Annotated in this window: 40 protein-coding genes, 2 tRNA genes and 1 other RNA gene (1 of these 43 running past the window's edge); 8 read left to right on the forward strand and 35 right to left on the reverse strand. The window is 72.5% G+C overall.

The features are described 5' to 3' along the window. Positions 1 to 70 precede the first annotated feature (70 nt). The 9 genes from ACRQ4C_RS11770 to ACRQ4C_RS11810 all read right to left on the reverse strand — a co-directional run bounded on the left by ACRQ4C_RS11770 (position 71) and on the right by ACRQ4C_RS11810 (position 8,609). On the reverse strand, positions 71 to 694 hold the full coding sequence (locus tag ACRQ4C_RS11770; protein WP_439688769.1) for a TetR/AcrR family transcriptional regulator: 624 nt from the start codon (positions 692 to 694) through the stop codon (positions 71 to 73). Positions 695 to 955: 261 nt separating this feature from the next. After that, complete coding sequence (locus ACRQ4C_RS11775; RefSeq protein ID WP_439688770.1) at positions 956 to 2,098, reverse strand: DNA polymerase III subunit delta'; 1,143 nt, start codon at positions 2,096 to 2,098, stop codon at positions 956 to 958. 25 nt (positions 2,099 to 2,123) lie between these two features. After that, complete coding sequence (gene tmk / locus ACRQ4C_RS11780) at positions 2,124 to 2,759, reverse strand: dTMP kinase (RefSeq protein ID WP_439688771.1); 636 nt, start codon at positions 2,757 to 2,759, stop codon at positions 2,124 to 2,126. Beyond that, positions 2,756 to 5,536 (reverse strand): type I DNA topoisomerase, encoded by a 2,781-nt coding sequence (topA, locus tag ACRQ4C_RS11785; protein WP_439688772.1) that lies wholly within the window; start codon positions 5,534 to 5,536, stop codon positions 2,756 to 2,758. The genes tmk and topA overlap by 4 nt, the downstream gene beginning before the upstream one ends. Next, entirely contained in the window at positions 5,512 to 6,030 is a 519-nt protein-coding gene (locus ACRQ4C_RS11790) for a hypothetical protein (RefSeq protein ID WP_439688773.1), read from the reverse strand. The genes topA and ACRQ4C_RS11790 overlap by 25 nt, the downstream gene beginning before the upstream one ends. Before the next feature lie 8 nt (positions 6,031 to 6,038). Further along, complete coding sequence (locus ACRQ4C_RS11795; protein WP_439688774.1) at positions 6,039 to 6,341, reverse strand: TadE/TadG family type IV pilus assembly protein; 303 nt, start codon at positions 6,339 to 6,341, stop codon at positions 6,039 to 6,041. Between the two features lie 10 nt (positions 6,342 to 6,351). Further along, on the reverse strand, positions 6,352 to 6,549 hold the full coding sequence (locus ACRQ4C_RS11800; RefSeq protein WP_290131274.1) for a DUF4244 domain-containing protein: 198 nt from the start codon (positions 6,547 to 6,549) through the stop codon (positions 6,352 to 6,354). Positions 6,550 to 6,654: 105 nt separating this feature from the next. Next, positions 6,655 to 7,443, reverse strand: coding sequence for a type II secretion system F family protein (locus ACRQ4C_RS11805; protein ID WP_290131273.1), 789 nt, complete (start codon positions 7,441 to 7,443; stop codon positions 6,655 to 6,657). Between the two features lie 161 nt (positions 7,444 to 7,604). After that, complete coding sequence (locus ACRQ4C_RS11810) at positions 7,605 to 8,609, reverse strand: CpaF family protein (protein ID WP_439688775.1); 1,005 nt, start codon at positions 8,607 to 8,609, stop codon at positions 7,605 to 7,607. 557 nt (positions 8,610 to 9,166) lie between these two features. On the opposite strand from ACRQ4C_RS11810, the gene acs reads away from it, so the two are divergent. Beyond that, positions 9,167 to 11,122, forward strand: a complete 1,956-nt coding sequence (gene acs / locus ACRQ4C_RS11815) for an acetate--CoA ligase (RefSeq protein ID WP_439688776.1) — start codon at positions 9,167 to 9,169, stop codon at positions 11,120 to 11,122. 77 nt (positions 11,123 to 11,199) lie between these two features. On the opposite strand, the gene ACRQ4C_RS11820 is transcribed toward acs, so the two are convergent. Then, positions 11,200 to 11,661, reverse strand: coding sequence for a RidA family protein (locus tag ACRQ4C_RS11820; protein WP_290131271.1), 462 nt, complete (start codon positions 11,659 to 11,661; stop codon positions 11,200 to 11,202). After that, positions 11,658 to 11,816, reverse strand: a complete 159-nt coding sequence (locus ACRQ4C_RS11825) for a hypothetical protein (RefSeq protein WP_022903105.1) — start codon at positions 11,814 to 11,816, stop codon at positions 11,658 to 11,660. Before ACRQ4C_RS11825 ends, ACRQ4C_RS11820 begins: the two co-directional genes overlap by 4 nt. A 50-nt stretch (positions 11,817 to 11,866) precedes the next feature. Here ACRQ4C_RS11825 and ACRQ4C_RS11830 point away from each other — a divergent pair, with 50 nt between their 5' ends. The 3 genes from ACRQ4C_RS11830 to ACRQ4C_RS11840 all read left to right on the forward strand — a co-directional run bounded on the left by ACRQ4C_RS11830 (position 11,867) and on the right by ACRQ4C_RS11840 (position 15,558). Next, entirely contained in the window at positions 11,867 to 14,428 is a 2,562-nt protein-coding gene (locus tag ACRQ4C_RS11830; RefSeq protein WP_439688777.1) for a transglycosylase domain-containing protein, read from the forward strand. After that, positions 14,425 to 15,384, forward strand: coding sequence for a metallophosphoesterase (locus ACRQ4C_RS11835; RefSeq protein WP_439688778.1), 960 nt, complete (start codon positions 14,425 to 14,427; stop codon positions 15,382 to 15,384). Before ACRQ4C_RS11830 ends, ACRQ4C_RS11835 begins: the two co-directional genes overlap by 4 nt. Positions 15,385 to 15,484: 100 nt before the next feature. After that, a tRNA-Pro gene (locus tag ACRQ4C_RS11840) sits at positions 15,485 to 15,558 on the forward strand. A 429-nt stretch (positions 15,559 to 15,987) separates the two neighbouring features. Here ACRQ4C_RS11840 and ACRQ4C_RS11845 read toward each other — a convergent pair. From ACRQ4C_RS11845 to ffs, 13 genes are all read right to left on the reverse strand, one after another. Continuing rightward, entirely contained in the window at positions 15,988 to 17,028 is a 1,041-nt protein-coding gene (locus tag ACRQ4C_RS11845) for an LLM class flavin-dependent oxidoreductase (RefSeq protein ID WP_439688779.1), read from the reverse strand. A 120-nt stretch (positions 17,029 to 17,148) separates the two neighbouring features. Further along, positions 17,149 to 17,775: a thymidine kinase gene (locus ACRQ4C_RS11850; RefSeq protein ID WP_439688780.1), complete on the reverse strand. Its 627-nt coding sequence runs from the start codon at positions 17,773 to 17,775 to the stop codon at positions 17,149 to 17,151. Further along, positions 17,775 to 18,476 (reverse strand): response regulator transcription factor, encoded by a 702-nt coding sequence (locus ACRQ4C_RS11855; RefSeq protein ID WP_242863021.1) that lies wholly within the window; start codon positions 18,474 to 18,476, stop codon positions 17,775 to 17,777. Before ACRQ4C_RS11855 ends, ACRQ4C_RS11850 begins: the two co-directional genes overlap by 1 nt. Continuing rightward, a complete protein-coding gene (locus ACRQ4C_RS11860) occupies positions 18,463 to 19,599 on the reverse strand; it encodes a hypothetical protein (protein WP_439688781.1) in 1,137 nt (378 codons plus the stop codon). The genes ACRQ4C_RS11855 and ACRQ4C_RS11860 overlap by 14 nt, the downstream gene beginning before the upstream one ends. After that, positions 19,596 to 20,843: a sensor histidine kinase gene (locus tag ACRQ4C_RS11865; protein ID WP_439688782.1), complete on the reverse strand. Its 1,248-nt coding sequence runs from the start codon at positions 20,841 to 20,843 to the stop codon at positions 19,596 to 19,598. The genes ACRQ4C_RS11860 and ACRQ4C_RS11865 overlap by 4 nt, the downstream gene beginning before the upstream one ends. A gap of 126 nt (positions 20,844 to 20,969) precedes the next feature. Beyond that, entirely contained in the window at positions 20,970 to 22,052 is a 1,083-nt protein-coding gene (locus ACRQ4C_RS11870; RefSeq protein ID WP_439688783.1) for an Rv2578c family radical SAM protein, read from the reverse strand. Between the two features lie 48 nt (positions 22,053 to 22,100). Beyond that, the gene (locus ACRQ4C_RS11875) at positions 22,101 to 23,588 is read right to left on the reverse strand and encodes a malate:quinone oxidoreductase (RefSeq protein WP_439688784.1); all 1,488 of its coding nucleotides are present in this window, start codon (positions 23,586 to 23,588) and stop codon (positions 22,101 to 22,103) included. A gap of 118 nt (positions 23,589 to 23,706) precedes the next feature. Next, the gene (locus ACRQ4C_RS11880) at positions 23,707 to 24,759 is read right to left on the reverse strand and encodes an aspartate-semialdehyde dehydrogenase (RefSeq protein ID WP_439688785.1); all 1,053 of its coding nucleotides are present in this window, start codon (positions 24,757 to 24,759) and stop codon (positions 23,707 to 23,709) included. 26 nt (positions 24,760 to 24,785) lie between these two features. After that, positions 24,786 to 26,051: an aspartate kinase gene (locus ACRQ4C_RS11885; protein ID WP_400413215.1), complete on the reverse strand. Its 1,266-nt coding sequence runs from the start codon at positions 26,049 to 26,051 to the stop codon at positions 24,786 to 24,788. Between the two features lie 118 nt (positions 26,052 to 26,169). Further along, positions 26,170 to 26,769, reverse strand: a complete 600-nt coding sequence (gene recR, locus ACRQ4C_RS11890) for a recombination mediator RecR (protein ID WP_058725994.1) — start codon at positions 26,767 to 26,769, stop codon at positions 26,170 to 26,172. Then, positions 26,769 to 29,633, reverse strand: a complete 2,865-nt coding sequence (locus tag ACRQ4C_RS11895) for a DNA polymerase III subunit gamma and tau (protein WP_439688786.1) — start codon at positions 29,631 to 29,633, stop codon at positions 26,769 to 26,771. Before ACRQ4C_RS11895 ends, recR begins: the two co-directional genes overlap by 1 nt. Before the next feature lie 132 nt (positions 29,634 to 29,765). Further along, positions 29,766 to 37,355 carry a choice-of-anchor G family protein gene (locus ACRQ4C_RS11900; protein ID WP_439688787.1) on the reverse strand — a complete coding sequence of 2,530 codons (7,590 nt, stop codon included), beginning with the start codon at positions 37,353 to 37,355 and terminating at the stop codon, positions 29,766 to 29,768. Positions 37,356 to 37,592: 237 nt separating this feature from the next. Then, positions 37,593 to 37,689: signal recognition particle sRNA small type (gene ffs, locus ACRQ4C_RS11905), an RNA gene on the reverse strand. A 36-nt stretch (positions 37,690 to 37,725) separates the two neighbouring features. On the opposite strand from ffs, the gene ACRQ4C_RS11910 reads away from it, so the two are divergent. Further along, positions 37,726 to 38,400, forward strand: a complete 675-nt coding sequence (locus ACRQ4C_RS11910) for an SDR family oxidoreductase (RefSeq protein ID WP_400413208.1) — start codon at positions 37,726 to 37,728, stop codon at positions 38,398 to 38,400. Positions 38,401 to 38,561: 161 nt separating this feature from the next. Here the strand turns inward: ACRQ4C_RS11910 and ACRQ4C_RS11915 are convergent, their stop codons facing one another. Then, the gene (locus ACRQ4C_RS11915; protein WP_290131257.1) at positions 38,562 to 39,758 is read right to left on the reverse strand and encodes an acetate/propionate family kinase; all 1,197 of its coding nucleotides are present in this window, start codon (positions 39,756 to 39,758) and stop codon (positions 38,562 to 38,564) included. 82 nt (positions 39,759 to 39,840) lie between these two features. Further along, positions 39,841 to 41,949, reverse strand: coding sequence for a phosphate acetyltransferase (pta, locus tag ACRQ4C_RS11920; protein WP_439688788.1), 2,109 nt, complete (start codon positions 41,947 to 41,949; stop codon positions 39,841 to 39,843). Between the two features lie 123 nt (positions 41,950 to 42,072). Between pta and ACRQ4C_RS11925 the strand changes: the two genes are divergently transcribed. Together ACRQ4C_RS11925 and ACRQ4C_RS11930 are read left to right on the forward strand one after the other, a co-directional pair. Next, positions 42,073 to 42,160: transfer RNA gene (locus ACRQ4C_RS11925), tRNA-Ser, on the forward strand. A 276-nt stretch (positions 42,161 to 42,436) separates the two neighbouring features. Beyond that, positions 42,437 to 43,081: a hypothetical protein gene (locus ACRQ4C_RS11930; RefSeq protein ID WP_439688789.1), complete on the forward strand. Its 645-nt coding sequence runs from the start codon at positions 42,437 to 42,439 to the stop codon at positions 43,079 to 43,081. Positions 43,082 to 43,189: 108 nt separating this feature from the next. Here ACRQ4C_RS11930 and ACRQ4C_RS11935 read toward each other — a convergent pair whose 3' ends face one another. Together ACRQ4C_RS11935 and ACRQ4C_RS11940 are read right to left on the reverse strand one after the other, a co-directional pair. Next, the gene (locus ACRQ4C_RS11935; protein WP_439688790.1) at positions 43,190 to 45,280 is read right to left on the reverse strand and encodes a helicase HerA-like domain-containing protein; all 2,091 of its coding nucleotides are present in this window, start codon (positions 45,278 to 45,280) and stop codon (positions 43,190 to 43,192) included. Positions 45,281 to 45,455: 175 nt separating this feature from the next. Continuing rightward, positions 45,456 to 46,712 (reverse strand): multidrug effflux MFS transporter, encoded by a 1,257-nt coding sequence (locus ACRQ4C_RS11940; RefSeq protein ID WP_290131253.1) that lies wholly within the window; start codon positions 46,710 to 46,712, stop codon positions 45,456 to 45,458. Positions 46,713 to 46,869: 157 nt separating this feature from the next. On the opposite strand from ACRQ4C_RS11940, the gene ACRQ4C_RS11945 reads away from it, so the two are divergent. Continuing rightward, positions 46,870 to 47,460, forward strand: a complete 591-nt coding sequence (locus tag ACRQ4C_RS11945) for a TetR/AcrR family transcriptional regulator (RefSeq protein WP_290131252.1) — start codon at positions 46,870 to 46,872, stop codon at positions 47,458 to 47,460. Positions 47,461 to 47,562: 102 nt separating this feature from the next. Here the strand turns inward: ACRQ4C_RS11945 and ACRQ4C_RS11950 are convergent, their stop codons facing one another. From ACRQ4C_RS11950 to ACRQ4C_RS11980, 7 genes are all read right to left on the reverse strand, one after another. Beyond that, positions 47,563 to 49,569, reverse strand: coding sequence for a S53 family peptidase (locus tag ACRQ4C_RS11950; RefSeq protein WP_439688791.1), 2,007 nt, complete (start codon positions 49,567 to 49,569; stop codon positions 47,563 to 47,565). 212 nt (positions 49,570 to 49,781) lie between these two features. Further along, entirely contained in the window at positions 49,782 to 50,354 is a 573-nt protein-coding gene (locus tag ACRQ4C_RS11955) for a substrate-binding domain-containing protein (protein ID WP_439688792.1), read from the reverse strand. Between the two features lie 10 nt (positions 50,355 to 50,364). Continuing rightward, on the reverse strand, positions 50,365 to 51,756 hold the full coding sequence (locus ACRQ4C_RS11960; RefSeq protein WP_439688793.1) for an MFS transporter: 1,392 nt from the start codon (positions 51,754 to 51,756) through the stop codon (positions 50,365 to 50,367). Positions 51,757 to 51,883: 127 nt separating this feature from the next. Further along, the gene (locus ACRQ4C_RS11965; protein WP_439688794.1) at positions 51,884 to 53,029 is read right to left on the reverse strand and encodes a cystathionine gamma-synthase; all 1,146 of its coding nucleotides are present in this window, start codon (positions 53,027 to 53,029) and stop codon (positions 51,884 to 51,886) included. Positions 53,030 to 53,097: 68 nt separating this feature from the next. After that, complete coding sequence (locus tag ACRQ4C_RS11970; protein WP_439688795.1) at positions 53,098 to 54,462, reverse strand: cystathionine beta-synthase; 1,365 nt, start codon at positions 54,460 to 54,462, stop codon at positions 53,098 to 53,100. A 25-nt stretch (positions 54,463 to 54,487) separates the two neighbouring features. Further along, positions 54,488 to 55,927 (reverse strand): mechanosensitive ion channel domain-containing protein, encoded by a 1,440-nt coding sequence (locus ACRQ4C_RS11975; protein ID WP_439688796.1) that lies wholly within the window; start codon positions 55,925 to 55,927, stop codon positions 54,488 to 54,490. Continuing rightward, positions 55,924 to 57,671, reverse strand: partial view of an adenylate/guanylate cyclase domain-containing protein gene (locus tag ACRQ4C_RS11980; RefSeq protein ID WP_439688797.1) — the 3' portion only. The gene runs 514 nt beyond the window's last position; only the last 1,748 of its 2,262 coding nucleotides appear in the window; its start codon lies beyond the right edge, outside the window; it ends in the stop codon at positions 55,924 to 55,926. Before ACRQ4C_RS11980 ends, ACRQ4C_RS11975 begins: the two co-directional genes overlap by 4 nt.

Raw genomic sequence — 57,671 nt, forward strand, 5'->3', positions numbered from 1 at the left:
TCTGGTGCTGTGTCACCACAGCGTTTCGGCACTCCGTCGCCGGAGCGGCACGAGCAATGACTATACAGGTTCAGACCAGCGAACGCGAAACCAGCGCGCCGAGGTCGGCGAAGGACCGTTCGAGCTCGTCGACGAGGTGCACGTCGCCGCCCTGCTCCGACCACTCCCACCATGCATGCCGCAGCGCGCCGAGCGCCACGATCGACGCCAGCCGGGCCTGCCGACGGCGCGCATCGGGGTCCGGCTCGGTGGCCTCGAGGCGACGGGCGACCGCGGTCTCGATCTCGTGCTGGAACTCCTTCATCGACGCCATCCGTCGCGAGAACAGCTCGGGGTTGGCGCGCAGCACCTCCTGCCGCTCGGCGATGAGGCCCCGCTCGTCGATGAGCGCCTGCGTCGAGTGCACGAGGAGGTTGCCCAGGTCGTGCAGGAGGTCGCCGGTGGGACCGCCCGCGACGAACTCGGCGAGGGCGTCGTCGTCCGGGAGCGTCGGGTCGTCCCCGAGGATCGCCTGCTCCTTGCTCGGGAAGTAGTTGAAGAAGGTGCGCGGCGAGACGTCGGCGCGGCGGGAGATCTCGTCGACCGTGACGGCCGTGAGGCCGTCCTCCACCGCGATGCGCAGCGCAGCCTGCTGGATGGCGAGTCGGGTGGCGAGGCGCTTCCGCTCGCGCAGGCCGGGGGCGGCGTCGGACATGCCGCGATTCTCCCACGTGGGTCCGGCCGGGAGGCTGTGGGTTGCGTCAGGCGGGCCCGTCACGTGCGCGGCGACGGACTGGAGGCGCGGGGCGGGTTCGACCCGTGCCTCCAGTCCGGCGATGGGCAGCGTCGGCATCCAGCGCGCGGCGCGGCCCGTCAGCGCGCGGCGCGGCCGGTCAGCGCGCGGCGCGACCTTCGCAGCGCGCGGCGTGGCCCGCTCAGCGCGCGGCGTGGCCCGCTCAGCGCGCGGCGTGGCCCGTCAGCGCGCGGCGCGCGCGATGGTCACGAGCAGCGCTTCGAGCGCGAGCAGGGCGGCGACGTTCGCAGCGATGCGCGTCCGTGCCGTCGAGACGGCATCGAGGACCTCGAGCGCAGCCGCCGGCGGCACGGACGGCAGCGCCCGCTCGAGTTCGTCGCGCATCGACAGGTTGACCGGCTCCGCCGGCGCGCCCAGTCCGAGCAGCAGCAGGTCCCGGTAGAGCGACGACACGTCCACGAGGATGCGATCGAGGCCGTCCCGGAGACTCCGGGTCGCCCGACGCTTCTGGTCCTCCTCGAGGGCGCGGAGCTGCGACCGGAGTGCCGGCGGGATCGTGCCGCCGGGTTCCACGCCGAGGGAGCGCAGGGCGGCGTCGCGTTCCTCACCGTCGCGCTCCTGCGTGATGGCCTTGGCGTCCTCGTCGGCGACCGCGAGGAGCTCGGCGGCGGCCATCACGGCATCGCCGACGCTCCGCACACCGAGGACCGTCGAGAGCGTCCGACGACGGCGGTCACGGGCGTCGGCGCTCGTCGCGAGGCGCTGTGCCATGCCGATGTGGCTCTGGGCCTGGCGCGCGGCGTCCATCGCCAGCACCCGGTCGACCCCGGTCCGGGCGACGAGCAGGTCGGCGACGGACTCGATGCCGGGCACGCGCAACCGGACCGAGCGCACCCGGGACCTGATGGTCGGGAGCAGGTCGGCCTCGCTCGGGGCGCAGAGGATCCACACGGTCCGCTCGGGCGGTTCCTCGAGGGCCTTGAGCAGGAGGTTCGAGGTGCGTTCCGTCATGCGGTCGGCGTCCTCGACGATGACGATGCGGTACCGGCCGACCGAGGGCGAGTAGTACGACGAGGTCACGAGCTGCCGGATCTCGTCGATCGTGATGATGACCCGCTGCGTGGTGAGGACCGAGACGTCCGGGTGGGTCCGCGCGGTGATCTGGCGGAGGGTGTGGTCGTCGTCGGGGCCGGCACCGACCAGCGCCGCCGCGAAGGCCGCTGCGACGTTCGAGCGGCCGGACCCGGGCGGACCGGTGATGAGCCACGAGTGCGTCATGCCGCCCGTGCCCTCGGGGGCTTCGGCCGCGCGGCGCAGGGCAGCGACGGCTTCTTCCTGACCGGTCAGGCCGTCCCACACGCTCATGCCGACATCCTGGCAGCGACCACCGTCATGCCGCGTCGATCCCGACGACGGGGGCGACGGCCGCACGGATCGTGCGCTGCACGGTGTCCGCGTCCGCCGAGGCGTCGACGACGAGGAAGCGTCCGGGCTCCGCGGCGGCCATGTCGAGGAACGCACGACGGACCGACTCGTGGAACGCGGCCGCCTCGGACTCGAGTCGGTCGAACGTGTCCCCGCGTGCGGCGGCGACCCGGGCCCGGCCGACGGTGACGTCGAGGTCGAGCAGGATCGTGAGGTCCGGCGTCAGCCCGTCGGTCGCCCAGTCCGACACCGAGCGGATGTGCTCGGCGCCGAGGCCGCGGGCCACGCCCTGGTACGCGACGGAGGAGTCGATGTAGCGGTCCTGCAGCACGACGTCCCCGCGCGCGACGGCGGGACGGACGACCGTCTCGACGTGGTGCGCGCGGTCGGCGGCGTAGAGCAGGGCCTCGGCACGGGGTGCGACGTGGCCGCGCTCGTGCAGCACGATCTCGCGGACGCGGAGCCCGAGGTCCGTGCCTCCGGGCTCGCGCGTCCGGACCACCGTGCGCCCGTGCTCGCCGAGCCACGACGCGAGGCGCTCGGCCTGCGTCGTCTTGCCCGCGCCGTCGCCACCCTCGAGGGTGATGAAGCGACCGGTCACTTCTTCTTGGCCGCGGTCTTGCGGGCCGGTGCCTTCTTCTTCACCGGACCCTTGGCGCGCTTGTCCGCGAGCAGCTGGACGGCCCGCTCGAAGTCGACCGCCTCGACGTCCTCGCCGCGCGGGATCGTGGCGTTCGTCTCGCCGTCGGTGACGTACGGGCCGAACCGGCCGTCCTTCACCTTGATCGGCTTACCCGACACCGGGTCCGCGTCGAACTCCTTGAGCGCCGCGGTCGCGGAGCGCTTGGCACCGTACTTCGGCTGCGCGAACAGCTCCAGCGCACCGGCGAGGTCGACGTCGAAGATCGCGTCCTCGCTCGGGAGCGTCCGGGTGTCGGTGCCCTTCTTGAGGTACGGGCCGTAGCGACCGTTCTGCGCCGTGATGTCCTCGCCGGACTCGGGGTCCTGCCCGACGGTCCGGGGCAGGTCGAGGAGCTTGAGCGCGGTCTCGAGGTCGACCGTCTGCGGGTCCATCGACTTGAAGAGGGACGCGGTGCGCTCCTTCGGCGCGGCGGCCTTCTTCGTCGTCGCCTTCTTGGCCGTCGTCTTCTTCGCGGTGGTGCTCGTCGTGGAGGCGCTGGTCGACGCGGCCGCGGCCGGCGCCGCCTCGGTGACCTCACCCGTGGCGGGGTCGACGGTGGGCTCGGGCTCGGGGGTGCGCTCGGTCACGTACGGACCGAAGCGGCCGTCCTTCGCGAGGACCTCCTTCCCGGTCTCCGGGTTGATGCCGACCACACGGTCACCGAGGACCGGTGCCTCGACGAGCTCGCGGGCCTTCTCCGTGGTCAGCTCGTCCGGGGCGAGGTCCTCGGGGACGTTCACCCGACGCGGCTTCTCCGGGTCGTCGCTCGGCACCTCGATGTACGGGCCGTAGCGGCCGATGCGGAGCGTCAGACCGGGGGCGAGCTCCACCGAGTTGATGTCGCGCGCGTCGATCTCGCCGAGGTTGTCGATCACGGTCCGGAGCCCGCGCTGGTCGCCTCCGCCGAAGTAGAACCCCTTGAGCCAGTCGACGCGGTCCTCGTCGCCGCTCGCGATGCGGTCGAGATCGTCCTCCATCGAGGCGGTGAAGTCGTACTGCACGAGGTCGCCGAAGTAGTCCTCGAGGAGCCGCACCACGCTGAACGCGATCCAGTTCGGCACGAGTGCACTGCCCCGCTGGGTGACGTAGCCGCGGTCGATGATCGTCGAGATGATCGCCGCGTAGGTCGACGGACGGCCGATCCCGAGCTCTTCGAGCGTCTTCACGAGGCTCGCCTCGGTGTAGCGAGGCGGCGCCGAGGTGTCGTGGCCCTTGGCCTCGACGTCCGAGACGCCGAGGGCGTCGCCCTGCACCATCTGCGGGAGCTTCGCGTCGTCGCCGTCGGTCTTCGCCTCGTGCCGTTCCTCGTCCCGCCCCTCTTCGTAGGCGTTGAGGAAGCCGCGGAACGTGATGACGGTGCCGGACGCGGTGAACTCCGCGTCGGTGCCGTTCGCGGTCGCGGTGATCCCTTCGACCGACTCGGTGGAGCTGATGCCGAGGACGACCGACGCCGTCGACCCCTTGGCGTCCGCCATCTGCGAGGCGACGGTGCGCTTCCAGATGAGGTCGTAGAGCTTCCAGTCGTTGCCGCGGAGCACCTTCTCCATCTGCGACGGCGTCCGGAACGTGTCACCGGCGGGGCGGATCGCCTCGTGCGCCTCCTGCGCGTTCTTGCTCTTGCCGGCGTAGCTGCGCGGCTTGTCCGGCACCGTCTCGGCGCCGTAGAGGGCGGCGGCCTGCTTCCGGGCGGCGTTGACGGCCTGCTGCGAGAGCGACGAGGAGTCGGTTCGCATGTAGGTGATGTGGCCGTTCTCGTAGAGCGACTGCGCGACGCTCATCGTCTGCCGCGCGGAGAAGCGGAGCTTGCGCGCGGCCTCCTGCTGCAGCGTCGAGGTGGTGAACGGCGCGGCGGGGCGGCGCGTGTACGGCTTCGAGTCCACCGAACGCACGACCGCGTCACCGGCGCGCTCGAGGACGGTCGTCAGCGCGGCGGCCGAGGCCTCGTCGAGCCGGACGACGTCGCCCGAGATCGCGCCACGGTCGTCGAAGTCGCGGCCGGAGGCGACCCGGGTGCCCTGGACACGGGCGAGCTTCGCGGTGAAGGCGGTGTCGCCGGGCTTCTCGAAGTGGGCGGTGAGGTCCCAGTAGTTCGCGGAGACGAAGGCCAGGCGCTCCCGCTCGCGGTCGACCACGAGACGGGTGGCGGCGGACTGCACGCGACCGGCGGAGAGGCCGGGGCCGACCTTGCGCCAGAGCACGGGCGAGACCTCGTACCCGTAGAGACGGTCGAGGATGCGACGGGTCTCCTGCGCGTCGACCAGGGCGGTGTCGAGCTCACGGGTGGCCTCCTGCGCGCGCTGGATCGCCTCCTTCGTGATCTCGTGGAACACCATGCGCTTGACCGGCACCTTGGGCTTCAGCACCTGCAGGAGGTGCCACGCGATGGCCTCGCCCTCGCGGTCCTCATCAGTCGCGAGGAAGAGCTCGTCGGCGTCCTTCAACGCGCGCTTCAGCTCGGAGACGGTCTTCTTCTTCGCGTCGGAGACGACGTAGTACGGCTCGAAGCCGTTGTCGACGTCGACCGAGAACTTCCCCATCGGGCCCTTCTTGAGCTCCGCGGGGAGGTTCTTGGGCTCGACGAGGTCGCGGATGTGGCCCACTGACGCCTGGACCTCGTATCCGTCACCGAGGTATTGCGCGATCGTCTTCGCCTTCGCGGGGCTCTCGACGATCACGAGCTTCTTCGTGCCTGGCACGTGTCTCCTTGATCGATGGTGCTCGTCGGCCCTGGACCTGCGACGTCGCCGGTGTGACTCGCCGTCCGGGTCGACCGGGACATCGATGACCGGGGGCCGACGTGCACACCATACACACAGAGGTGGCGCGCTCCGCTCGGTGCTCCGGCGACGGCGACTGCGCTCACGGCGAACGCACCGCTGCCGATCGCGGTGGTCACCCGTGCGTCCGCGCCGGCCGTCGAGCATCCTCCGAGCACCGCGCCGCCGGCCTCGGCGACGACTGAGGCCCGGGCACAGGGGTCGCCGGGGACCAGCCCGACGAGGGCGGCCGCTGCGGCGAGCGCCGCGGCGTCGGCAGCCGCCTGTGCTCGGACGACGGCCACGCGGTGGGTCGCCGCCACCACGCCCGCCGTCGCGACGGTCGTGCCGACGCCGAGGACGACGGCGAGCAGCACCGTCACGGAGCCGCGGTCCGACCGCGACGGGCCGCGGGCCGCCCGGTCCGGTTGCACGCGCACGGTCACCCGCCCCGCTCCGCCGCGCACCCGGAGGCGCGCAGCACGACGGCGGCGAACACCCCGGGCGCGGGCACGGCGAGCTCGACGCACACGAGCCCCGCGGGCCGCCGGTACGCGGCCGACGCTCCGGGGACGGAGGCAGCCGCCGCCGCGGCCGCCTCCTGGTCGCCACGTCCTGCCGCGCGCGCCGCCGTCGCGGCCGCGTGCTGGAGCGCGCCCTGCCGATCGACCGCGACGACGGCTGCGATGAGCAGCGTCAGCACGACCGCCACGGCGGGCAGGACGACCGCGAACTCCACCGTCACCGAGCCACGGTCAGAGCGACAGGGCACCGCGGACGAGCTCGGTCAGGATCGTCTGGACCTCGCCGGAGCGCATGACCGCGACGAGCACGCCGGCGAAGGCCACTGCGGCGAGGATCACGACGGCGTACTCGGCGGTCGCCGACCCGCGGTCCTCGGCCATGCGGGTGCGGAGTCGTCGCCACCGCGTCGGCTGTGGGTGCTGGTGCATGGTGTTCCTCTTCCTCTCGGGCGGCCGAGCGACCGCTCGGCCCTGTCGTCAGCCTCGCCGCCCGCGCGACCCCGTCGGCGGCCGGACGACCAGGCTGTGGAGGGATCACCGCACTCCCACGACCGTGGAGGAGAGGACTCCGGCGACCACCGGCACGACGCCGACGAGCACGAACGCGGGCAGGACGCACACCCCGAGCGGCAGCACCAGTCGCACGGCCAGCCCCTCGGCCGCCGCGAGTCCGGCGGCGGCAGCGTCGTCGCGGACGTCCTCGGCGGCGGCGCGGAGCAGCGCGGCGGCAGGCACCCCGGCGCGCCGGGCGAGCCCGAGCACCTCGGCGAGCCGTGCCCGCTCGACCGTGTCCGCGTCGGCGCGCCCCGGTTCCTGCACGGCTTCCTCGACGATGCGTCCGGCATCCGTCCACGACCCGCCACCCGACAACGCGACCGCCCACGCGTCGAGGAGCGCGCCCGGCACGTGTCCGTCCGGCGTCGCGGCGCGGACCAGCCCGTTCGTCCACCGCCGACCGAGCGCCACCAGACCGGCGGCGAGCGCCGTGCACGCCCACCCGAACGGCGACCCGACGAGGAGTTCCACGGCGCCGGCACCCCACGTGGACGAGAGCCCGACCCCGAGGACGGGCAGGGCGAGGACGACGCGGGCGCTCGCGCGCGGGCCGGCGAGGGCGACCCGCACGGCACGGTCGCTGGCGGCCGAACGGCGCAGGGCGCCGGCGAGCGCCCGCAGCGCCACGGCGGAGGGCGCGCCGGTGCGGTCCGCGACCCGGAGGACCGCGCGGACGTCGTGCCACGCGGGCGTCTCGACGGTGGGGAGTCCACCCACGAGGTGCCATGCCCGCGGTGGTGGCACGCCGGCCGAGACGAGCGTCGCCACGCGTTCGAGCGTCCGCGCGGCAGCGGCCGCAGCGGCCGCGTGGTCCGACACCGCGCCCCGCCGCCGCGCCGGCGGCCCCGCCGCCGCACCGGGCGGCCCTGCCCCCTCGGCCGCTGCCCGCCGCTCGGACGCGAGGACACGACCGCGTCGCCACCGCCTCGTCACCGCCACCCGTCCACCGGGCGCACGTCGAGCCTCCCGTCCGTCCCCAGCACCGGCGTCCCCACGCCGGCGAGTCGTCGTACGCCTCGACGACGCTCGACGTGCAGCACCAGGTCGAACGCGCTCACCGCTTGTCGGGCGAGCGTGGGCGGGTCGAGTCCGGCGAGTGCGCCGAGCGCCTCGAGCCGGGCCGGTACGTCCGGCAGACCGTTGGCGTGCACGGTGCCGGCTCCGCCCTCGTGCCCGGTGTTGAGCGCGGACACGAGTTCGCGCACCTCGGCGCCGCGGCACTCCCCCACGACCACGCGGTCCGGCCGCATCCGGAGCGACTCGCGCAGCAGCCGGGCGAGGTCGATCGCACCGCTCCCCTCGGCGTTCGCCTGCCGGGCCTCGAGCGCGACGACGTGGGGGTGGTCGATGCGGAGCTCGGCGACGTCCTCGACCGTGACGATGCGCTCGTCGTGCGGGACGGCGCCGAGCATCGCGGCGAGGAGGGTCGTCTTGCCGCTGCCGGTGGCCCCGCTGACGAGGACGCTCCGCCGTTCCGCGACCGCGCGTTCGACGACGCGCCGCGGGACCCGGTCGAACGTCCCGCTCCGTTCGAGCGCGGCGAGCGTCGGGCGGCCGGGCCGCGGGAGCCGGATCGACAGGGCGGTGCCGGTGACCGCGACGGGTGCGAGCACGACGTGTACGCGGATCCCGTCACCGTGTCGGACATCGGCCACGGGCGTGCTCTCGTCGACGTGCCGACCGCCCCGGGCGACGAGGGCGGCGCCGAGCTCGCGGGCACGTCGTTCGCCGAGCACGGGATCGGCCGGCTCGAGTCCGGAGCCGCGGTCGATCCACGTCCCGCGTCCTCCGACGGCGAGGACGTCGGTCACCGTCGCGTCGCGGACGAGGCCCGCGAGCTCCTCGAACTCCTCGGCCCGGACGGCGCGCTCGGAGCGGGGCGGGGCGACCCCGGGCAGGAACGGCGTCGTTGGGGCGGCTCGGTGTCGGTGCATGTCCGGCGACGCTAGGCGTGTCCCGACACGCGGTCCGGCGGGGTCGCTGTGCGGTGCACAACGGCATCGAGTCCACAGCAGCGGACAACTTTGTCCCCCGTTGCAGAAAGCCGTACCCCACTCGGCGACGCGTGCACCTCTGGACACCGCGCCGCGCCGCGCTGCTCGCGAAGGCACCGGCGAACGGGCAGCCCCGCGACTCGACGACCCACGAAACCGATGCGTCAGCATGGACCGGTCTGTCCACTCATCCGCGTACCCGCGCGGATCGATGCGTGACACATGTGTCCGGGCGGACCCACGACGGGAGGACGTGCCCGGGAAACAGAAGAGGCGGCACCTGTTGGGGGGAACGGGTGCCGCCTGGACATCGGCGGATTGGGGGGAATCACGGCCGACGCCACCGGAAACGAGTCCGGCGATGAACATTGTACCCCACGAACACCCCTCCACGGCAACCCCGACACGGAATCCGCAACCGCCGGGGCAGGGGTAGTCTCCGGGTGCTGCCGGCAGCGCCACGGGTGCTGCTCCGATGCCGACGCGAAAGGACACCGATGTCCCCGACCCCGACCGACGCCTCACCCCGCCACGAGGACGGCCCCACGTTCCCGCCGTCGCCGGAGTTCGTCGCCGACGCCGTCGCCCACGAGGACCTGCACGAGGCCGCCGCGGCCGACCGCGAGGGCTTCTGGGCCGAGCAGGCGCGCACCCTCCTCGACTGGCGGACGCCCTTCACGCAGACCCTCGACTGGTCCGGCGCGCCGTTCGCGAAGTGGTTCGCCGACGGGGAGCTCAACGTGGCGGAGAACTGCCTCGACCGGCACGTCCGCGCGGGCAACGGCGACCGGGTCGCGATCCACTTCGAGGGCGCCCCGGGCGACACCCGTCGGATCACGTACGCCGAGCTCACCGCCGACGTGCAGCGGGCCGCGAACATGCTCAGCGACCTCGGCGTCGGCGAGGGCGACCGCGTGGTGGTCTACCTCCCGCTCATCCCCGAGGCCGTCGTGACGATGCTCGCCGTCGCCCGCATCGGCGCGATCCACTCGGTCGTCTTCGGCGGTTTCAGTGCGGAGAGCCTGCGCGCACGCATCGAGGACGCCGAGGCGAAGCTCGTCGTCACGGCCGACGGCGGCTGGCGTCGGGGCGCGGTCTCGGCGCTGAAGCCCGCGGTCGACGAGGCGCTCGAGGGCGAGGGCACCGACAGCGTCGAGCACGTCCTGGTCGTCAAGCGCGGCGGCAACGAGATCGCGTGGAACGACCGCGACCTCTGGTGGCACGACGAGTTCGCCAAGGCCGCCCCCGAGCACGAGGCGCAGGCGTTCCCCGCCGAGACCCCGCTGTTCATCCTCTACACCTCGGGCACGACCGGGAAGCCGAAGGGCATCGTGCACACCTCCGGCGGGTACCTCACGCAGGCGACGTACACGCACCGGAACGTCTTCGACATGCACCCGGAGAAAGACGTCTACTGGTGCACGGCCGACATCGGCTGGATCACCGGACACTCCTACGTCGTCTACGGCCCGCTCGCGAACGGCGTCACCCAGGTGCTCTACGAGGGCACCCCGGACGAGCCGAAGCCGGGCCGCTGGTGGGACCTCGTCGACTCCTACGGCGTCACCGTGCTGTACACGGCACCGACGGCGGTCCGCGCGGCGATGAAGGCCGGCCGGCAGATCCCCGAAGCCCGGAGCCTCGAGACCCTCCGCCTCCTCGGCAGCGTCGGCGAGCCGATCAACCCCGAGGCGTGGCAGTGGTACCGGCAGGTCATCGGCCACGACCGCACCCCGATCGTCGACACCTGGTGGCAGACCGAGACCGGCGCGATCATGATCTCCGCGCTCCCCGGCGTCACGAAGCTCAAGCCCGGCGCCGCACAGACCCCGCTCCCCGGGATCACCGCCGAGATCGTGGACGAGGACGGCCACCGCGTCGAACCCGGCGAGGGCGGCTACCTCACCATCGCCGACCCGTGGCCGTCGATGGCGCGGGGCATCTGGAACGACCCCGACCGCTTCGTCGAGACCTACTGGTCACGCTTCCCCGGTCGGTACTTCGCCGGCGACGGCGCGCGCCTCGACGGGCAGGGCGACATCTGGGTGCAGGGCCGCGTCGACGACGTCATGAACGTCTCCGGCCACCGCCTGTCCACGGCCGAGATCGAGTCGGCCCTCGTCGGCCACGAGGGCGTCGCCGAGGCCGCCGTCGTCGGCGCGGCCGACGAGACGACGGGACAGGCCGTCGTCGCGTTCGTGATCCTCACGGCGGAGGCTGCCGAGGGCGTCGACCGCGACGCCACGGCGAAGGAGCTGCGCGACTGGGTCGGCAAGCGCATCGGCGCGATCGCGAAGCCCCGACAGGTCGTGATCGTGCCGGAGCTGCCGAAGACGCGCTCCGGCAAGATCATGCGGCGGCTCCTCCGGGACGCGGCCGAGGGCCGCCGCATCGGCGACACGACGACGCTGGCCGACCCGACGATCATGGCGACCATCGCGGAGCTCATGTAGCAGGAACGACGCGAGCCGCGCCTCCAGGTCGACTGCCTGGAGGCGCGGCTCGCGTGACGTGCGCGGCTGACGGTCCGTCAGTCGGCCAGCTCCACGACCAACTCGACCTCGACGGGTGCGTCCAGCGGCAGGACCGCGACGCCCACCGCGCTGCGCGCGTGGACGCCGGCGTCACCGAAGACGTCGCCCACCAGGGTGGACGCACCGTTCGCGACGGCCGGCTGCCCCGTGAACGACGGGTCGGACGCGACGAACACGGTCACCTTGACGACGCGTGCGACGCGGTCGAGCGAGCCCGCGACCGACTGCACGGCGGCGAGGGCGTTGAGGGCGGCGGTGCGGGCCTCGGCGGTCGCGGTCTCCGGGTCGACGCCCGCACCGACCTTGCCCGTGACCGGCAGTGCGCCGTCGACGAAGGGCAGCTGCCCGGCGGTGTACACGTACCGCCCCGTGACGACCGCGGGGACGTACGCGGCGACCGGTGCGGCGACCGCGGGGACGGTCAGGCCGAGTTCGGCGAGGCGCTCCGCGACGCTCATGCGTCGGCCTTCGGACGCTTCAGGTACGCGACGAGTCCACCCTCGGGACCGGTGACGACCTGGACGAGCTCCCAGCCCTCGTCGCCGAAGTTGTTGAGGATCGCCGTGGTGTTGTGGATGATCAACGGCGTCGTGAGGTATTCCCAGCGGCTCATGCGGTTCCTTGCCAGCCTTTCAGTCGGCGGTGTCGTTTAGGCTGCATCCTATGTCTGCCCAGAAGACGTCTGCCTCGCGGACCAAACCTGTCTCCGCAGTCGGTGCCTTCGTCGGATTCGTCGGCTTCAGCGTGCTCGCCGGGCTCCTCGTGACGATCGGCGTGACCCCGGCCATCGCGGTGGCCGGCGTGACCACGACCTCGACGATCGGCGTCTTCGAGTCGCTCCCGGAGTACATCGAGATCGGTGACCTCCCGCAGCGCAACGAGCTCTACGCGTACCAGGGCGGCAAGAGCGTCCACTTCGCGACGGTGTACGACCAGAACCGTCAGGAACTCAAGTACGACCAGATCAGCGACAACCTGAAGAACGCCGCCATCGACGGTGAGGACAAGCGCTTCTTCGAGCACGGCGGCGTCGACATGACCTCGCTCGTCCGTGCGGGTGTCGGCAGCCTCGCCGGCGGGCTGGGCGAGTCGGGTGGTGGCTCGACGCTCACCATGCAGCTCGTCCGCAACATCAAGATGCAGCAGGCGCTCGAGCTCCCCACGGAGAAGGAGCGCCTCAAGGCCTACAACGAGGCCACCGAGACGACCATCCCCCGCAAGCTCGAGGAGATGAAGCTCGCGATCGGCCTGGCGAAGAAGTACTCCAAGAAGGAGATCCTCACCGGGTACCTCAACATCGCGTACTTCGGTGACCAGACGTACGGCGTGCAGGCCGCCGCACAGCACTACTTCAACAAGTCGGCGACCGACCTCACGCCGGCCGAGGCCGCGTCGATCCTGGCGATCGTGCAGTCGCCGAACACCCGCAACCTCTCGACGTCGAAGAACTACGAGGCGAACAAGGCCCGTCGCGACGTCATCCTCAAGTCGATGTACGCGCAGAAGCACATCGACAAGGAAGCCTTCGACAAGGCGATCGCGTCGAACCCGAAGGACTACGTCCGGCTGACCCAGCCGACCCAGGGCTGCCGCGCCTCGGTCGGTGACGGCTCGCAGTTCTTCTGCGACTACGCGGTCAAGGTCGTCAAGGGCATGTCGCAGCTCGGCGGCACGCAGAAGGAACGCGACACCGCCTGGCGCAACGGTGGCTACAAGATCCAGACGACGCTGGACATCGGCCTGAACGCCCAGCAGAAGCAGATCCTCAACACGTATGACAACAAGGCCGAGACGCAGATCGCCCTCGGCGCGACGCTCGACTCGGTCGAGGTCGGCACGGGGCGCATCCTGACGATGGCGCAGAACAAGGACTTCGACGAGGCCCTGAAGTCGGCCCCCACGTCGACCTCGCTGAACTACGCCGTGGACTACAAGTACGGCGGGGCCAGAGGCTTCCAGACGGGTTCGACGTTCAAGGCGTTCACGCTGCTCGACTGGATCAAGGCCGGGCACGGTCTGAACGAGACCGTCAACGGTAGCGAGCGAGTCGTATCCCCGTGGACGAAGTGCGGCGCACCCGACTACACCCAGTTCGACGTACACAACGACTCCCCCGGAGAGAACGGCAACTACAGCGTCATCGGCGCAACTGCCGGCTCGATCAACGGCGCGTTCGCGTCCATGGCACAGAAGCTCGACCTCTGCGACATCGAGACCATGGCCAAGAACTTCGGTGTCCACCGTGCCGACGCCGACCCGCTGAACACCTTCCCGTCGTTCATCCTCGGGACCAACGAGATCGCTCCGCTGACCATGGCTGCGGCCTACGCCGGTATCGCGAACAACGGCACGTTCTGCGCGCCGGTCGCGATCGACCAGGTCACCGACGCCACCGGCAAGAAGCTCGGCGGCCAGCCGAAGGACTGCTCGCAGGCGGTCGATCCCGCCGTCGCTCAGACCGCGATCTACGCGATGAAGCAGACGATCACGAGCGGTACCGCCCGCGGTGCCCAGACGTACGACGGCACACAGATGTTCGCGAAGACGGGTACCACCGACGAGGCCGAGCAGATCTGGCTCATCGGAGCTTCCACGAAGGTCGCCACCGCCTACTGGCAGGGCAACACCGACGGCAAGAAGCTCAACCTCCGCCACTACAGCAACGGCGTGGACGGCAATTCGTACGCCGGCGCCCGTGCCGACGTCTGGCGGCAGGCGCAGACCCCGGTGAACGCGGCCTACCCCGGCGGAACCTTCACGGACCCGTCCTCGACGGCGATCCGCGGCAACAGCGTCCAGCTCCCGAACCTCGCCGGCAAGTCCGCCGATGAGGCACGATCGACGCTCTCCTCCGCCGGGTTCACGTACGTCGACGGCGGCACCCAGCCGGGCGCCGGTGAGGCCGGACAGGTGTCGAAGACGTCGCCGGCTGCGGGCTCCTACCTCTCCAAGGGCGCGAGCGTGACGGTGTACACGAGCGACGGCTCGCAGGCCTCGGTTCCGAACGTGGCCGGCAAGAGCGTCGGCAGCGCCCGCTCGCAGCTCGAGTCGGCCGGTCTGAGCAACGTCTCGATCTCCGACCAGTACGAGAAGGGCGGCGGCTCCAAGGAGTGCACGGTGGCGTCGACCGACCCCGCCGCTGACTCGGTCGTGGGCAAGGACTCCGGCGTGACCGTGAAGCTGTACGGCACGAAGGACGGCAAGGCGCCGAAGGACTGCAAGTGACGCGCGGCCGCGCCGCGCTCGGGATCCTCGCAGCGGGCGCGGCCGTCGGCGGCGCCGCTGCTGCGTGGGGCTCGCTCGTCGAACGACGCCGGTTCGGCATCCGGTGGGAGACGGTCCCCGTCCTCGCGCCGGGCTCCCGCGACATCGTCGTCCTGCACCTGTCGGACATCCACATGGCGCCGTGGCAGGCGGACAAGCAGCAGTGGCTGCGCGACCTCAGCCTCGTCGAGCCCGACTTCGTGGTGAACACGGGCGACAACCTCGGGCACGCCACGGCGAACTCCGCCGTCGAGTACGCGCTCGAACCGTTCCGCGGCGTCCCGGGGGCGTTCGCGTACGGGTCGAACGACTTCTACGGCCCCACGCCCCGGAACCCGCTCAAGTACTTCGGCGGGCCGAGCACGCACGGCGGCGGGGGTGCTCGTCCGGTCGAGCTCGACATCGACCGGCAGACGGCGTTCTTCGAGTCGCTCGGCTGGCTCGACGTGAACGACCAGGCGCACGCGATCGAGCTCCGCGGCTCTCGGCTCGAGCTGTTCGGGACGTCCGACGCCCACCGCGACTGGGACCGTCTCGACCTCCTGCCGACGAACGTCGACGAGATGCGCAGCGACGTGCCGTGGTCCGAGGACGAGGACGGCCCCGCACCGGTGTCGATCGGGATCACGCACGCGCCGTACCGTCGGGTGCTCGACGCCTTCGTGACCCAGGGTGCGGACGTCATCTTCGCCGGGCACACGCACGGCGGACAGGTCCAGGTGCCCGGGGTCGGTGCGCTCGTCACGAACTGCGACCTCCCCCGCCGTTACGTCAGCGGGCTGCACAAGTGGGAGCACCGGAACCACTGGTCGTGGCTCGAGGTCTCCGCCGGACTCGGAACGTCGATCTACGCGCCCGTGCGGTTCTCGTGCCGCCCGGAGGCCGTCGTCGTCACGCTCACCGCCCGCACCGACTGACCGCGGGCCCGACGCGCCCGGGCGTCACGGAGATGGTCGTGAGCACACTCGATCATCCGGTAGACTTCTGGGGTTGCTCCGGTTCGGAGCGATCACACCGCGGGGTGTGGCGCAGCTTGGTAGCGCGCCTCGTTCGGGACGAGGAGGTCGCAGGTTCAAATCCTGTCACCCCGACAGCAAGGCCCTGGTCACACGACCAGGGCCTTCTTCGTTGCGGCGCCTTGCTCACCCAACGCCGTCCCATCCCCACGGGGTCGTGTCTCGATGCCCCCTGCGGGCGACGGCCTGCCGCGGTCACGACACCCCGCTCACCCGCGGCCAGTGGTCGCACAACGTCGTCCTGCGGCGCGCAGGACGACGAGCCGCGACCGCTCGGCATCACGCAGGCGGGGAGTCGTGACCGCCCGCCGTCGTCGGCGATTCGCATCGCACCGGTCCAGACCGCCCGGCTGCCGCTGCCCCCGCGCCGAGGTTCCACGACTCGCTGCGTGACGCCCGCCGAAGTTCCCCGCACGACGACGACGCCCGCCGAGACTCCACGATGCTGGAACCTCGACGGGCGTCGGGACCTGCGCAGGCTCGGCCGCGCGCACGCACCGGGGCTCAGGCGACCGCAGCCCCCGCCCGCACGAGCCGCCCCTCCGCGTGCAACCGCGCCACGACGTCGAGCGCCTGGTGCCGGTACCGCGCCTGCGCCGCCCCCGGAGCCACGATGACACCGTCCGCGCCGGTGGACTCGACGAGGGCGTTGATCTTCGCCGCGACCTCGTCGGCGTTGCCGTACGCCTGGCGGGCCGTGCGGGCCTCGATGAACCGCCGCTCGAGGTCGGAGAACTCGTACGCCCGGGCCTCCTCCATCGACACCGGCTCGGGCTTCGCGCCCTGCCGCATCCGGATGAACGAGATCATCCCCGGCGCGGACTGCTCGGAGATCACCGCCGGGTCCTCGTCGGTGACGACCTGCACGCCGATGAGCGCGTTCGGCTCGGAACGGAAGCGCGAGGGCCGGAACGAGTCACGGTAGAGCGCGAGCGCCGCCTCGGTGTTGTCCGACGCGAAGTGGTGGGCGAAGGCGAACGAGACACCGAGCGCCCCGGCCACCTGGGCGCTGTAGCCCGACGAGCCGAGCAGCCAGAACTCGGGGACGTCGCCGTACCCGGGCACGGCCCGGATGCGCGACAGGGGATTGTCGGCGTCCATGCCGGTGAAGAAGCCGATGAGGTCGGCGAGCTGCTGCGGGAAGTCGTCGACGTCGAGGCGGTCGGTTCGACGGAGGGCCATCGCGGTCGCACCGTCGGTGCCGGGTGCACGTCCGATGCCGAGGTCGACTCGGTCGCCGTAGAGGGCGCGCAGCGTGCCGAACTGCTCCGCGATGACGAGCGGTGCGTGGTTGGGCAGCATCACTCCCCCGGAACCGATGCGGATCGTCGACGTCGCGGCGCCCACCGCGCTCAGCAGCACCGCCGGGGCGGAGGAGGTGATCCCCGGCATCCCGTGGTGCTCGGCGACCCAGATGCGCTCGTAGCCGAGCTTCTCGGCGTGCACCGCCATGTCGATCGACCCCTGCAGGGCGTCGGTGTTGGACTGGCCGTACTCACGGGTGGCCAGGTCGAGGACGGACAGGTGCACGGATGCGTCGCTCATGTGGTCGCCAACGCCGGCCGGCCGGCGTGCATTCCGCATCGACTGTCGGCCTGGAGGCGCGGGGCGGGCCCGCCACGAGCCTCCAGACGGGTCGGTGGTGACCAGGCGCGGAGGCGACCGTCAGTCGCCGTCGAGGTGCCCGCCGGACTCCGTGAGGTAGCAGTTGGCGCAGAGGGACTCGTAGGTGACGTCCTCGCCGTCGATGGCGACCTGGGAGCCGTCGAAGACGAAGCGTCCGTCGATGAGCCGCGCGTTGAACACCGCCTTGCGGCCGCACCGGCAGATCGTCTTGAGCTCTTCGAGCGAGTGCGCGATCTCGAGCAGCCGCGCGCTGCCCGGGAACGCCCGGGTGCGGAAGTCGGTGCGGATGCCGTAGGCGAGGACCGGGATGCCGTCGAGGACCGCGATGCGGAGGAGGTCGTCGACCTGCTTCGGCGTCAGGAACTGCGCTTCGTCGACCAGCACGCAACTGACGGGCCGGACCATGCCGTCGAGCCGTCCGGACTCCGGGTCGGCCGCTCCGGCGGCGGACACGGCGGCGCGCACGTCGTCAGCCGGCGCGAACACCACGTCGACCGCACGTGTGACACCGAGGCGGGAGACGATCTCGTGGTCGCCCTTGGTGTCGACCGCGGGCTTCGCGAGCAGGACCCGCTGACCGCGCTCCTCGTAGTTGTACGCCGCCTGCAGCAACCCGGTGCTCTTGCCGCTGTTCATCGCGCCGTAGCGGAAGTAGAGCTTCGCCACTACGCGAGGAACCCGTCCTCCGCCGCACGACGGATGAGGTCGGACTTCTTCGACGCCGGGCGCCCGACCTTGCTGTACTTCTCGCGCACGCGGCGCAGGTACGTCTTCGCGGTCTCGTACTGCACGTTCATCTGCGCGGCGACCTCGTTCGTGGAGTAGCCGGACACGTACAGGCGCAGCGCCTCTTCCTCGCCGTGGCTGAGCTTCGGTCGCTGGTGCGCGTTCGCCCCGGTGGGCAGCGGCCGCCAGTCACGCTGCGGCGGGGTCTCGCGGGCGACGCCCATGATCTCCCGGGCGACGTCCATGACCTCGCGCATGGGCAGCGACTTCGACAGGAAGGCTGCGGCGCCGGCGGCGAGGGCGCGGTCGCGGGACTCACGGCTGTCGACGCTGGAGAGGACGATGACCTTCGCCCCGGCGGCGCGGCAGGTGCGGACGCGGGCCTCGATCGACACGGGCTCCTTGAGCTGGAAGTCGAGGAACACGAGGTCGGTCGGGAAGCTGTCGCTGTGGACCATCTCGAGCCAGGTGTGCGCGGTGAGGGCCAGGTCGAAGTCGAACGCGTTGACTGCGATCCAGCTCGACAGGGAGTCGAGCAGCACCTCGTGGTCGTCGAGGATGGCCAACCGCACCCGGCGGGTCCCCGGGGTCGGGAGGACGGGACCACCCTCCGAGAGCCGGTTCGGGTCAGTGCTGGTCATACGAGAACCTTAGTGCGAGGGCGGAGGGTCGGACCGCGACGTCGAGGTCGGGGAACGTGACCCGGAGGACGGCGAGGTACGGGTCGAACGTGCGGTGGATCCCGACGTCGGAGTCCGCGACGACGACGTCGACGGCGACCTCGACCCGGTCCCCCGGTGCCGGACGGGCACGGACGGTGAGGCCAGCCGGATCGACCGCGGCGGCGCGGAGCGTGGCACGGAGGAACGTCCGGACGACCGTCCGCTGGTCGACGTCGAGCGTCGCGAGCAGCCCGTCGGGGTCGTCGACGACGGACCGCCCGCCGCCCTCGGTCCTGATCGCGTGCTCGAACCACGTCCGGTCGGCGTCGGCGACCATCCCGCGGCGCAGACCGTCGGCGATCGCGCGGGCCCGGGCCCGGTCGACGTCGGTGATGACGTCGCGGGTGCGGAGCTCGGCGAAGAACGGTGCGACCTCGTCAGCGAGGACGGTCGACCGGTCCTGCTGCACGCTTGCGGCGATGCCGTCCTGCTCGGCACGTTCGACCGAGTACGACCCGGCGCGGATCTGCACGCGCTCGGCGAGCCCGGAGAACGTCGACGCGAACACCGCGGACGCCCCGGTCAGCACGAGGGTGGGTGCCGCGGCCAGGAAGGCCGCGACCGCCACCGGGACCTGGTGCGGGAACACCGCAGCCCCCACACCCCAGGTGACGCCGTTCACTGCGGCGAGCAGGAGTCCACCGACCGCGAGGTCGGTCCACGGCCGGTACGGCGCCGCCATCACGATGCCGGTCGCGGTGAGGAGGCACATGAAGTCGTTGAGGGCGTTGCGGTCCGGCCCCCACTGCGCCGCGACGCTCGTCACCGAGGCCGCCGTGAGGAGCGCGACGTGCGCGACGTACGCACCGCGGGTGAACGGGGCGCGGAACGGACTCGAGGCAGCGATCACCACGGTCGCCGAGGCCGCGACCAGCAGCACCGTCAACGCGCTCAGTCCGGGGCTGCCGGCGACGTCGCGGTCGAACACGGACACCAGCAACGCCCACAGCGTCCCCACGGCGCCGATCACGACCGCGAACGGTCGCGATCCCATGGCGCCGAGCGGGTCGTACTGCTGGGCGGTCCGGCGCGCGGGCGTCACCGTGCACGCTCCGGTTCGTCGTCCTCGACCGAGCGTGCGGGCGCCACGCCGAGGTCCGACGGCGCCGCTACCGGGACCGTCATCATGATGCTCGTCCCCGCGCCCGGCGAGGACCACACCTGCACGGAGCCGCCGACCCGCTCGATGCGCTGCCGGACCGAGCCGCGGAGCCCCATCCGGTCCGCGCCCGTCGAGGACTCGTCGAACCCGCGGCCGTCGTCCACGACCATCACCGTGGTCGAGGCGCCGTCGTCGAACACGCTCACCTCGGCTGCGTCCACGCCGGCGTGCTTCCGGACGTTCGCGAGGCACTGGCCGACAGCGCGCACGAGGGCGTCGAGGGTGCGGTCGTCGAGGCGCTCGAGCGAGGTCCGCTCGCCGGTCATCGCGATCGCGAGGCCGCGGTCGCGCTCGTCCTCCAGCAGCTGCTCGAACGCGCGCACCGGGGCACTGGGACCGTCGGCCACCGATCCCTCGTCGGAGCCCGGTGTGGCGAGCCACTCCCGCCCGGTGAGGACCGCGATGTCCGCGTCCACCGTCCGGGCGAGCTGCCGGTCCATCGGGCCGTCCGGGGCGATCGCGATCGCGCCCAGGTGGTTGAGGACGGTGTCGTGCAGGATCGCCGCCGCCTCGGCCTCGACGCCGGCCCGGTACGCGGAGACGTGCTCCTCGCGCGCGGAGCGCAGCAGTTCGGGCTGGACGCGGGTGGACCGGGCGGTGGCGCGGCTGGTGAACAGCACGAGGGCGACCACGAACGCGAGCGTCACCCACGCCAGCACGAGCGGCTGCGGGGTTCCGTTCGTCTGCACGAGGGCGATCAGCGCGGCACCGCGACCGACGAGGAACCCGCCGACCGACCACAGCACGACCCGTCCGGGCACCGCCCCGGCCCCACCGACCAACACGAGCGGGATCACCGCGAGGGACAGCAGGTACGACGCCACCCACGGCACCTCGACCTCGCGTTGCACGACCGTGGCGAACCACCAGACGCACACGCCACCGACGACCAGGAACGCCACGGCCGACCGCCAGGTGCCGAACTGCACGTGCACGCCGATCATCCCGAGCATCGGCGCGAGCGCGAGCACGGCGCCGATCACCCGGGCGTCCGGGTCGCTCGCGCCGAGCAGCAGGAGCGCGATCGCCGCGGCGGCGATCGATCCCACCGCAGCCGCGTGGAAGGCGCGCACGGTCGACCAGGCATTCACGCGCGGCGCGAGGTGCGTGGGGATGCCGAGCACGGGCGGGTCGTCCTTCCGGGATGTGTCGCCGCCGTCCGTGTACCCCGAAACGAGGTGGCGACAGCGACCCGCCCGATGATACCGGCCCGCTCCGACATCGGGTGTCCCCCGAACGCGGAGCGGGTGTCAGAACAGCGTCGGCGATGTCCTGGTCACGGTACGCCGCTCGGTGAAGTCCGGTGCCGCCCGCTTGAGCGGCATCACCCGCTTCCGGTCGACGCTGTGTCCCATCGACCCGGTGGCCGGGTCGACCGTGCCGAGACCGACGCCGTGCGCGCGCAGGATCGGTCGGATCCGCTCCCCCAGCCAGCGTCGGTAGTCCTTCGGGGCGTACGTGTTGTCGAGGTACATCGACCGGTACCGCTCGACGAGGTCGGGACGGTTCTGCCGCAGCCAGGCTGCCCACCACGGCTTCACCCCGGGCCGCAGGTGCAGCGCGGAGTACATGATGCTCGTCGCACCTGCCGCGACGGCACGCCCGACGGCGTCGTCGAGGTGCGCCTTCGTGTCCGTGATGTACGGCAGGACGGGCATGAGGAACACGGCGCAGTCGAGCCCAGCGTCCCGGATCGCGCGCACCGTGGCCAGGCGTGCGGTCGTGGTGGGCGTGCCCGGCTCGACCGACTGCTGGAGGTCGTCGTCGTACACCGCGATCGACATCGCCAGGTCGACCGGCACGCGTTCGGCCGCCGCGGCGAGGAGCGGTAGGTCACGGCGCAGCAGCGTCCCCTTCGTGAGGATGCTGAACGGCGTTCCCGCGTCGGCCAGCGCCTCGATCACGCCGGGCATCAGGCGGTAGCGGCCCTCGGCCCGCTGGTACGGGTCGGTGTTCGTGCCGAGGGCGACCGGGTGCCCCGCCCACGTGGGCTTGGCGAGCTCGCGCCGCAGGACGTCGGCCACGTTGGTCTTCACGACGATCTGCTGGTCGAAGTCGGCGCCGCCGTCGAACTCGAGGTAGGTGTGCGTCGGACGCGCGAAGCAGTACACGCAGGCGTGACTGCACCCGCGGTACGGGTTGATCGTCCACCCGTAGGTGCCGTCGCCGTCAGCGCTCGGCACCCGGTTGAGCGCGCTCTTCGCCAGGACCTCGTGGAACGTCACCCCGGCGAACTCCGGGGTCGTCACGCTCCGGACGAACCCGCTGTTCGACTCCATGCCCGGCAGCGCGTCGCCTCGGGACGCATCGACTGCCTGCCCACTCCACCGCATGCCGTCATTCGAACACACGTTCGAACGACGCGCAAGCCGTTGGCCAGCTCAGTGGTGCAGACCGAGCACCTTCGCGGTGCGCTCGAGCGTGCGGTCCGCGAGCTGCGGGTCGTCGCCGAGGGCCGTGCCGTAGGTGGGGACCATCTGCTGGACGGCGGGCTGCCAACCGGCCCAGCGGTCGGGGAAGCACCGTTCGAGGAGCTTCAGCATGATCGGCACGGCCGTGGACGCCCCCGGGCTCGCGCCCAGGAGACCGGCGATCGAGCCGTCGGCGGCCGTGATGACCTCGGTGCCGAACTGCAGCACACCGCCCTTGTCCGCGTCCGGCTTGATCACCTGGACGCGCTGCCCCGCCGTGATGCGGTGCCAGTTCTCCGGCTGCGCGGACGGCATGAAGTCACGGAGCGCATCGAACTTCGTCTGCTTCGAGGCGAGCAGCTGACCGATGAGGTACCGGACGAGGTCGAAGTTGGAGAACGCGACGCTCAGCATCGGGCGGAGGTTGTGAGGCCGGATGCTCTTGAACAGGTCGAGCACCGAGCCCTGCTTGAGGAACTTCGGGCTGAACCCGGCGTACGGCCCGAACATGAGCGAGGAACTGCCGTCGACGATGCGGGTGTCGAGGTGCGGGACCGACATCGGCGGCGCCCCGACGCTCGCCTTGCCGTACACCTTCGCTGCGTGCTTCTGCACGACCTCGGGGTCGTCGGTGCGGAGGAACTCGCCCGACACCGGGAAGCCGCCGTAGCCCCGGATCTCCGGGATGCCGGACTTCTGCAGCAGGTGCAGCGCTCCGCCACCGGCACCGACGAACACGAACTTCGCCGCGATGCGCTGCGTCGACCGCCCGATCTCGTTCCGGACGTCGAGCACCCACCCCTCGCTGATCTTGGAGCGGGTGACGTTCGTGACCTGGTGGGAGGACTCGAACTCGACGCCGTCCACCTCGAGCTGGTCGAAGAGCTGGCGGGTGAGCGAGCCGAAGTCGACGTCCGACCCGGCGGCCGAGTACGTCGCCGCGATCGGCTGGTCCTTCTTCCGCCCGGGGATCAGCGCGGGCGCCCACTGCCGGATCTGCGCCGGATCGTCCGAGTACTCGATCCCGGCGAACAGCGGGTGGTCCTTCAGCGCCTCGTACCGCTTGCGCATGTACTCGACGTTCCCGGCGCCCCACACGAAGGAGATGTGCGGCGTCGGGTTGATGAAGTTCGACGGCTCGGGCAGCGCGCCCTGCTCGACGAGGAACGACCAGAACTGCCGCGAGACCTGGAACTGCTCGTTGACCCCGACGGCCTTGCTGATGTCGACGCGTCCGTCGGCGAGCTCGGGCGTGTAGTTCAGCTCGCAGAGGGCGGAGTGCCCGGTCCCGGCGTTGTTCCACGGGTTCGAGGACTCCTGCGCGACACTGCCCAGGCGCTCGTAGACGCGGATCTTCCAGTTCGGCTCCAGCCGGTGGATGATGGCGCCGAGCGTGGCGCTCATGATGCCACCCCCGACCAGGACGACGTCGATCGGATCCACCTGCTTCACTGCCACCCGTCGATCCTACCGTCGCGCGGTGGGAGCGGGGTGACGACGGGACGGACGGGAGGCACGGTGCGGACCCGCACCGTGCCTCCCGTCCGTCCCGTGGCGGCACCCGGAGCAGCCGTCGCTACGCGGCGACCGCGCGGCGCGCGACGATCGCCTCGGCGATCTGCACCGCGTTGAGCGCGGCGCCCTTGCGGAGGTTGTCGTTGCTGACGAAGAGGGCTAGGCCGTGCCCCTCCGGCGCGGACTGGTCGGCTCGGATGCGGCCGACGAACGACGGGTCCTGCCCGGCTGCTTGGAGCGGCGTCGGGACGTCGGAGAGCTCGACACCGGGCGCGCTCGCCAGGATCTCCGTCGCGCGCTCGGGCGACAGCGGCCGGTCGAACTCGGCGTTCACCGAGATGGAGTGACCGGTGAAGACGGGGACGCGGACGCAGGTGCCCGCGACGAGGAGATCGGGCAGCTCGAGGATCTTGCGGCTCTCGTTCCGGAGCTTCTTCTCCTCGTCGGTCTCGCCGAGACCGTCCTCGACGATGCTGCCGGCGAGCGGCACCACGTCGAAGGCGATCGGACGGACGTACTTGACGTGCTCGGGGAACGTCACCGCGGCGCCGTCGTGCGTGAGCTGCGCGGTGTCCTGCTCGAGCGCGGCGCGTGCCTGGCCCAGCAGTTCCTCGACCCCGGCGAGCCCGGAGCCCGACACCGCCTGGTAGGTCGTCGCGACGAGGCGACGGAGCCCGGCCTCGGCGTCCAGCACCTTCAGGACCGGCATGATCGCCATCGTCGTGCAGTTCGGGTTCGCGATGATGCCCCTCGGGGCGTCGTCGATCGCGTGGGGGTTGACCTCGCTGACGACGAGCGGCACGTCGGGGTCCATGCGCCAGGCGCTGGAGTTGTCCACGACGACCGCACCGGCGGCGGCGAACTTCGGCGCGAGGGCGCGCGAGGCGGTGGCACCGGCCGAGAAGAGCGCGATGTCGATGCCCGACGGGTCCGCGGTCTCGGAGTCCTCGACGACGACCTGCTCACCGCGGAACGGGAGCGTCGTGCCGGCGGAGCGGGCGCTCGCGAAGAAGCGGACGCGGTCGGCGGGGAACGCGCGCTCCTCGAGCAGGCGACGCATGACCGCGCCGACCTGACCGGTGGCGCCGACGACGGCGACGGTGGGGTTGCTCATGGTGTGCTCCTGGTGGATCTGCGGGCTCAGCGGCCGGTGCCGGCGTAGACGACGGCCTCGTTCTCGCCGTCGAGTCCGAACGCCTCGTGCACCACGCGCACGGCGTCGTTGAGGGTGTCGGCGCGGGTGACGACCGAGATGCGGATCTCCGACGTCGAGATCATCTCGATGTTGATCGAGGCCTCGTGGAGCGCACGGAACAGCTGCGCCGAGACGCCCGCGTTCGTGCGCATGCCGGCGCCGACGAGTGCGAGCTTGCCGATCTGGTCGTCGTACTGGATGCTCTCGTACCCGATGTCGGCCTTCGCGACCTCGAGCGCGGTGAGGACACCCTGCCCCTGGTCCTTCGGGAGGGTGAACGAGATGTCCGTGCGACCGGTCACGGCCTCCGACACGTTCTGCACGATCATGTCGATGTTCGCACCGGCGCGGGCCACGATCGTGAAGATCTCGGCGGCCTTGCCGGGGGTGTCGGGCACGCCGACGACGGTGATCTTGCCCTCGGAGAGGTCTCCGGCGATGCCGGTGATGATCGGTTCTTCCACGGTTTCCCCCTCTGCAGGGTTGTAGACGATGGTGCCCTCGGCGTTGGAGAACGACGAGCGGACGTGCAGGGTGACGCCGTGCCGACGGGCGTACTCGACGGCACGGATGTAGAGGACCTTCGCGCCGGACGCCGCGAGCTCGAGCATCTCCTCGCTCGTGATGCGGTCGACCTTGCGGGCGCGCGGGACGACGCGGGGGTCGGCGGTGAAGATGCCGTCGACGTCCGTGTAGATCTCGCAGACGTCCGCGTCGAGCGCTGCTGCGAGGGCGACGGCCGTCGTGTCGGAGCCGCCACGACCGAGCGTGGTGATCTCGCCCGTCGTGCGGTTGAAGCCCTGGAACCCGGCGACGATCGCGACGTGCCCGGCGTCGAGCGCCTCGCGCACGCGCTTCGGGGTGACGTCGACGATGCGGGCCTTGCCGTGCTGCGCGTCGGTCAGCATGCCGGCCTGGCTGCCCGTGTACGACGACGCCTCGACGCCGAGGCTCTTGATCGCCATCGCGAGGAGGGCCATCGAGATGCGCTCCCCCGCCGTGAGGAGCATGTCGAGCTCACGTCCGGCGGGGATGGGTGTCACCGAGTGCGCGAGGTCGACGAGCTCGTCGGTGGTGTCGCCCATCGCGGAAACGGCCACGACCACGTCGTTGCCGGCCTTCTTCGTCTGGACGATCCGCTTCGCCACGCGCTTGATGCTCTCGGCGTCCGCGACGGACGATCCACCGAACTTCTGCACGATCAAGGCCACGGGTTGGTACTCCTGGGGACGGGGCGGACGCGCGGAGCGCGCGGTTCCGACAATCGTAAAGGGTGTTTCGTGGATGTTGCGTCGGGGCGGCCCTCGACGCAATGATCCTGCGCGGGCGTCAGCCGCCGACGAGCCGTCGGCCCTCGAACGCCCGGCCGAGGGTGACCTCGTCGGCGTACTCGAGGTCACCGCCGACGGGGAGCCCGGAGGCCAGCCGGGTCGTCCGGATGCCCATCGGCACGAGCAGGCGGCTGAGGTACGTCGCCGTCGCCTCCCCCTCGAGGTTCGGGTCGGTGGCGATGATGACCTCGTCGACGGTGCCGTCGGCCAGGCGCGTCATCAGCTGCTGGATCCGGAGGTCGTCCGGCCCGACGCCGTCGATCGGGCTGATGGCGCCGCCGAGCACGTGGTACAGCCCGCGGAACTCCCGCGTCCGTTCGATGGCGGCGACGTCCTTGGCCTCCTCCACGACGCAGATGACGCTCGGGGACCGTCGCGGGTCACGGCAGATGCTGCACTGCACGTTCTCGGTGACGTTCCCGCAGACCTCGCAGAACCGGACCTTCTCCTTGACCTCGGCGAGGAGCTCGGAGAGCCGCGTCGGGTCGAACGACTCGGTCTGGAGGATGTGGAACGCGATGCGCTGCGCCGACTTCGGGCCGATGCCGGGCAGGCGGCCGAACTCGTCGATGAGGTCCTGGACGATGCCGTCGTACATCAGGCACCGTCCTCGTGGAGGGCGGTCTCCTCGATGAACTGCGCACCGAGGATCTCGCGGACGACGGCCTCGCCGTAACGACCGGCGACGGCGGTGCGGCGGACCTGCGGGGCGGGCGCAGCGGCCGTCCGGGCGGCCTGTTGCGGCGCCTGCTGCGGCGCCTGCTGCTGCGGCGCCTGCTGCTGCGTCGGGGCCGCGGCGCGCTGCGCGGGTCCACCGCTCGGGGCGCCGGACCCCGGGTCCGGGAAGGGCGCGCCGTCGTCGTACGGTTCGTCGTCGAGCGGGTAGTCGTCCACCGGGACGTCACTCGACGGCGTGGCCACCGAGGTCGTGGCGGTGCCCGCGGTGGGAGTGCCAGCTGCGGTCGCCGTGACCTGGTCGGAGCTCGTGGCGGCGTCGTCGGTCGGGGCGGGCTCGACACCGCTGCCGGACGGAGCGGCACGAGGCGCCGGAGCCGAGAAGGACGATGCCGGGCGGAGCTGCGCGGCGAGCGCTGCGTCGGCCGCAGGGTCCGGGCGCTGCGGTTCTGCCGGTGCGACGGGCTCGTTCGGGTCGGTCTGCCCGAACGGGGCGCCCCAGGTCGGTTGGACCGACTCGGGGACGGCACCCGCCGTCGGGTCCGTGGTGGGGATCGTGGCGACCGCCCACTCCGTGACGGGCGCACTCGGCTCGGCAGGCTGCTGTGCTCGCTCTGAGCGCTGCTCCTGCTGCTGTGGCTCCTGCTGCTCCGGCACTGGACGCTGCGGCCGCTGCGGCTCCGGCGCCGGCCGTTGCTGCTGCTGATCGGGCGCCGGCGCCTGCTGCTGCGCGGCCGGCCGCTGCTGCTCCGGGGCAGGACGCTGCTGCGGCTGCTCCGACGCCTGCCGCTGCTCCGGGGCAGGACGCTGCTGCTCCGGGGCAGGACGCTGCTGCGGCTGCTCCGCGGCCGGACGCTGCTGCTCGGGCGCCGGACGCTGCTGTGCCCCAGCCGCCGCCGGACCCCGCGCGACGAACTTCACACGGATGCCGAGCACGTCCACGATGGCCGCACGGAGCAGCTCGCTCACGCTGGCGGACGGGTCGGACATCTCCTTGAAGGACGCGACGTCCTGCTGGCTCGGGAACGTCAGGGTCAGCACGTCGTCCCGCAGCGCCGTCACCTGCGCGGTCACGACGACGGACCACGCCGAACGCTTGGCTCGCTGCACGTGCTCGACGACCTGCGGCCATGCGTCACGCATCTGCTGGAAGCCGACGACACCGACCGGCTGCACCGCGGGTTCGTCGCCGACGGCCGTGCCCTGCCCGGTGGACGAGGAGCTCACGGGCTCCGAGGGCCGTTCGGACTGCGGCGCGGCCGCGGACGACGGACCCGGGTCCTGCGACGGGCTCGGTGCGCTCGGCACCGCTGCTGCCCAGGACGCGGCGGCGTCACGGGCCGCGGTGCCCGGCGCGGTCGATGACTCCTGCCCCGGAGCGGCGACGGACGACGCGGGCGCACCGGCGGAGCGCGGCGGCTGCGCCGGACCACCGGTGGCCGGGGCGGTGGCGGCCGGAGCGACGGTGGCCGGGGCGGTGGAGGCCGGGGCGGTGGGCGCGGCCTGGCGCGCGGGGGACGTCGTCGCTGCCTGGGTCGGCGTCGGAGCAGCGGGGGCCTGGCCTCGGCTCGACTCGGCACCGCCGGCAGCCCGCACGGGCTCGGCCTGGTGCCCACCGGCGTCACCGACACCGATGCGTCGCTCGAGCCGCTCGACCCGGGCGAGGGCGCCGCGCTGGGTGTCGTCGCTCTCGGGCACGAGGATGCGCGCCGTCATCAGCTCGAGGTGCAGGCGGGGCGAGGTCGCGCCGGTCATCTCGGTGAGCGCCCGGTTCGCGATGTCGGCCGCCCGGGAGAGCCCGGTCGCGCCGAACACGCCGGCCTGCCTGGTCATCGTGTCGAGCTCTTCCGGCGAGACCCCGCGGAGCACGGCGGCCGCGCTCTCGTTCGTGGCGGCGACGACGATGAGGTCACGGAGACGCTCGAGCAGGTCCTCCACGAAGCGTCGCGGGTCCTGCCCGGTCTGCACCACGCGGTCGACCGCGGCGAACGCGGACGCCGGGTCGGCCACGGCGAGCGCGTCCACGACGTCGTCGAGGAGCGCGGCGTCGGTGTAGCCGAGCAGGGCGACGGCGCGTTCGTAGGCGATCGCACCGTCCTCGCTGCCCGCGATGAGCTGGTCGAGCAGCGACAGGGTGTCGCGGACCGACCCCCCACCGGCACGCACGACGAGCGGCAGCACGCCGGGAGCCACCGACACGGACTCCTGCTGGCAGAGCTGCTCGACGTACTCGAGCATCGCGGCGGGCGGCACGAGTCGGAACGGGTAGTGGTGGGTCCGCGAGCGGATGGTGCCGATGACCTTCTCGGGCTCGGTGGTCGCGAAGATGAACTTGACGTGCTCCGGAGGCTCCTCCACGAGCTTGAGCAGGGCGTTGAAGCCCTGCGGCGTGACCATGTGGGCCTCGTCGAGGATGAAGATCTTGTAGCGGTCGCGGGCGGGGGCGAACACCGCACGGTCGCGGAGGTCGCGCGCGTCGTCGACGCCGTTGTGGCTCGCCGCGTCGATCTCGATGACGTCGAGCGACCCGCCGCCGCCGCGGGCGAGCTCGACGCAGCTCGGGCACACGCCGCACGGCGTGTCGGTCGGCCCCTCGGCGCAGTTCAGGCAGCGCGCGAGGATCCGCGCCGACGTCGTCTTGCCGCAGCCGCGGGGGCCGCTGAAGAGGTAGGCGTGGTTGACCCGGTTCGTCCGCAACGCGGTGCGCAGCGGATCGGTGACCTGGGACTGCCCGATCAGCTCGGCGAAGTTCTCGGGCCGGTAACGGCGATACAGGGCGGTGACCACGCGACCAAGGGTAGTCGGCACCGCCGACACCACCAGCCGTCTCCACAGGACCCGGCCGACCGACGGACGGGAGGCACGGTGCGGGCGTGCACCGTGCCTCCAGTCCGTCTCATGGTCGCGTCGCGACCGGCGTCAGCCCCTGCGGCGACGCACCCCGCGCGCGAGGCGCGACAGACCGAGGAGCAGGAACCCGAGCACCACGAGTCCGGCTGCCGCGCTCGCGAGCGGCGCCACGTCGGCCCCGGTGAAGGCGAGACCGCCGCCCGTCCCGACACCGCCGCCGCTGCCGGGCGCCCCCGGAGTGCCCGGAGCACCCGGAACACCCGGGGTGCCGGGCGTGCCCGGCGTGCCCGGCGTGCCCGGCGTGCCCGGCGTGCCCGGCGTACCCGGCTCACCCGGCGTACCCGGCTCACCCGGCTCACCCGGCTCACCCGGCGTACCCGGCTCACCCGGTACGGACGGCGCCGCGTCCACCACGACGCGCACGGACTGCGCCGCGGACGTCGCTCCCGCGACCGTCTGCGTGACGCTGATCGTGTGCGGACCGACGAGCAGCCGGAGCACGACGCTCCAGGAGCCGTCCGCCCCCGCGGTGACCGTGACCGGCGCCCCGCCGTCGACCGACAGGGTGACGGTCGAGCCGGGGTCCGCCGTCCCGGTCACGCGCCAGTCGGTGTACCCGGCCGCGTTCGCCTGCTGGTGCGCCCCGGGCGTCGGGGCCGTGATCGCGAGCGGGTCCACCGCGGCGACCACGACCGCGACCGGCTCGGCCGCGGTGGCGACCCCGTTCACGCTCTCGGTCGCGCGGATCGTCCACTCGCCCTCCGGCACGCGGTCGAAGGTCACGCTCCAGGCCCCCGTGGCGTCCGCGGTCGTCGTCCGCGACTGCCCGTCGGACAGGGTGACGACGACGAGCGCGCGTGGTGTCGCGGTCCCGCGGACGGTGAACGAACCGGTGTCGCCCGTGCCCGTGGCAGGGATGAGCTGACCGGGCGTCGGGCTGGTGATCGTGATGCCCGTGGGCTGCGCGACGACCACGGTGACGCCGACCGTGACCGGCCGCGAGGTGACGCCGCCGACGGTCTCGGTGACCGCGACGGTGTGGTCACCCGCGGGCACGCCCGGCACCGTGACGGTCCAGGACCCGTCACCGCCGGCGAGGGTGGTCTGCGTGCGCCCGTCGATGTCCACGGTGACGCGCGCGCCGGGTTCTGCGGTGCCGGACACCGGCACGTCCGCGGTCCCGCTCGGGACCGTGAAGACCTGGCCGTCGACGGGGGTCCGGACGTCGACGCCGCTCGCGGCCTCCACGGTGAAGCCGACCGCCGGTGCGGACGACGACTCCGAGCCGATGCGCTGCGACGCCGCGACCGTGTGCGCCCCGGTGCCGACCGACGGCACGTCGACCGACCAGTCGCCGTCCTCGTCCGCGGTCGTGGTGACGGGGTCGCCGCCGTCGACACGGACGCTGACCGCCGCTCGCGGGGCCGCGGTGCCGCTCACGGTGACCGTGGTGGACCCGCCGACCACGCGGTAGACCGTGCCCTCGGCGGGGGCGGTCACGACGATGGCCTCGGCCGGTGCGACCTCGACGGTGTACGCGCGGTCGATCGGCGTCGACACCGTGCCGCCGACGACCTGCCGCACCTCGATCGTGTGGTCGCCCGGCTCCACGCCCGGGAGGATCGTCGACCAGCGGCCGTCGCCGTCCACGAGGACCTCGACGGGCGCGCCGTCGTCGGCGACGAGGCGGACGGTCGCACCGGGGTCGCCCGTGCCGGACACGGGGACGTCGGTGGACGTCGTCCCGTTCGGCACCGTGATCGTGGCGTCGGCCGCCGGGCTGGTCAGCGTGAGCGCGCGACCGGCGGTGACGGTGAACGTGCTCGTGACCGCGGGCGAGGTGGACGCCCCGATCGTCTGGGTGGCGCGCACGGTGTGCTCGCCGGTGCCGACCGTCCCGAGGTCGACGCTCCAGGTGCCGCCCGTCGCGGTCGTCGTGACCGGGTCCCCGCCGTCGATGGTCACACGGACGGTGGCGCCCGCGTCGGCCGCGCCGGCCGCCGTGACCGCGACCTGCGAGTCCGGCTGCGCGACCCGGAGCTCGGTCCCGTCGCCCGGTGTTGCGATCGTGATCGGGTCCGCGACGGCGACGCTCACCCGGACCTCGACCGGCTCGGAGACGGTGTCGCCGATCCGCTGCGTGACCCGGACCGTGGTCGGGTCGCCCGCCGGCACGTCCGGCACCGAGACCGACCAGTCGCCGTCCTCGTCGGCCGTGGTGGACTCGCTGCGGCCGCCGCCGAGGTCGACCACGACGGTGGCGCCGGGCTCGGCGGTCCCGGCGACGTCGACCGTGGTGGTGGCGTCCGGTCCGGCGACGGTGTACTCCTGCCCCGCCGTCGGCTCCGTCACCGTCACCGGGTCACCGGCCACGACGACGACGTCGCGCTCGACCGGTGTGGTCGAGGTGGAGCCGCCGACCGTCTGCGTGGCGCTGACCGTGTGCGTCGCGACGCCCAGGTCCGGGACGTCGATGCTCCACGACCCGTCCGTGCTCGCCGTCGTCCGCACCGGGTCGCGGTCGTCGACGGTGAGTTCGACGGTGGCGCCCGGCTGGGCGTCGCCCGCGACGGTGACGGTCGTGGTGGCGTCCGGTCCGGCGACCGTGACGGGGTCCGAGGGCTGCCGGATCGTGAGCACCGCCGCGGCCACGACCGAGACGGACCGCTCGACGGCGGCGCTCGTGGTGCCGCCGATCGACTGCGTCACCGACGCCGTCGACGATCCCACCGGGACGTCCTCGACGGTGGCGTCCCAGGTACCGTCCTGGCGCACGGGGGCCGTGGCGGTGCGGCCGCCACCGAGGTCGACGGTCACCTCCGCACCGGGCGCGCCGGTGCCGGCGAAGTCGACGTCGGTCGTCGCGTCCTCGTCCGCGACCGTGACGGTCGTGGCCCCGGCCGGGGTCCGGACGACGAGCGGCGCACCGGCGGCGACCGTCACGTCGACGGTCACCGGCGCGGACTGCCGCCCGTCGACCGACTGCGTCGCCGTGACACGGTGGTCCCCGACCGGCACGTCCGTGAACGTGTGCGTCCAGTCACCGTCCGCAGTGCTCGTCACCGTCTCCGACGCTCCCGTGGAGAGCCGGACGGTCACGTCCGTGTCCGGCTGCGCCGTCCCCGTCACCGTCAGGTCGACGGTCCCGGTGGCGTCCGCGACGGTGATTGTCGCGTCGTCCTCGGGCTCGGTGATCGCGAGCGCCGCGGCTGCGCGCACCTGCACCGTCTGCTCCGGACTGGAGGCAGTGGTGCCGCCCACGGTCTGGGTCGCGACGAGCGGGTGGTCGCCCTCCGCCACGGCGGTGAAGACGACCGTCCAGTCGCCGTCGTCGTCCGCGGTGGTGGTCAGCTCGTCGTCGGCGAGGGTCACCCGCACCGGGGCACCGGGGTCGGCGGTGCCGACGACCGTCACCGGACGGGTGTCCCCGGCGTCCGGCACGTACAGGATCCCGGCGCCCGGCGACGTGATCTCCACGGGGTCGGCGGCCTCGAGCGTCACCGTCCGCTCCGCCGGCGTGGACGTCGCGCCCGCGACCTCCTGGGTGACCGACACGGTGTAGGCACCGACGCCGAGGTCCGGCAGGGTCACCGACCAGGACCCGTCGCCAGCGGCGGTCGTGGTGCGGTCGTCCTGCTCGGGCACCGACAGGGTGACCGTCGCGCCGGGCTGCGCCGTGCCCGTGACGCGCACGTCGCGCGTGACGTCCTCGCCCGCGACGCGGATCGGGTCGGTCGTCGGTGCGTTGATCCGGACGGGCGCGGCCGTGACGACCTGGAACGTGGTCGGGATCGCGCTCGTGCTCACGCTGCCGACGGTCTGCGTCGCGTTGACGGTGTGCGTGCCGGTCGGTGCGATGCCGGTAGCGGTGACGGTCCACGCGCCGCTGGTCGGGTCGGCCGCCGTCGTGAGCGCCGTTCCGCCGTCCACGGAGACCGACACCGCGGCGCCGGGTTCGGCCGTGCCGGTGATCGGGACCGTCGCGCGGGCGTCCTCGTCGACGACGACGATGCGCGTGCCGACGGGCGGGGTCTCGATCGTGATGGCCGTCCCGGGCACGACCGAGAAGGCACGGGAGACGCTGTCGCCCTGCGTGCCGTTGACGGTCGCGACCGCGGTGACGGCGTGGTCGTCGGTGTCGAGCCGGACGCTGCCGGTCGCCGGTGCGGTCCAGCGGCCGTCCGGGCCCGCCGTGACCTCGATCGGGTCACCGTCGTCGAAGCGGACCGTGACGGTGGCACCGGGTTCGGCGGTGCCGGTGGCGACGACCGGAGCCGAGCCACCGGGACCGGCAGCGATCTCGGCGTCGGCGACCGGTGTGTCGATGGCGACCGGGGCACCGGCGACGATCGAGAAGTCCCGGTCGACGGGGTCGGACGTGGCGCCGCCGACGGTCTGCGTGACCCGCACGGTGTGGTCGTCGACGTCGACGTCGGGCAGGGTCACCGACCAGGTGCCGTCGTCGCCCGCGGTCGTCGTCACCACCGCGCCGCCGTCGAGCCGGACGTCCACGTCGGCGTCGGGCTCGGCCGTACCGGAGACCCTGACGTCGATCGTCGAGTCGGCGGTGGCGACGGTCGTGCTGCTGTCCTGCGTCGGCGTCGTGACGGTCAGTGCCGCGGCGGCCCAGACGGTGAGGGTCCTCGTGACCACCGGCGAGGTGGTGTCGCCGACCGTCTGCGTGGCACTGAGCGTGCGGGTCCCGACCGGCACCCCGGCCACGCTGAGCGTCCAGTCGCCCTCGTCGTCGGCGGTCGTGCTGGCCGTGAGCCCCGAGCCGAGGGAGACGTCCACGGTGGCGCCGGGCTGCGCCGTGCCGGTGACGCGGACGTCGGTCGTGTCGTCGGCGGTGAGCACCGTCAGCACGGCACCGTCCGCGGGCGCGGTCAGCACGAGGGGTGCACCCGCCGCGACGGCGAAGTCGCTCGACACGGGGTCCGACGTCGTGCCGGCGACCGTCTGCGTCGCGGTGGCGGTGCGCTCCCCCACGGGCACGCCCGCGAAGGTGGCGCTCCACCGGCCGTCGTCGCCCGCGGTCGTCGTCGCCGCGAACGCTCCGCCGATCGAGACCGACACCCGGGCTCCCGGAGCCGCGGTGCCGCGGACCGTCACGGGTGTGGTCGAGGTCGGGTCGGCCACACGGATCGTGCTGCCGTCCGCGGGAGCGGTGATCGTCAACCGCTCGGCGGCCGTGACGGTGAAGGCGCGACGCACCGGCTCGCTCGTCGACCCGCCGACGGTCTGGGTCACGGCTGCGTCGTACGAGCCGGCCGGCACGTCCGGCACGGTCGCCGACCACGACCCGTCCGCCGCGGCGGTCGTCGTCGCCGTGCGGCCGCCGCCGAGGTCGACGTCGACCGTGGCCCCGGGCTGCGCCGTCCCGGACAGGACGACCTCGCGGGTGGTGCCGGCGAGCGGGAGGGCCTGCCCAGCGCTCGGCGACGCGACCGTCAGGTCGGCTGCCTGCACGACGCGGAAGGACCGGGTGACGGGTGCGGACGTCGAGTCCCCGACGGTCTGGGTCACGCTCGCGGTCCAGCTGCCGGTCGGCAGGTCCGCGACCGGGACGCTCCAGGACCCATCGGCCGCGACGGTCGCCGACCCCGTGCGCCCGCCACCGAGGTCGACGTCGATGCGCGCACCGGGCGTCGCCGTACCGGTGACCGTCACCGTGGTCGAGGCGCCCGCGATGGTGAACGTCTGTCCGGAGGTGGGTGTCGTGACCACGAGCGGCTGCTGTGCCACGACGGTGAAGCGCTGCGTGGCGGCGCCCGCGGCCGTGCCCCCGACGGTCTGCGTCGCGGTGGCCGTGTACTCGCCGGTCGGCACGTTCGCGACCGACGTCGTCCACGTGCCGTTCGCGGCGACGGTCCCGGTACCGGTGCGGCCGCCGCCGAGGTCGACACGGATCGTCGCGCCGGGTTCGCCCGCGCCGCTCACCGTGATGCTGCGCGTCGAGGCCGAGGTGGGCACGCTGAACTGCTGCCCCGCGGTCGGCGCGGTGATCGTCGGCGTCGCGAAGGCCGCGGCCCGGACGGTCGAGGTCGCGAGGTCGACGGTCGCCACGTTCGCGCCGGGCAGGACCGACAGCCGGAGGGCGTGCACGCTCCGAGCGCCGGTGTCGTAGCCGCGGCCGTCGCGGAAGCCGGTGCTCGTGTCCTGCGCGTTCACCGTGAGGTCGACGACCTGGCGGAGGAGCAGCACGACCGGTGCGAGCGTCCGGGCGACCGCGGTCGTCGTGGCCCGCAGTGCGGTCCCGAGGTCGTCGAGTGCGGTGCCGGTCACGAGCGGTCGGACGAGCGTCTGCGCTGCCGGGATCACGAGCGAGGTGATCGCCGGGGTGAGGAGCGTGCCCAGGAGCGACAGTCCGAGGGGGCCGCCCGTCACGGTCGTCGTCGGCGTGCCGGGGGCGGTGCCGGCGAGCTGCCCGAGGGTCGAGTCCACCCGGATGGTGATCGGGTCGAGGGCCCCGACCGCGGTGCGGACGTTCGCCGCGACGTCGATGCGCACGGCGGTCGAGTTGATCGTGTTCACCACGGCCGTCCGCAGCGCCGTCGGCAGCTGGGTCCCGAGGATCGTGGCGATGCTCTGGTTGATCGACGCCACCGCCGCGTCCGTCAGCACCGGTGTGTTCGCCGGCTGGCCGTTGAGCGCCGTGAGCTTGTCGAGATCGACGGTGATCGCGCCGGTCGACGGGGTGATCGTCACCGCGCCGTCGGTCAGGGGCTGGGCGAGCACCTGCGTGAGGGTGTCGTCGAGGTTGAGGTTCACCGACGCCTTGACCGTGGTGCCGTCGACGTTCACGAGCGCGCCGAGCGCGGTGGTCCGGAGGAGGCGTTGGAGTTCGGCCGTGAGACCGGTCGTGACGCCGGCGAGCGCCCCGTCGGCGCCGACGGTCGTGTTCACCGTGGTCGAGAACGACCGGAGGTCGCTCCGGAGCGACGTGCTCAGCCCGGCGACCGCGGGGCTCGTGAGGTCGAGCCGTGCGCTGGCGATCCGGTAGTCGCTCGACGTCGTCACGGTCGCCCCGCGCGTCGCGGTGATCGTCGAGGCGAGCGCGCCGACCTGCAGCCGTCCGGTCGAGAGGACCGACGTGTCCGCACCCACGCGGGACAGCAGCGGACGCAGGTCGAGCGTCGCCGCGTTCGTACCGGTCCCCGATCCCACCCCGATCGCACCGTCGTCGGTCAGGAGCCCGGCCGAGGCGGTCGCTCCGGTCGCCGAACTGCGGGCGTACTGCCCGTCCACGCCGAGCGTCAGGATGCCGTTCGCCCCGAGCAGGTCGACGTTGTTCCCGAGCCGCACCCCGAGCGCGTTCACGGCGGTGAGGTCGAGCGGCTGGCTCGTGGTGCCGCCCCCGCTCGTCGCGGCCCGGGCGGAGTACGCCCCGCCGAGCCGTGCGATCGAGTCGACGTCGACGATGCCCGAGCCCCCGAGCAGGACCCCCTCGGCCTCGGCGACGTCGGACTGCGCTGCCGTCGCCGGTTGGATCGCCACGGTGGCGGCGACCAGCGCCGTCACCGTGGCGACGACAGCACCGCGCAGCAGTGGGCGCCGGTCGCGCGGTGCTCGTCGTCGAGCACGGCTCCCGGCACCGTCGATCCGTCGTTCCCCGATGCCCGCCGCGACGGTACGCCGCGACGACACGTGCTCGCGCATGCGTGTCCCGTTCCTGGCGGGCGCACCCGCCACCTGATCCTCGGAACTCCCCCGCTGGTGAGGCGGTGGAGGGTCGGAACCCTGGTTGGGGGTTCCTGGGACCGATCTTCACACACGATCAGGAATCTGTCCGCGGGCCGTGACGAAACCGTCACCGAACCGCGCCGGGCGCACGAAACGATCGGCGCACGGAACGATCGGCGCTCGAAACGATCGGCGCACGAAGCGATCGGCGCACGAAAAGACTCCCCACGCACCCGCCAGAGCCCGGTTACCCTTGCTGCGTTTCCGCCCTGGGGGAGTTGGCCTGGATGGCGTCACGTGAGGAGCCTCCGGAAGTCTACCGGACGCGACGGGCAGTATCGGACACATGAAGATCGCCATCGCCGGGGGCCACGGGCAGATCGCCCTCCTCCTCGCCCGTCAGCTCACCGATGCCGGACACGACGCCGTCTCGATCGTCCGGAACCCGGCCCACGTCCCGGACGTCGAACAGCAGGGCGCCACCGCGCTCGTGGCCGACCTGGAGCAGCTCGACGACGACGAGCTCGCGCTGCGGCTCCGCGGCGTCGACGCGGTCGTGTTCGCCGCCGGTGCCGGTCCGAACAGCGGCGCGGAACGCAAGCTCAGCGTCGACCGCGACGCAGCACTCCTGCTCGCGGACGCCGCGGAACGCCTCGGTGTGCAGCGGTACGTGATGATCTCCGCGATGGCGACGGACCGCTACGACCCCGAGCGGGCCGTCGTCCCCGCGCAGAGCGACGCCGACGTGTTCCAGGTGTACCTGCGGGCCAAGTCGGAGGCCGACGCGAACATCCGGGCCCGCAACCTGCGGTGGACGATCATCCGTCCGGGTGCGCTGCTCGACACACCGCCGCAGGGCACGGTCGACGTCGGCCGGACGGTCCCGCGCGGCTCGATCCCCCGCGCGGACGTGGCGGCCCTCGTGCTGCACGCGCTCGTGGACGACCTCGCGGTGGGGGTGCAGTTCGAGGTGACGAGCGGGAACACCCCGATCCCCGCGGCGCTCGCAGCGCTCAGCTGACGCGCGCCGCTCAGCGACGGCCGGGTCGCGCCACGATCCCGACGTCGGACCAGGCACCCGGCCTGGTCCGACGTCGGGATCGCGGTTCGACGCCGGAAGCGCGCACACCGCGCCGGACCGCCGGTCGAGCGCGGCGAAGCTGCGCGCCGGGGAGGGCGACGCTACAGCGCGACCGCAGCCGACTGCCGGGCGATCTCGAGCTCCTCGTTCGTCGGGATGACGAGCACCGCGACCCGTGACGTGTCCGTGGAGATGCGTCGGGCCTCCCGTGAGGCCAGCTCGTTGCGGTCCGCGTCGATCTCGATGCCGAGGTGCTCGAGACCGGCGAGGACCCGCCGGCGGAGCAGGGCGTTGTTCTCCCCCACCCCCGCGGTGAAGACGACCGCGTCGAGCCCGCCGAGCTGCGCGGTGTAGGCGCCGACGTACCGGCGGATGCGGTGCCGGTACACGGCGAGCGCCGCCTCGGCGACCTCGTCGCCCTTGGAGGCGGCGTCCTGCACGTCGCGCATGTCGCCGTTGCCGGTGAGCCCGAGGAGTCCCGACCGCTTGTTGAGGATGTCGTCGAGCTCGTCGAAGTCGAGCCCGGCCTCACGGTGGAGGTGCACGAGGACCGCGGGGTCGAGGTCGCCGGAGCGGGTGCCCATCACGAGGCCCTCGAGCGGGGTGAGGCCCATCGAGGTCTCGATCGACCGACCGCCGTCGATCGCCGCCGCGCTGGCCCCGTTGCCGAGGTGCAGCACGATCGTCTTCAGCTCGGACAGCGGGCGGTCGAGGAACGCAGCTGCCTGCTCGGAGACGTACTTGTGGCTCGTGCCGTGCATGCCGTAGCGGCGGATCCCGTACCGCTCGGCGAGGTCGGACGGGATCGCGTACGTGTACGCGTGCGGCGGCATCGTCTGGTGGAACGCGGTGTCGAAGACGGCGACGTGCGGCACGTCCGCGAACACCTGCTTCGCCGCGCGGATGCCCTCGAGGTTCGCCGGGTTGTGCAGCGGCGCGAGGGACGACAGGTCCTCGATCTGCTGCTCGACGTCGGCCGTCACCACGGTGGCGGCGTCGAAGGTGGTGCCGCCGTGCACGACGCGGTGCCCGACGACCGCCGGCGGGTGGTCCTCGAACGACGGTCCGACCTTCCCGAAGGCGTCGAGCATCGCCTGGAAGCCCGCAGCGTGGTCCGGCACGGACGCGGCGTCGTTCGACGAGGACTCCCCCGTGATCGCGTTCGTGTGCTTCCAGGCCCCGGCGGACTCGCCGATGCGCTCGACGAGGCCGGACGCGAGGGTCCGCTCGTCGTCGAGCTCGATGAGCTGGTACTTGAACGAACTCGATCCGGAGTTCACGACGAGGGCTGCGGTCACGGGCTGGTTGCCTTTCCGTTCGGACTGGAGGCGCGGTGCGCGGTGGTCGGTCGGCTCACGCCGCGGGGTGGGGTCGGCCGGGTCAGGCGGGCTCCGTCGCGGTGCCGGCCTGGACGGCCGTGATCGCGACGGTGTTGACGATGTCGCTGACGAGCGCTCCGCGGGAGAGGTCGTTGATCGGCTTGCGGAGCCCCTGGAGCACCGGGCCGATCGCGACCGCGCCGGCCGACCGCTGCACGGCCTTGTACGTGTTGTTGCCGGTGTTGAGGTCGGGGAAGATGAACACCGTCGCCTTGCCCGCCACCGGGGAGTCGGGCATCTTCGTGCTCGCGACCGTCGGATCGGCGGCCGCGTCGTACTGGATCGGGCCCTCGACGAGGAGGTCCGGGCGGCGCTCGCGGACGAAGGCCGTACCCGCCCGCACCTTGTCCACGTCGGCACCGGAGCCGCTGTCGCCCGTCGAGTAGCTGAGCATCGCGACCCGGGGGTCGATGCCGAACTGCGTCGCGGTCTCGGCCGAGGAGATCGCGATGTCGGCGAGCTGCTCGCTCGTCGGGTCCGGGATCACCGCGCAGTCGCCGTAGACGAGCACCCGGTCGGCGAGTGCCATGAGGAACACGCTCGACACGATCGACGTCTCGGGGCGGGTCTTGATGATCTCGAAGGACGGCCGGATGGTGTGCGCGGTGGTGTGCTTCGCCCCGGAGACCATGCCGTCGGCGAGGCCGAGCTGCACCATGAGCGTGCCGAAGTACGAGACGTCGGTGACGGTGTCGCGGGCGAGTTCGACCGACATGCCCTTGTGCGCCCGGAGTCGCGCGTACTCCTCGGCGAAGCGCTCCCGGAGCTCGGGGTCGAACGGGCTGAGGAGCTGCGCCTGTTCGAGGTCGAGGCCGAGCTCGGTCGCGCGGGCCCGGATGGCCGCCGGTTCACCGAGGATCGTGATCCGGCAGACCTGGCGCGCGAGCAGCGTCGACGCCGCGCGGAGGATGCGGTCGTCGTCGCCCTCGGGCAGGACGATGTGCTTGCCGTACCCGCGCGCCCGGTCGAGGAGGCCGTGCTCGAACATGAGCGGTGTGACCACCCCGGACGGCGTGACCTGGAGCCGGTCGCGGAGCTCGTCGGCGTCGACGTGCTGTTCGAACAGGGCCAGCGCGAGGTCGGCCTTGCGTGGCGAGTCGGCCGCGAGCCGCCCCCGGGTCTGGGTGATCCGGAGCGCCGTGTCGTACGTGCCGAGCGTGTTCTGCGCGATCGGCAGCGAACTCGACAGACCCTCGAGCAGCCGCGAGATCTGCGGGGCGGTCTCGAACCCGCCGTTGAGGATCACGCCCGCGAGGCTCGGGAAGGTCTCGGACTGGTTGGCGAGCAGCGTCGCGATGAGGACGTCGCTGCGGTCTCCCGGCACGACGACGATGCCGCCCTCGATGAGCCGGGGCAGCACGTTCTCCATGCTCATCCCGGCGACCACGGTGCCGAGGGCTTCACGGTCGAGCAGGGCCTCGTCGCCGCGGACCAGCGTGGCGTCGGTGGCCTCGAGCAGGGCACGGACCGTCGGCGCCACGAGCACCGGGTCCTCCGGGATCGCCCAGACCGGCACGCCGGCGTGGTCGTCGTGCACGGCGGCGCCGACGCTCGACACGATCTCGGCGAGCCGCTCGGGGTCCGCTCGGTTCACGACGACGCCGAGGAGCTGCGCGTGTGCCGCCCGGAGCTCGCTCGTCGTGACGTCCGCCACCTGGGCCATGGCCTCGGGCGTGCGGGCGCCGCGGTCGGCGGAGTCGCGCCCACCGAGCACGAGGAGCACGGGAGCGCCGAGGTTCGTCGCGACCTTGGCGTTGAACGACAGCTCGGTGGGGCTGCCCACGTCGGTGTAGTCCGAACCGAGGACCACGACCGCGTCGCACTGCTGCTCGACCTGGGCGAACCGCCGGAGGATCGTCGCGACGGCCGCGTCCGGGTCGGCGTGCACGTCGTCGTAGGTGACCCCGACCGCGTCGTCGTAGGAGATGCCGACCGCGGTGTGCTGGAGCAGGAGTTCGAGCACGTAGTCGGGCTCGTGCACGGAGCGCGCCACCGGCCGGAACACACCCACTCGGCCGACCGTGCGGGCGAGCGTCTCGAGGACTCCGAGGGCGACGGTGCTCTTGCCCGTGTGGCCCTCCGCGGACGTGATGTAGATGCGGGTCGACACGGATCCAGGGTAGCCGCCGGTCATGTCGCGACATCCGGGCGGATTCCCATCCGTGGATGCACGTGGTCATCCACACCCTCACGGACCTGTACCATGGGGTGTCGTCACCGCGAGGTGGCGCCTGGAGGATTCGCCTAGTGGCCTATGGCGCACGCTTGGAAAGCGTGTTGGGTGCAAGCCCTCAGGGGTTCGAATCCCCTATCCTCCGCCAGCACACGACGAAAGCGCGAGACCCCGGTCTCGCGCTTTCGTCGTTCCCGGCTCGCGCGAGGCGCCTGGTCCCCCACGTGGTGGACCGCCCCGCACCCCGATCCGCGCACGGTGGCCAGGACACGCCGCCGCGGGGTGGAACGGGCTGTCCCCGGTACCCGTCGGTCGCCTATGCTGACCGGACGGCGTCCCCGGGACGGGACGCCACGGGACACGAGTGGCAGGGGCGTCGCTCGGCAGCGCGATTCGCTGTGCCCGCATCTCAGGAGGATCCGACGTGGGGGACATGACTGCGCAGGCGGCGGTACGGCCGCGCGTCCGGACCTACGACCTCGTCGTCCGTCCTCGCAGCGCGCTCGTCCGATCGACCGCGCTGAGCATCGCCTTCTCCGCGGTCCCCCTCGCCGTCGCCCTGGTCTGGGTGTCCTTCCCGTTCCGGCTGTGGGCGCTCATGGCCGCGATCGTCGTGCTCCTCGCCGTCGTCGTGGGCGCGGCGGTCGTCCGGCTCGGGACGGCCTACGTCGGCGTCGACGCCACCACGGTCGACGTGCGCGGCGTGCTCTCCTCCAGTCGTCGGATCCCCCGCGACACTGTCGACCGGGTCCTGCTCGTCGAGACCTACGGCGCATCGGTCGAACGATCCGTGCGCGAACTCGTCGCGTTCGCCGCTGACGGGACGCACCTGTTCCGGTTGCGCGGTGACGTGTGGGGCGACGCCGGACTCGAGCGCGTCGTCGACGAACTCGGCGTGACCGTCACCGAGGAGCCCAAGCCGGTGACCACCCGCGAGTTCGCGCGGCGCTGGCCCTCGAGCCGCGCGTGGTACGAGCGCTCCCGGGCGTTCCTCGTGGTCGGGCTGCTCGCGGTCCTCGTCGTCGGCGGCCTCCTCGTCGTCGAGACGGCCGGCCTCCTCTCCGCCTGACCAAGAGGGCAGCACGCCCACCGGGCAGCACGCCCACCGGACAGCACGCCCGCCGAGCAGCACGCCCGCCGAGCAGCACGCCCGACGGGCAGCACGCCTGCTCGGGCCTCAGCGACGCCGACGCAGCGTCGAGAAGATGCCCTGCACGACCTCCTTGGCGATCGTCCGACCCAGTCCGGACCCGAGCAGGTCCGACAGCGGGTCGTTCGCCTTCCGGGACGCCGTCGTCCGCGTGCTCGACCGCCCCGACCGCCGCGCCTCGGCAGCCCGCTCGGCCCGTTCGAACTCCCGCTGCGCCTTCTCGTACTCCTTCTGCGCCGCAGCCCGGTCGCGTTCCTCCTGCTTCGCCTTCGCCGCAGCCTCCTTCGCCGCGGTGGCCTGCGCCCGGGCAGCCTCCTTCTCGGCCTCGGCAGCGGCCGACGCGGCGGCCTTCGCCGCGTCGGCAGCGGCCGCGTCCGCGGCGGCGGCCTCCATGCGGCGGGCGAGCATCTCGTAGGCCGAATCGGGGTCGACGCGGGTGCCGTAGGTGGCGAGGAGCGGCGATGACTGCACCCGTGCCTCCAGGTCGGGTGCCGGCATCGGGTCCATCGAGCCCTGCGGAGCTCGGAGCCGGGTCCACGCCACCGGGGTCGGCGCACCCTTCTCGTTCATGACCGTGACGATCGCCTCGCCGGTGGCGAGCGAGGTGAGGACCTCGCCGAGGTCGTAGTCGCTCGACGGGTACGTCGACACCGTGGCCCGGAGCGCCTTCGCGTCGTCCGGGGTGTGCGCGCGCAGTTGGTGCTGGATGCGCGACCCGAGCTGCGCGAGCACGTCGTTCGGCACGTCCTTCGGTGTCTGCGTCACGAAGAAGATGCCGACGCCCTTCGACCGGATCAGCCGGACGGTGCGCACGATCTGGTCGGTGAAGTCCTTCGAGGCCCCGTTGAAGAGCAGGTGCGCCTCGTCGAAGAAGAACACGAGCTTCGGCTTGTCCTGGTCGCCGACCTCCGGGAGCTCGTTGAAGAGGTCCGCGAGGAGCCACATGAGGAACGTCGAGAACACCTGCGGCTGGTCCTGCACGCCCGGTACCTCGAGCAGGCTGACCACGCCCCGACCGTCCGCGGCCGTCCGGAGGAACACCTGCGTGTCGATCTCGGGCTCGCCGAAGAACTGGTCGGCGCCCTGGTCGGCGAAGGTGATGAGTTCGCGGAGGATCACGCCGGCGGTCTGCTTCGACAACCCGCCGAGCTCGGCCAGTTCCTCCTTGCCGTCGTCGCTGACGAGGAACGTCAGGACGCTCCGGAGGTCCGAGAGGTCGACGAGCGGCAGCCCGGCCTGCTCGGCGTAGTGGAACACGAGCCCGAGCGAGGACTCCTGCGTCTCGTTCAGCCCGAGCACCTTCGACAGCAGCAGCGGGCCGAACCCGGACACGGTCGCGCGGATCGGGATGCCGGTGCCCTGGCCGCCGAGGCTGTAGAACTCGGCCTCGCTCGCGACCGCCTGCCAGTCCTGCCCGATGCCGGCGGTGCGGGCGAGGAGCTTCTCGCTGCTCGTGCCCGGCACCGCGAGGCCGGACAGGTCGCCCTTGATGTCGGCGGCGAAGACGGGGACGCCGTTCGCGGCGATCTGCTCGGCGAGCAGCTGGAGCGTGCGGGTCTTGCCCGTGCCCGTCGCGCCCGCCACGAGGCCGTGCCGGTTGAGCATGCCGAGCGGGATGCGCACCTGCACGTCGGGCAGCGCCTCGCCGTTCACGAGGGCGCCGAGTTCGAGGGCGCTGCCGGTCGCCTCGTAGCCGTCGCGGACCGCCGACACGGCGTCCGGCCCGAGCGGTCCGGTCGCGTCGGCGGGTCCGGTCGCGCCGGCGGGTCCGGTCGCGTCGGCGGATCCGGTCGCGTCGGCGGGTGCAGTCGCGTCAACGGGTGTGCTCGCCGGTGCACTGCCGGGAGGCGCGGTGCCGGTCCCCGACGACGACGCCGGCCCGTCGGTGGTCGCGGGGGTTCCGTCGTCCGCGGCCGGTGCAGGTGTCGGTGCGGGTGCGCCGGCGACGTCGGGTGCGTCCGCGTCGGGTGGCGCGTCCGCGGTGGGCACGGAGGCCGCGAGCGCCGCCGCGAGCTCCTCGGCCCGCGCCGCGGCCTCGTCCGCGAGGCGCCGAGCCTCGTCCGCCGCGGCCTTCGCCGCCGCTGCCGCCGCCCGGGCCTGCTCCACCGCATCGCTCATGCGCTCAGCATACGAACGGCGCGGACAGCCGGTTCGGTCCCGCTCGTGCCGCCGTCGGACGACACGGTCGACGTCGTCCGACAGCGGTCACGTCGTCCGACAGCGACAGCGACGGCTCGCGCACCGCGACGTCACCCGCCCCCGCGCGACGCCGCGCGAGCCGCCGCGCGACGCGTCAGTGCGAGAGCGCCGGCACCGTCCGCGGCCGCACGACCACCCAGAGCAGGGCGATCGCCACGGCCGACGTGCACGCCATCACGGCCGCCATGGGCGCCGCGGTGGTGATGCCGAGCCAGCCGACGATCGGCGAGATGAGCCCGGCCACGCCGAAGTTCAGGGCACCGAGGAGGGACGCTGCGGTGCCCGCCTCCTTGCCGTGGGCCGCGAGGCCGATCACCTGCACGAGCGGGAACGAGAACCCGCAGGCGGCGATGAAGAACCACAGCGGCACGAGCACCCCGACGAGCCCGGCGCCGAGCAGGTCGAGCACGATGATCGCCACGGCCGCGAGGAACAACGTCGCGGTCGAGCACGCCAGGATCCACTGCGGGCCGACGCGCTGCGCGATGCGGGACGAGATCTGCACCCCGAGCACGACGCCGATCGAGTTCACCGCGAAGAGCAGGCCGTACTGCTGCGCGTTGAGGTCGTACACCTGTTGGAACAGGAACGGCGACGCGCTGAGGTACGAGAACAGCCCGCTGAACACCATCGCGCCGATGAGGGCCACGCCCACGAAGATCCGGTCGGAGAAGAGCGCCCGGTACCGCTGCCCGACGCTCGAGTGCCCGGCCTCGTGTCGACGTGCCGGCGGCAGGGTCTCGACGATGAGCAGCACCGAGGCGATCACCACGGCGAGGCCGTAGCAGGCGAGGAAGACGAAGATGCCGCGCCAGCTCGTGAACCGGAGCATCTGCGAACCGATGAGCGGGGCGAGGATCGGCGCGAGCCCGTTCACCATCGCCAGGCGGGACAGCATGCGCACGAGGGGCTTGCCGCCGAACAGGTCGCGGACGGTCGCCATCGCCACGACGCCTCCGGCCGAGGCCCCCATGCCCTGCAGCACCCGGAACAGCGCGAGCACCTCGACGTTCGGGGCGAGCGCGGCCCCGACCGAGGCCGCCACGTGCACGCTCGTCGCGATGATCAGCGGGAGGCGCCGACCGACCTTGTCGCTCCAGGGGCCGACGAGCAGCTGCCCGACGGCGAACCCGATCGTGGTCGCCGTCAGGGTGAGCTGGACCGTGCCGGCCGAGATCCCGAGGTCGCCCTCGAGCGACGGGAACGCCGGCAGGTACAGGTCGATGGTGAACGGCCCGAGCGCGGTGAGGGCACCCAGGACGAAGACGTAGACGAGGCGCTGCCCGCGGGAGAGCGAGTCCCCCGGGTGCAGGACGACGCGGAGCGAACCGGTGGTGGCGGGCGCGGTCACGAGCAGGGTCCTTCGTGGGGAGGGGTGGTGGCAGGAGGGGTACGGAACCGGGTCGAATCGATTCGGCCGCGGAACCATCCTAACCGCACCTGTGCGTCACCTGACATGCGGTACGTTCAGACTGCCCGGCGGACCGGGCGATCTGGACAGGAAGGGGGTGGGTGTCGTGGTGGACGCCCGGATCCTGCACACGACCGCGGCCCTGCGCGAGGCGATCCTGCGCCTCGCCGCCGATCGTCCCGTGTCGCGCATCACCGTCGCCGACGTCACGCGTGCCGCGGGCATCAACCGCGCGACGTTCTACTCGCACGCGGTCTCCCCCGGCTCGCTGCTCGCCGACGTGCTCACGCCGGAGCTCGACCGCATCCGCGACGACGACGCCGCGGCGCGTCGGGCGGCGTTCGAGCGCGGCGCCGGGCCGGACGAGCTCGAGGCCATCACCCGCCGCGGCATCGACGCCGTCGTCGAGCACGTCGTGTCGTACAAGGACATCTACGGCAAGGCGCTGCCCGACCCCGAGGACGGCTCGCTGCACCGCCTCCTCGTCGACCACTTCACGGTGTCGAGCGCGCAGCACATCCGGGAGCTCCCGGCCGAGGGTCGGCCCGAGCTCCTCGACGACGTCGCGGCCGGGTTCGTCGCCCAGGGGTTCGTCGGCGCGATCGAGGCGTGGCTCGCCGGCCCGCGCCGGTCGCGGAAGTCGCTCGTCCAGACGATCACCCTGTCGTTCCCGGCCTGGTGGCGCTGACGCGTCGCGCCCCGCGCGCGACCCAGATCGGACGGGAGGCTCGGTGCCAGCTGGCACCGAGCCTCCAGTCCGTTTCAGCGTCCGTCGAGGACGCGACGCGCGCTACCGCTGGGCCGCCCGCGTGAGTCCGCTGAAGGACACCGAACCGAGGCCGGTCACGTCGTCGTACCCCTTCGCGGTGGAGAGCGACGTGTCGTGGTCGAGGGTCACGAGGTAGTCCTTGCCGGACGTCGCGCTCGTGTAGGCCAGCGCGATCGGCGACCCCGGCGGCTGCACGTCGTGGAACGCCTTCGGCGCAGCCCGGTACGTGGCGTAGAGCGACGGGTTCGCGAAGCCGAGCCGCACGTGGGTCGACTGCTGCACGATCGCCATGAGTGCCGCCGTCAGCGGTGACGCGAGCGAGGTGCCGCCGTACGTCTCGTTGACGAAGTCGCCGGTGGCGAGGGTGCTGTCGTCCGTGATCGGGCGGATGCCGATCGCGAAGCCGGTGTACGGGTCGGCGAGTGCCGCGAGGTCCGGCGAGACGCGCTTGCCGTTCGCGAGCGACGACGGCACGACGCCCTTCTGGTAGGCGGGCTGGTCGAAGATGGTGCTCCGACCGCCGCCGGCACCGCCACCGACGAGGTCGCCGGGCAGCGGCGCGGCGTATTCGTCGCCACGGTCGCTCGACACGATCTGGTCGAGGACGTCGCCCCACCCGGTCTCGAAGGTCTTGCGGCCGTTCGCGCCGATGCCGAGGCTCGTCCCGCCGACCGCGGTCACCCACGGGCTGGAGGCCGGGAAGTCCGGCTGCGCGCTGCCGAGGGCGGCCGACTCGTCGCCGTTGTCCCCGCTCGAGAAGTACAGGCCGATGCCCTCACCGGCGGCCTGGATGTGCAGGTTCTCCTGGCCACGGATGCTCGACAGCGGCACGTTCTCGCCGACGTCGCCGTAGCTGTTGCTGACGAGGTGCGCGAGGCCCTGGTCGAGGACCTTCGACATCGCGACGTCGAGTCCGCCGCCGCAGTTCGTGCCACCGACGTAGAGGATCTTCGCGGCCGGGGCGACGGCGTGCACGGACTGGACGTCGAGTGTCTCCTCGCCCTGCCACCCGCTCGGCTGCTGGCAGAGCACCTGGTCGGTGAACTGCGACGGCGACGGGATCCTCTGCGCGAAGGTGGCGCTCGTCAGGACGGGCTCGCCGTTCTGCTTCGAGTAGCTGTTGGTGTCCTGCACGATCGTCGGCGAGGCGTACGCGTCGATGATCGCGACGGTCTGGCCCTGGCCCTGGACGCCCTTCGCGGCGAGGCCGTCGACGCCGTAGGCCGAACGGATCTGCTTCGGGACGTAGCCGCAGGCGAAGGTACGGACCTGCGTCTGCCCGTAGGCTGCCGGCACGGTCGCGGTGTTCTGCCCGTCGTACTGCGAGCACTTCGCCTGGATGCCGGTCGGGCCGGTGGCCTGCTGACGGAGGGTGCGCGCAGGCGTCGACGTCGCGGGGGTCTGGCCCTGCTGGACGAGTTCCGGGTGTGTGAGGAGTCGTCCCTGGTCGACGCTGACCCCGCTCACGAGACCGGCGATGGAGGACGGCAGCGAGGGTGCGGAGGCCGGTGCGACGAGGGTCTTCCCGGCGTGCTGGTAGCGGTGCAGGCTCGTGCCGAGCACCGAACCGACGACCGACGCCGGCCCGCGGAACACCACGAACTCGTGGCTCGCCGGGACGGCCGTGATGGTGAGGCCCTGTGCGCGGAGGTAGCCGGTGACCTCGTCCGCGGACGCCTTCGTCGGGGCGTACTTCGCGATCCAGGCCGAGGGGCTGAGCGGCTTGCGGTACCGGGCGTTCCCCGGGGTGGACACCGCGGTGGCCAGGGCCTCGGCGCCCTGCTGGTTCCGCAGGGGCAGGTAGACCTCGCCCTCGACGTCGGTGCTCGCCGCCACGGTGCCGGCGTCGTTCGTGCTCGTCGCCCACGTGGGGACGGAGTCGGGGAGCGTGTGCCGGGTCGCCGCGGCGGCCGGTCCGGCAGCGAGGGCGACGGCACCGACCGTGCACACTGCGGTGGCGATCGCGACGAGCGCGGTCCGGGTCCTGTTCGGTTCGGTTCGACCGGGGGTCGGTGGGCGTCGTTGCACTTCGGGTCCTCTCACCGCGGAGCTGGGTGAGGCGAATGTAGTGAGGAACCGGAACGACCGGACAGTCGGTGGTTCCACCGACGAACGACGTCCCCCGTTCGTGGGACGCGGCCTGTCCCTCCGCTCAGCGGCGGACGGCGTCGTTCCGAGGCTCGGCGGGGCGATGCTGGGGAACCGCCGTGAGACGACGAAGCCCCCTTGTGTGGACGGCCTCAGCCGAAGTCGGGCTTCTCGCCGCGCTGGAGCGACTCGACGACCGCGGTGGCCTTCGCGACCGTGGCCGCGTCCGAGTCACTGCCCTGGACGCGGTAGTCCGCCGAGACTCCGTCCCCGCCGGTGCCCGAGGCCGGCAGGGGGTCCCCGACGGCGACGATCACCACGCCGGCGTCGTGCGCGACCTGCACCGCGCCGGCGAGCGACGCGGGGTCGGCGGCCTCGACCAGGACGGCCTTGGCACCGCGCTGCACGAGCGCCCGCAGTGCCGACTGCTGGTCCGCCGCGGCGTCGTCGGTACCGGCCACGCGCACGTCCGGCCGGAACCCGGCTGCGGTCAGGTCGTCGCGGAAGCGCGTCGCGAGCGGCACGCCGCCCGAGGTCGTCCCCGGGGTGGCCGCACTGTGCAGCAGGACGACGCCGACGACCGCGTTCTGGTCGAAGCCGCCGTCGGAGCTCGTCAGGTCGCTGCTCTGCACGGGCGTGGGCGCCGCCGACGTCGCGCCCTGGCACCCGGTCAGGGTGAGGACCGTCGCGAGGGCGACGGCTGCGGCGACGATGCGGGCGGACACGTCGGCCACGCTACCCGTCGGCCACGGGCGATGACGGCGGCGGCACCGGCCCGAGGCGGCGGACCGCTGCCCACGCGAGCAGCGACACGACGACCATGCCGCCGAAGACGAGCGGGAACGACACGTCGGTGTCCGCTCCGCCGGTCCCGACGAAGAGCAGCCCGGTGAGCGCGAGGCCCACCACGCTGCCGGAGGCGTCCGCGATCGTGAGCGCACTCGACGCGAAGCCGTCGTCGCCCTCCCCCGAGAACCGCAGTGTGAGCATCGACGTCCGCGGGTAGATCGCCCCCATGCCCGCTCCCCCGACGAACCAGCCGACGACGAGCACCCACCACGGCAGGTCGAACGTCGCGACCGCGAACGCGGCGAGCAGGCTCACGAGCACGAGGCCGAGGCCGACGGCGAACGTCCGTGCCGCGGTCAGCCGGCTCTCCCCGAGCCGTCCGTGCAGCCAGCTCGCACCGGCCCAGCTCAGTGCGGCGACGGTCAGCGCGAGCCCCGCCGTGGACGCGGACAACCCGTGCTTCGCCTGCAGGAGGAACGGGACGTACGCCTCGCTCCCGAAGAACGACGCGGCGACGAGGCCGCGGAGCAGCACGACCGACGGCAGGCCGGGCGCGGCGCGGAACGTGCCCGTCGGCACGAGCGGTCGGAGCGCTGCCCAGGTGCCGACGACGCCGATGACCACGGCTGCGACGCGGGCCCAGGCGCCGAGGTCCGGCGCGACGTTGAGGAGCAGGATCGCGACCGCCGCGGCGACCGACCACCCGATGCGGGCGCGCTGCCAGGGTGCGCGCAACTCGGCGGCGGGCGGGTGCAGGCGACGGAGGGTCGGGACGAGGACGCTGAAGCCGACGACCGCGATGACGAGCGCCCCCGCGAAGACCCAGTGCCAGTTCCAGACGTCGGTGACGATGCCCGCGAGCGCCGGTCCGACGAGCGCCGGGAGCACCCAGGCCGCGGCGAACCCGGCGAACACCGGGCCGTGCAGCTCGTCCGGGAAGATCCGCGCCACGAGCACGTAGAGGACGACGTCGATCGCTCCGGCACCGAAGCCCTCGACGAGCCGGCCGATGAGGAACACCTCCATCGTCGGCGCGGTCATCACCACCGCGGTGCCGACGGCGAAGAAGGCCGCGGACACCCAGGCGACGACGCGCCCGCCGGAGCGGTCGGTCCAGTTCCCCGCGAGGACCATGCCCGGAACACCGGCGGCGAGCGGCGCGGCGAAGGCGAGGGCGTACAGGGTCTCGCCGTCGAGGTCACGGCTGATCTCCGGCATGACCGTCGTCATCGCCAGGTTCTGGAACGCCGCGACCGCCACGATGGCGACCATGCCGACCGTGGCGAGTGCGTAGCGCCCGCTGAAGATGCTGGTCCTCGTCGGCGCGGCGGTGCTCACCGCACCATCCTAGGAGCGGCCACCGACGGCCGTGGGGCGGCACGGGTCGGCCGGGAGGCTCGTGGCGGCGCCGCCACGGGCCTCCCGGCCGACCGTCAGCGCGTCAGCGCGTCAGCGGGTCAGGGCGTCAGCGGGCCAGGGCCTGCTGCAGGTCCGCGACCAGGTCGCCGGCGTCCTCGATGCCGACGGACAGGCGCACGACGTCGTCCGGCACCTCGAGCTCGGTGCCCCGCACCGAGGCGTGCGTCATCTCGCTCGGGTACCCGATGAGCGACTCGACGCCGCCGAGCGACTCCGCGAGCGTGAACACCTCGGTGGACTCGGCGAACCGCTTCGCCGCCGCGGCCCCGCCGGACAGCGAGAGCGAGAGCATGCCGCCGAAGCTGCGCATCTGGCGGGCCGCTACCTCGTGCCCGGGGTGGTCGGCGAGCCCCGGGTAGAACACGCGCTCGACACCGGGCGCACCGACGAGCGACTCGGCGACGGCCTGCGCGTTCGCCGAGTGCCGCTCCATCCGGACCGCGAGGGTCTTGATGCCGCGGGTGGTGAGGAACGCGTCGAACGGCGACGAGATCGCCCCGGCGCCGAACTGCAGGAACGCGACCTGCTCGGCGAGTTCCTCGTCGGCGAGCACGACCGCGCCGCCGACGACGTCCGAGTGGCCGCCGAGGTACTTCGTGGTCGAGTACACGACGGCGTCGGCGCCGAGCGCGATCGGCTGCTGCAGGTAGGGCGACGCGAACGTGTTGTCCACGACGACGAGTGCCCCGGCGGCGTGCCCGAGCTCGGCGAGCGCCGCGATGTCGGCGATCTTCATGAGCGGGTTCGTCGGCGTCTCGACCCAGAGCACGGTCTTCGCGGGCGCCCCCTCGAGCGCTGCCCGCACGGCGTCCTGGTCGCTCATGTCGACCACGACGAGCTGGACGCCCCACGGCACGTGCACCCGGTTCACGAGGCGGTGGGTGCCGCCGTACACGTCGTTGCCCATGACGACGCGGGCGCCGGGCTCGAGGTAGGCGCGGAGGAGGGCGTCCTCCGCCGCGAGGCCGGACGCGAACGAGTACGCCGCGACCCCGCCGTCGAGGTCCGCGAGCAGCGTCTGCAGACCGTCGCGCGTGGGGTTGCCGCCGCGGGAGTACTCGTAGCCGGCGCGCATGTTCCCGATGCCGTCCTGCGCGTACGTCGACGTGACGTGGATCGGCGGGATGACGGCGCCGGTCCCGGCGTCGGGCTCCTGGCCGGCGTGGACGGCGCGGGTGCTGAACTCGGTCATGCTGGTGCTTCCTCGGTCGTTCGGGCGGACGTACGGTCGGTGGGCCGGTCGGGCGGACGGCCGGTCGGTCACTCGGACAGGGACGTGAGCAGGTCGTGGCGGGTCAGGACCGTGACGGGCTTGCCGTCCTCGACCACCAGCAGGGCGTCGACGGTCTCGAGTGCGCGGCGGGCGGCGGCGACGGACTCGCCGATGCCGATCAGCGGGAGCGAGTCGCCGACGAACGGCGTGAGCGCGTCCGTCATCGACGCGGCGCCGGTGAACACCTGCTCGAGCAGGTCCTTCTCGGCGACGGCGCCGACGACCTCGCCGATGACGACGGGCGGCTCCGCGCTGAGGACCGGCATCTGCGAGACGCCGTACTTCGACATGATGTCGACGACGTCGCGCACGGTGTCGGACGGGTGCGCGTGCACGAGGTCCGGCAGGCGGCCGTCCTTGCCCGCGACGATCGACCCCACCGTGCGCGCGTCGTCGGTCTCGGCGAAGCCGTACGAACGCATCCAGCGGTCGTTGAAGATCTTGCCGAGGTAGCCGCGGCCGCCGTCCGGCAGGAGCACCACGACGACGTCGTCCTCGGTGAGGTCACGGGCGGCCCGGAGCGCGGCGACCACGGCCATGCCGCTCGAGCCGCCGACGAGCAGCCCTTCCTCGCGGGCGAGCCGCCGGGTCATCGCGAAGGACTCGGCGTCCGTGACGGCGATGATCTCGTCCGGCACCCCGGCGTCGTACGCGGCGGGCCAGAAGTCCTCGCCGACGCCCTCGACCAGGTACGGTCGGCCGGTGCCGCCGGAGTAGACAGAGCCCTCGGGGTCGGCGCCGACGATGCGGACGCGGCCCTCGGAGGCCTCCTTGAGGTAGCGACCGGTGCCGGAGATGGTGCCACCCGTGCCGACGCCGGCGACGAAGTGCGTGATCCGTCCCTCGGTGTCGCGCCAGATCTCCGGGCCGGTGGTCTCGTAGTGGCTGCGCGGGCCGTTCGGGTTCGCGTACTGGTTCGGCTTGTAGGCGCCGGGGATCTCCCGCACGAGCCGGTCGGACACCGAGTAGTACGACTCGGGGTGCTCCGGCGGGACCGCGGTCGGGGTGACCACGATCTCGGCGCCGTACGCGGTGAGCACGTTCCGCTTGTCCTCGCCGACCTTGTCCGGCAGCACGAACACGCACCGGTAGCCACGCTGCTGCGCCACGAGGGCGAGCCCGACGCCGGTGTTGCCCGAGGTCGGTTCGACGATCGTGCCGCCGGGGCGGAGGTCGCCGGACGCCTCGGCCGCGTCGATGATCCGCGTGGCGATGCGGTCCTTCGACGATCCACCGGGGTTGAGGTACTCGACCTTCACGAGGACGGTCGCGGGGATGCCCTCGGTCACCCGGTTGAGCTTGACGAGCGGGGTGTCGCCGACGAGGTCGACGACGGAGTTCGCATAACGCACGCGCCCGAGTCTAGGCGGGCGTCCCTCACGTTCCCCCGGACGTGACGCCCGGCTGCAGCTGACCGGCCCGGGCCGCGATCGTGTCCGCGACGTCCTGGTGCCGCCGGTCGATCACGGCGCCGATGTCCCGGGCGAGCTGCGGGTTCGACCGGACGATGGTGTCGATCGCCTCGACCGGGACGACGAGCACCGCGACCTCGGTCAGTGCCACCTGGAAGGTCTGCACGACCTCGCGGGTGAGCGACGTCTGCCCGACGTAGTCGCCGGCCTCGACCCGGGTCGCCGGGAGCTGCTCGTCGCCGAACGGCACCCGGAGCTCGACGCTGCCGGTCAGCACGAACCGGATCGCCGTCGGGACGACGCCCGGCCGCGAGATCACCTCGCCCGCCGCGTAGCGCTCGAGCGTCACGACCTGCCGGAGCGCCGCGACGTCGTCGGACGCCAGGTACAGCGTCGGTGCGATCGAGGCGAGGGCGGCGTCCCGGCGCTCGTCCGTGACGAAGTCGTCGGTGGTGTCGCCGTCGAGTCCGAGCCCGGCGCGACGAGCGGCGTACCAGAGCCACATCCGGAACTGTGCCAGCGCCGAGCCCTCCTGCGACGGGCCGCCGACCTCGAACGAGACGGTGTAGCCCGATCCGCCCGTCGGCTCGGCCGACGGGCTCGTGCCCGGCGCGAGCTGGGGCAGGCCGGACGCGACCCGCTGGAGCAGGGCGACCACCGCTGCCGGTGCGTCGTCCGTCGTGAAGGTGACCGACGTCGAGACCGGGTACGTGCCTCCCGTCCGGCTGAGGTTCGTGAACGACGCGCCCGCGAGCGAGCCGATCGGCGTGATGAGGATGCCGTTGCCCGTGTCGAGGTGCACGGACCGCCAGTTCACCTCGACGACCCGGCCCCGCGTGCCGCCGATGTCGAGCCAGTCCCCGAGCCGGAACGGCTGCTCGAACAGCAGGAACAGCCCGGCGACGATCGGACCGACGGCGGTCTGCAGGGCGAGGGCGATGACGAAGGACCCGACACCGAGCGCCGTGAAGATGCCGCCGATGTCGGTCCCCCACACGATGCGGAACACGACCGCGAGGCCGATCGCCACGAGGATGACCCGGGCGATGTCGACGAAGATCGACGGGATCTTCTCGCGCCAGCTGCCCTTCCGGGCGTTCGTGAACAGCAGGACGTTCATGCCGTTCAGGACGAACACGATCACGAGGAAGCCGAGCACCGTCGCGATCACCTGGGTCACGACCGGGCGGGACGGGTCGACCGCCGCCGTGACCTGCACGCTCAGGACGAGGATCGCGATCACCGGGATGACCGCGTTGCGGAGCAGGCCGACCACCTTGTGCAGCGAGTTGCCACGGCGCTGCAGGTTCGACTGCAGCTCGGTGAGGACGAGGAGGACGACCGGGAGCCCGACGATGACGACGATCGCCGGCCAGAACCACGGCTGCTGCCAGAACGGGGTCACGACTGCACCTGCTCGAGCTTCCAGATGCGCTGCGACCCGGACTGCGTCTGCACCTCGCCCGCGTCGACGATGCCCGCGCGGTCGCCGAGCTTGTCGACGACCCGCTGCGTGGCGTACACCCCCGGGGACGGGGCGATGCCCTGCACCCGGTACGCGAGGTTCACGGCGTCGCCCCACATGTCGTACACGAGGCTCGCGCGACCGACGAGGCCGCTCGTCACCTGTCCGGCGTCGATGCCCGCACGGAGCCCGACACGGGAGCCGTGCTGCCCGTTGAACCGCTCGAGCACACGCTGGGACTCCTCCGCCCACTCGACCACGCGGCGGACGTTGTCGACCCGCGGGACGCTCAGGCCGCACGAGGCGAGGTACCCGGCGCGGGTCGTCCGCACCCGCTCGATGCCGTACCGACCGGCGGCCTCGTCGAGCGAGCGCCAGAGGTCGTTGACCAGCGCCAGGCTCTCCTCGGCCGAGAGCCCCTTCGCGAAGTCGTCGAAGCCGATGAGGTCGGCGTACACGACCGCGACGTCCTGGTGGTCGGCCGCGATGGTGTCGTCGCCCTGTTTGTACCGCTTCGCCACGTCCTCCGGCATCATCGTCAGCAGCAGCGAGTCGTTCTGCCGGCGCTGCTCGTCGAGGAGGTCCTGCTTCACCTGCAGGCTCCGGCTCATGTCGTTGAACGCGACCCCGAGATCGCCGATCTCGTCGCCGGCCTTCGTCTGCACCTCGACGCCGAGCTCGCCCGCGCTCACCCGGTTCACCGCCCGTTGCAGCCGTCGGATCGGACGGACGAAGACCTGCGCGAGCAGGAGCGACAGGAGCGAGACGAGCACGATGATCCCGACGAGCGCGAGCGCGAGGTTCCGCGCGAACACGTTCACCGGGGCGAAGGCCTCGGACGTGTCCATCTGTGCGACCACCACCCACCGCAGGCCGTCGACCTCGAGCGGGGCGTACGCCGCGAGGACCTCCTTCCCGCGGTAGTCGTCCGCGATCACCGTCCCCGTCTTCCCCTGCAGTGCGCGGCTGACCGGTGTCGTGTTCACCGACTGGAGCAGCACCGATCCCTTCACCTGCACCTGCCGCTCCGCGATCGCCGGGGCGGTCCCCGCCGCGATGACGTCCCGCTCGTACTGCCGCGGGTGCTGCAACAGCTGCCGCGGGTACGAGCGCATCAGACGGTCGTCACCCACGAGGTACGACTCCCCGGTGTCGCCCAGCCCGTCGCCCTTCCAGCCCTGGTCACCGGTCATGATGTCACTGATCAGTTCGACGGGCACCTGCACCGCCATCACGCCGATGATCTTGCCGTCCTCACCGACCGGCGACATCACCCAGAGCGTCGGGACGTTCAGGCTCGGGACGTACCGCTGGAAGTCGGTGACCACGAAGCCGTCCGAGCTCGTCAGGCGCAGGGCGTCGCGGTAGCCCGTCGCGAGGTTCGACTCGCGGTAGGGTCCGTCGTCCAGGTTCGTGCCGAGGTCCGCCCCCGAGTACGCCGAGTAGACGACGTCCCCGTCCGTGTTCATGAGGAGCAGGTCCTCGTACCCGACCGTCTCCACCGCTTGCTTGAAGTACGGCTGGTACTCGGCGTGGGCCCTCGACCATGCGCTGCCGTCGCCGGCGTCGTCCTGGTCGATCGCCTGGTCGTAGTCGGTGAACGGCGCCGTGTACCGGGCCTGGAGGTACGCCTGCGGGTCGGACGTCGGCGCGAACTGCTGCGGGTCGGCCGTCCCGCCGGACG

This window comes from Curtobacterium sp. SP.BCp, from assembly GCF_051903255.1.
Classification (GTDB): Bacteria; Actinomycetota; Actinomycetes; order Actinomycetales; family Microbacteriaceae; genus Curtobacterium.

Excerpts from the sequence above, each read along its gene's own strand:
- ACRQ4C_RS11770 (WP_439688769.1), bottom strand. The coding sequence starts at position 694 with ATGTCCGACGCCGCCCCCGGCCTGCGCGAGCGGAAGCGCCTCGCCACC.
- ACRQ4C_RS11775 (WP_439688770.1), bottom strand. The coding sequence starts at position 2,098 with ATGAGCGTGTGGGACGGCCTGACCGGTCAGGAAGAAGCCGTCGCTGCC.
- ACRQ4C_RS11800 (WP_290131274.1), bottom strand. The coding sequence starts at position 6,549 with ATGCACCAGCACCCACAGCCGACGCGGTGGCGACGACTCCGCACCCGC.
- ACRQ4C_RS11810 (WP_439688775.1), bottom strand. The coding sequence starts at position 8,609 with ATGCACCGACACCGAGCCGCCCCAACGACGCCGTTCCTGCCCGGGGTC.
- acs (WP_439688776.1), top strand. The coding sequence starts at position 9,167 with ATGTCCCCGACCCCGACCGACGCCTCACCCCGCCACGAGGACGGCCCC.
- ACRQ4C_RS11820 (WP_290131271.1), bottom strand. The coding sequence starts at position 11,661 with ATGAGCGTCGCGGAGCGCCTCGCCGAACTCGGCCTGACCGTCCCCGCG.
- ACRQ4C_RS11825 (WP_022903105.1), bottom strand. The coding sequence starts at position 11,816 with ATGAGCCGCTGGGAATACCTCACGACGCCGTTGATCATCCACAACACC.
- ACRQ4C_RS11830 (WP_439688777.1), top strand. The coding sequence starts at position 11,867 with ATGTCTGCCCAGAAGACGTCTGCCTCGCGGACCAAACCTGTCTCCGCA.
- ACRQ4C_RS11845 (WP_439688779.1), bottom strand. The coding sequence starts at position 17,028 with ATGAGCGACGCATCCGTGCACCTGTCCGTCCTCGACCTGGCCACCCGT.
- ACRQ4C_RS11855 (WP_242863021.1), bottom strand. The coding sequence starts at position 18,476 with ATGACCAGCACTGACCCGAACCGGCTCTCGGAGGGTGGTCCCGTCCTC.
- ACRQ4C_RS11870 (WP_439688783.1), bottom strand. The coding sequence starts at position 22,052 with ATGCGGTGGAGTGGGCAGGCAGTCGATGCGTCCCGAGGCGACGCGCTG.
- ACRQ4C_RS11880 (WP_439688785.1), bottom strand. The coding sequence starts at position 24,759 with ATGAGCAACCCCACCGTCGCCGTCGTCGGCGCCACCGGTCAGGTCGGC.
- recR (WP_058725994.1), bottom strand. The coding sequence starts at position 26,769 with ATGTACGACGGCATCGTCCAGGACCTCATCGACGAGTTCGGCCGCCTG.
- ACRQ4C_RS11900 (WP_439688787.1), bottom strand. The coding sequence starts at position 37,355 with ATGCGCGAGCACGTGTCGTCGCGGCGTACCGTCGCGGCGGGCATCGGG.
- ACRQ4C_RS11910 (WP_400413208.1), top strand. The coding sequence starts at position 37,726 with ATGAAGATCGCCATCGCCGGGGGCCACGGGCAGATCGCCCTCCTCCTC.
- ACRQ4C_RS11935 (WP_439688790.1), bottom strand. The coding sequence starts at position 45,280 with ATGAGCGATGCGGTGGAGCAGGCCCGGGCGGCGGCAGCGGCGGCGAAG.
- ACRQ4C_RS11965 (WP_439688794.1), bottom strand. The coding sequence starts at position 53,029 with ATGACCGAGTTCAGCACCCGCGCCGTCCACGCCGGCCAGGAGCCCGAC.